The 44,934-nt window shown below is 36.2% G+C and carries 41 protein-coding genes and 1 pseudogene; 28 read left to right on the top strand and 14 right to left on the bottom strand.

The features are described from left to right. Nucleotides 1-400: 400 nt before the first annotated feature. The gene (locus ACSU6B_RS25885; protein ID WP_410889228.1) at nucleotides 401-1,414 is read left to right on the top strand and encodes a sugar ABC transporter substrate-binding protein; all 1,014 of its coding nucleotides are present in this window, start codon (nucleotides 401-403) and stop codon (nucleotides 1,412-1,414) included. Nucleotides 1,415-1,547: 133 nt separating this feature from the next. Here the strand turns inward: ACSU6B_RS25885 and ACSU6B_RS25890 are convergent, their stop codons facing one another. Further along, nucleotides 1,548-2,276 (bottom strand): amino acid ABC transporter ATP-binding protein, encoded by a 729-nt coding sequence (locus ACSU6B_RS25890; RefSeq protein WP_410889230.1) that lies wholly within the window; start codon nucleotides 2,274-2,276, stop codon nucleotides 1,548-1,550. 29 nt (nucleotides 2,277-2,305) lie between these two features. Further along, a pseudogene (locus tag ACSU6B_RS25895) lies at nucleotides 2,306-2,554 on the bottom strand (ABC transporter permease subunit); the annotation flags it as partial. Nucleotides 2,555-3,104: 550 nt separating this feature from the next. On the opposite strand from ACSU6B_RS25895, the gene ACSU6B_RS25900 reads away from it, so the two are divergent. Further along, nucleotides 3,105-3,239, top strand: a complete 135-nt coding sequence (locus ACSU6B_RS25900; protein WP_215003846.1) for a BA3454 family stress response protein — start codon at nucleotides 3,105-3,107, stop codon at nucleotides 3,237-3,239. Nucleotides 3,240-3,405: 166 nt separating this feature from the next. Beyond that, nucleotides 3,406-3,564 (top strand): hypothetical protein, encoded by a 159-nt coding sequence (locus ACSU6B_RS25905; RefSeq protein WP_410889232.1) that lies wholly within the window; start codon nucleotides 3,406-3,408, stop codon nucleotides 3,562-3,564. A gap of 710 nt (nucleotides 3,565-4,274) precedes the next feature. Here the strand turns inward: ACSU6B_RS25905 and ACSU6B_RS25910 are convergent. Continuing rightward, nucleotides 4,275-5,522 (bottom strand): NAD(P)-dependent malic enzyme, encoded by a 1,248-nt coding sequence (locus ACSU6B_RS25910; RefSeq protein WP_410889234.1) that lies wholly within the window; start codon nucleotides 5,520-5,522, stop codon nucleotides 4,275-4,277. A gap of 98 nt (nucleotides 5,523-5,620) precedes the next feature. After that, entirely contained in the window at nucleotides 5,621-5,767 is a 147-nt protein-coding gene (locus ACSU6B_RS25915) for a hypothetical protein (RefSeq protein ID WP_410889236.1), read from the bottom strand. 468 nt (nucleotides 5,768-6,235) lie between these two features. Here ACSU6B_RS25915 and ACSU6B_RS25920 point away from each other — a divergent pair, with 468 nt between their 5' ends. The 6 genes from ACSU6B_RS25920 to ACSU6B_RS25945 all read left to right on the top strand — a co-directional run bounded on the left by ACSU6B_RS25920 (nucleotide 6,236) and on the right by ACSU6B_RS25945 (nucleotide 13,941). Next, the gene (locus tag ACSU6B_RS25920) at nucleotides 6,236-6,748 is read left to right on the top strand and encodes a DUF3189 family protein (RefSeq protein ID WP_215003840.1); all 513 of its coding nucleotides are present in this window, start codon (nucleotides 6,236-6,238) and stop codon (nucleotides 6,746-6,748) included. Nucleotides 6,749-6,761: 13 nt separating this feature from the next. Beyond that, nucleotides 6,762-7,565: a pyrroline-5-carboxylate reductase gene (gene proC / locus ACSU6B_RS25925; protein ID WP_410889238.1), complete on the top strand. Its 804-nt coding sequence runs from the start codon at nucleotides 6,762-6,764 to the stop codon at nucleotides 7,563-7,565. Nucleotides 7,566-7,809: 244 nt separating this feature from the next. Beyond that, a complete protein-coding gene (locus ACSU6B_RS25930; protein WP_410889240.1) occupies nucleotides 7,810-8,232 on the top strand; it encodes a response regulator in 423 nt (140 codons plus the stop codon). Between the two features lies 1 nt (nucleotide 8,233). Next, a complete protein-coding gene (locus tag ACSU6B_RS25935) occupies nucleotides 8,234-9,271 on the top strand; it encodes a HEAT repeat domain-containing protein (protein WP_410889242.1) in 1,038 nt (345 codons plus the stop codon). Between the two features lie 3 nt (nucleotides 9,272-9,274). Beyond that, on the top strand, nucleotides 9,275-10,687 hold the full coding sequence (locus tag ACSU6B_RS25940) for a glycosyltransferase family 2 protein (RefSeq protein WP_410889243.1): 1,413 nt from the start codon (nucleotides 9,275-9,277) through the stop codon (nucleotides 10,685-10,687). Further along, nucleotides 10,684-13,941, top strand: a complete 3,258-nt coding sequence (locus tag ACSU6B_RS25945; RefSeq protein WP_410889244.1) for a hypothetical protein — start codon at nucleotides 10,684-10,686, stop codon at nucleotides 13,939-13,941. The genes ACSU6B_RS25940 and ACSU6B_RS25945 overlap by 4 nt, the downstream gene beginning before the upstream one ends. Nucleotides 13,942-13,987: 46 nt before the next feature. On the opposite strand, the gene ACSU6B_RS25950 is transcribed toward ACSU6B_RS25945, so the two are convergent. From ACSU6B_RS25950 to ACSU6B_RS25960, 3 genes are all read right to left on the bottom strand, one after another. Beyond that, nucleotides 13,988-14,575, bottom strand: a complete 588-nt coding sequence (locus tag ACSU6B_RS25950) for a YitT family protein (protein ID WP_410889245.1) — start codon at nucleotides 14,573-14,575, stop codon at nucleotides 13,988-13,990. A 135-nt stretch (nucleotides 14,576-14,710) separates the two neighbouring features. Then, nucleotides 14,711-15,718 (bottom strand): inorganic phosphate transporter, encoded by a 1,008-nt coding sequence (locus ACSU6B_RS25955; protein ID WP_410889246.1) that lies wholly within the window; start codon nucleotides 15,716-15,718, stop codon nucleotides 14,711-14,713. Between the two features lie 11 nt (nucleotides 15,719-15,729). Continuing rightward, nucleotides 15,730-16,347 carry a DUF47 domain-containing protein gene (locus ACSU6B_RS25960; RefSeq protein WP_410889247.1) on the bottom strand — a complete coding sequence of 206 codons (618 nt, stop codon included), beginning with the start codon at nucleotides 16,345-16,347 and terminating at the stop codon, nucleotides 15,730-15,732. A gap of 326 nt (nucleotides 16,348-16,673) precedes the next feature. Between ACSU6B_RS25960 and ACSU6B_RS25965 the strand changes: the two genes are divergently transcribed. Next, nucleotides 16,674-16,931, top strand: a complete 258-nt coding sequence (locus ACSU6B_RS25965) for a GlsB/YeaQ/YmgE family stress response membrane protein (protein ID WP_214999964.1) — start codon at nucleotides 16,674-16,676, stop codon at nucleotides 16,929-16,931. Between the two features lie 57 nt (nucleotides 16,932-16,988). On the opposite strand, the gene ACSU6B_RS25970 is transcribed toward ACSU6B_RS25965, so the two are convergent. Next, the gene (locus ACSU6B_RS25970) at nucleotides 16,989-17,912 is read right to left on the bottom strand and encodes an RluA family pseudouridine synthase (RefSeq protein ID WP_410889248.1); all 924 of its coding nucleotides are present in this window, start codon (nucleotides 17,910-17,912) and stop codon (nucleotides 16,989-16,991) included. A gap of 107 nt (nucleotides 17,913-18,019) precedes the next feature. Here ACSU6B_RS25970 and ACSU6B_RS25975 point away from each other — a divergent pair, with 107 nt between their 5' ends. Together ACSU6B_RS25975 and ACSU6B_RS25980 are read left to right on the top strand one after the other, a co-directional pair. Next, entirely contained in the window at nucleotides 18,020-18,406 is a 387-nt protein-coding gene (locus ACSU6B_RS25975) for a YhcU family protein (protein WP_214999960.1), read from the top strand. Between the two features lie 204 nt (nucleotides 18,407-18,610). Next, nucleotides 18,611-20,353, top strand: a complete 1,743-nt coding sequence (locus tag ACSU6B_RS25980) for a phospho-sugar mutase (protein WP_410889249.1) — start codon at nucleotides 18,611-18,613, stop codon at nucleotides 20,351-20,353. A 145-nt stretch (nucleotides 20,354-20,498) separates the two neighbouring features. On the opposite strand, the gene ACSU6B_RS25985 is transcribed toward ACSU6B_RS25980, so the two are convergent. After that, nucleotides 20,499-20,753, bottom strand: coding sequence for a YhdB family protein (locus ACSU6B_RS25985; protein ID WP_088085936.1), 255 nt, complete (start codon nucleotides 20,751-20,753; stop codon nucleotides 20,499-20,501). Between the two features lie 149 nt (nucleotides 20,754-20,902). Here ACSU6B_RS25985 and ACSU6B_RS25990 point away from each other — a divergent pair, with 149 nt between their 5' ends. The 14 genes from ACSU6B_RS25990 (at nucleotide 20,903) to ACSU6B_RS26055 (ending at nucleotide 36,300) form a co-directional block, all read left to right on the top strand. After that, entirely contained in the window at nucleotides 20,903-21,889 is a 987-nt protein-coding gene (locus tag ACSU6B_RS25990) for a M14 family zinc carboxypeptidase (protein WP_410889251.1), read from the top strand. A 92-nt stretch (nucleotides 21,890-21,981) separates the two neighbouring features. After that, on the top strand, nucleotides 21,982-23,397 hold the full coding sequence (locus ACSU6B_RS25995; RefSeq protein ID WP_214999954.1) for a SpoVR family protein: 1,416 nt from the start codon (nucleotides 21,982-21,984) through the stop codon (nucleotides 23,395-23,397). Between the two features lie 127 nt (nucleotides 23,398-23,524). Further along, on the top strand, nucleotides 23,525-24,277 hold the full coding sequence (locus ACSU6B_RS26000; protein ID WP_168242372.1) for a GTP cyclohydrolase II: 753 nt from the start codon (nucleotides 23,525-23,527) through the stop codon (nucleotides 24,275-24,277). Then, complete coding sequence (ribD, locus tag ACSU6B_RS26005; RefSeq protein WP_410889254.1) at nucleotides 24,270-25,376, top strand: bifunctional diaminohydroxyphosphoribosylaminopyrimidine deaminase/5-amino-6-(5-phosphoribosylamino)uracil reductase RibD; 1,107 nt, start codon at nucleotides 24,270-24,272, stop codon at nucleotides 25,374-25,376. The genes ACSU6B_RS26000 and ribD overlap by 8 nt, the downstream gene beginning before the upstream one ends. Continuing rightward, nucleotides 25,376-25,948, top strand: coding sequence for a 5' nucleotidase, NT5C type (locus ACSU6B_RS26010; protein ID WP_410889272.1), 573 nt, complete (start codon nucleotides 25,376-25,378; stop codon nucleotides 25,946-25,948). The genes ribD and ACSU6B_RS26010 overlap by 1 nt, the downstream gene beginning before the upstream one ends. 196 nt (nucleotides 25,949-26,144) lie before the next feature. After that, on the top strand, nucleotides 26,145-27,320 hold the full coding sequence (locus ACSU6B_RS26015) for a hypothetical protein (protein ID WP_410889255.1): 1,176 nt from the start codon (nucleotides 26,145-26,147) through the stop codon (nucleotides 27,318-27,320). Between the two features lie 112 nt (nucleotides 27,321-27,432). Next, a complete protein-coding gene (locus tag ACSU6B_RS26020) occupies nucleotides 27,433-28,389 on the top strand; it encodes an NAD-dependent epimerase/dehydratase family protein (RefSeq protein WP_410889257.1) in 957 nt (318 codons plus the stop codon). A 16-nt stretch (nucleotides 28,390-28,405) separates the two neighbouring features. Beyond that, nucleotides 28,406-29,320 carry a lysylphosphatidylglycerol synthase transmembrane domain-containing protein gene (locus ACSU6B_RS26025; protein ID WP_410889274.1) on the top strand — a complete coding sequence of 305 codons (915 nt, stop codon included), beginning with the start codon at nucleotides 28,406-28,408 and terminating at the stop codon, nucleotides 29,318-29,320. Further along, entirely contained in the window at nucleotides 29,317-30,765 is a 1,449-nt protein-coding gene (locus ACSU6B_RS26030; protein WP_410889259.1) for an alkaline phosphatase family protein, read from the top strand. The genes ACSU6B_RS26025 and ACSU6B_RS26030 overlap by 4 nt, the downstream gene beginning before the upstream one ends. 3 nt (nucleotides 30,766-30,768) lie before the next feature. Beyond that, entirely contained in the window at nucleotides 30,769-31,548 is a 780-nt protein-coding gene (locus tag ACSU6B_RS26035; RefSeq protein WP_410889261.1) for a glycosyltransferase family 2 protein, read from the top strand. A gap of 93 nt (nucleotides 31,549-31,641) precedes the next feature. Next, the gene (locus ACSU6B_RS26040) at nucleotides 31,642-32,394 is read left to right on the top strand and encodes a hypothetical protein (RefSeq protein WP_214999941.1); all 753 of its coding nucleotides are present in this window, start codon (nucleotides 31,642-31,644) and stop codon (nucleotides 32,392-32,394) included. A gap of 37 nt (nucleotides 32,395-32,431) precedes the next feature. Continuing rightward, nucleotides 32,432-33,370 carry an FTR1 family iron permease gene (locus ACSU6B_RS26045; protein WP_410889263.1) on the top strand — a complete coding sequence of 313 codons (939 nt, stop codon included), beginning with the start codon at nucleotides 32,432-32,434 and terminating at the stop codon, nucleotides 33,368-33,370. Between the two features lie 69 nt (nucleotides 33,371-33,439). Next, entirely contained in the window at nucleotides 33,440-34,903 is a 1,464-nt protein-coding gene (locus tag ACSU6B_RS26050) for a hypothetical protein (RefSeq protein ID WP_214999938.1), read from the top strand. A 50-nt stretch (nucleotides 34,904-34,953) separates the two neighbouring features. Beyond that, nucleotides 34,954-36,300: a UDP-glucose dehydrogenase family protein gene (locus ACSU6B_RS26055; protein ID WP_410889265.1), complete on the top strand. Its 1,347-nt coding sequence runs from the start codon at nucleotides 34,954-34,956 to the stop codon at nucleotides 36,298-36,300. Between the two features lie 27 nt (nucleotides 36,301-36,327). Here ACSU6B_RS26055 and alr read toward each other — a convergent pair whose 3' ends face one another. The 3 genes from alr to ACSU6B_RS26070 all read right to left on the bottom strand — a co-directional run bounded on the left by alr (nucleotide 36,328) and on the right by ACSU6B_RS26070 (nucleotide 40,068). Then, nucleotides 36,328-37,506, bottom strand: a complete 1,179-nt coding sequence (gene alr / locus ACSU6B_RS26060; protein ID WP_410889267.1) for an alanine racemase — start codon at nucleotides 37,504-37,506, stop codon at nucleotides 36,328-36,330. 60 nt (nucleotides 37,507-37,566) lie between these two features. Then, nucleotides 37,567-38,700 carry an alanine dehydrogenase gene (gene ald / locus ACSU6B_RS26065; protein WP_214999932.1) on the bottom strand — a complete coding sequence of 378 codons (1,134 nt, stop codon included), beginning with the start codon at nucleotides 38,698-38,700 and terminating at the stop codon, nucleotides 37,567-37,569. 129 nt (nucleotides 38,701-38,829) lie between these two features. Then, nucleotides 38,830-40,068, bottom strand: coding sequence for a PucR family transcriptional regulator (locus tag ACSU6B_RS26070; RefSeq protein ID WP_374103841.1), 1,239 nt, complete (start codon nucleotides 40,066-40,068; stop codon nucleotides 38,830-38,832). A 331-nt stretch (nucleotides 40,069-40,399) separates the two neighbouring features. Between ACSU6B_RS26070 and alaP the strand changes: the two genes are divergently transcribed. Together alaP and ACSU6B_RS26080 are read left to right on the top strand one after the other, a co-directional pair. Continuing rightward, nucleotides 40,400-41,800: an alanine permease AlaP gene (gene alaP / locus ACSU6B_RS26075; protein WP_410889268.1), complete on the top strand. Its 1,401-nt coding sequence runs from the start codon at nucleotides 40,400-40,402 to the stop codon at nucleotides 41,798-41,800. A gap of 164 nt (nucleotides 41,801-41,964) precedes the next feature. Beyond that, nucleotides 41,965-42,777: a 5'-nucleotidase, lipoprotein e(P4) family gene (locus tag ACSU6B_RS26080; protein WP_410889270.1), complete on the top strand. Its 813-nt coding sequence runs from the start codon at nucleotides 41,965-41,967 to the stop codon at nucleotides 42,775-42,777. A gap of 77 nt (nucleotides 42,778-42,854) precedes the next feature. On the opposite strand, the gene ACSU6B_RS26085 is transcribed toward ACSU6B_RS26080, so the two are convergent. Further along, nucleotides 42,855-43,220, bottom strand: coding sequence for a cytochrome-c oxidase (locus tag ACSU6B_RS26085; RefSeq protein ID WP_088085957.1), 366 nt, complete (start codon nucleotides 43,218-43,220; stop codon nucleotides 42,855-42,857). Between the two features lie 151 nt (nucleotides 43,221-43,371). Then, complete coding sequence (locus ACSU6B_RS26090) at nucleotides 43,372-44,628, bottom strand: DUF445 domain-containing protein (protein WP_214999922.1); 1,257 nt, start codon at nucleotides 44,626-44,628, stop codon at nucleotides 43,372-43,374. Nucleotides 44,629-44,934 lie beyond the last annotated feature (306 nt).

Here is a 44,934-nt window from a genome sequence, read left to right on the forward strand (position 1 = left end):
CATCAATATATGGTATTTTTTCTCAGGATAATAACCAAATATTTAACTAAAAAAGAAACAAAACCCCTTTTTCTTCAGATAACTTTTTGAAAAAGGGGTTTGTCTACTCTCTGAACCCATCAGATTTATCTGATGGGCTTTTAATTGCTGAGAATAAGTATTATGCAACTAGAAATATTCATTATCTTAAATAACTTCTTTTTTTCATTCCGATCGGATATTATCGGTTTAACCAACGATTTCAACTTGTTTTGTATTTTTCCGTAGGATTATGTAGTTCATATTATAAATTAAACCTAAAGTATTATTAAAGAGAATGTGAAAGCGCTTAATATTTAAATTTCTGGTTTATAGTTTATGACACGCATAAAATCCCGATCGTCCATTAGGAGGGAGAATATTGAAAAAGAAAAGGATCGTTTCATTAGTATGTCTTACAGTTTCAATAAGCTTTATCGTTCATTTTTTGAAAGAAGATGAGAAGCTTAAAGTGGTAGTTGTTGCGAAAAGTTTAGACTTAGAGTATTGGAGAATTTTTGAATCAGGAGCTAAAAAAGCGTTTAATGATTTTGACATAGATGGTCAAGTGATAGCACCTGATTCCATCAATCCCATTAGAAATGAAGCTAATACATTGAAAAAAGTTTTAAGACAACATCCGGATGCACTGATCGTTACTCCCATGCACCCCTCCGTTACCATTCCAGTATTGATGGAATATAAGAAAAATAACATTCCCGTATTATTTGCTGGTAGAGACGCTGACTGGAAAGATAAAGTCACTTATATAGGAACGGATCACTTTAAATTGGGCATAATGGCAGGAGAACTGCTAGGATCCATGCTGCAGCCAGGGGATCAAGTAGCAATTATTCATGGAACTTTAAAAGATCATGCTGAGGTGGAGCGGTTAAAGGGAGCGAAGGAGGTCTTAGGAAAAGCCGGAATCGAGATTGCCACAGAACAGTTAGGAGAAGATCGATTTGGAAAGACAATATCTGTAATAGAAAATATTTTGCAGAATCATCCAGATATCCAAGGGGTACTTGCTACTGACGATTTAATTGCCCTAAATGTATTAAAAACAGCAGAAAAAGAAGGCTTGATAATTCCTATAGTTGGAACGGATGGCATTATAGAAATGTTGGAAGCTGTAGATGCAGGAAAACTGAGCGCTACAGTGACGCAGAATCCTTATGATATGGGGTATTTAAGCGTAAAACAAGCAATAAAAGCAGTTAAGGGGGAACATGTCCCAAAAAGGATTGATAGCGGGGTTGATATTTTAACCCAAGATAACGCAAAAGACAGATTAGCGTTTCTAAACAATAGATTATATAGCAGAGTTGAGAAATTCAAACATTTTTTATATGAACTGTACAAGAAGTTAAAGAGTGATACATATTATACATGATAATATGCATCACCCTTTATTTTTTATGACTTTTTACGAATTAGGTCTTGATAACTGATGCAACCTTTTAAAAGATGAATCGGAGAATAGTCTTGACGGTTCTCATTTTATTGAAGTAGCTACTACTATTATTTTATAGTACCTTACTTAAGAAAGCTTTAGTTCGCTCATGCTGAGGGTTACCGAATAACTCGTTTGGCTTATTTTCTTCTACAATATATCCTCCATCCATGAAAATAACACGGTCTCCAACTTCACGTGCGAAGCCCATTTCATGGGTAACAACGACCATGGTCATCCCTTCTTTAGCTAGTTGCTTCATTACCTCTAAAACATCTCCGACCATTTCAGGGTCAAGTGCCGATGTGGGCTCGTCAAAAAGCATGATTATTGGATTCATTGCAAGTGCCCTTGCAATGGCAACCCGTTGTTTTTGTCCTCCGGATAGTTCTCCCGGATAACTGTTTGCTTTTTCTCGCAGTCCTACTTTATCAAGTAATTCAAGCGCTATTTTTTCCTCTTCGGCTTTCTCCATTCTGTGAATTTTAATAGGGCCCATCGTGATATTTTCTAAAACCGTTTTATGTGGGAATAAATTAAATTGTTGAAATACCATCCCAACTTCTTGCCTAACTTTGTTTATATTGATCTTCGGGTTAGTAATATCATGTCCATTAATGACAACCTCTCCGCCTGAAATTTCCTCCAGGCGAGTTAAGCACCGCAGAAATGTACTCTTACCAGATCCCGATGGACCTATTACACAAACAACCTCTTTTTCTTGTATTTCTGCGTTAATGTCTTTTAATACTTCTATGTTTCCAAAAGATTTTCTTAAGTTTTTAACAGAAATAATACTCATCGAAGCTGAATTCTCCTTTCGACGAAATCAACGGTGATTATTCCCGCTGTTGTACTATTTAAAGAAATCAACTGGAATGAATTTATACCAAAATAAATAAAAAACAATTGAACAATAAAAGGTGTTCCTCGAATCGCATCAACATACACCTTTGCCACCCAATTCAGGATCTTGATTGGTGAAAGTCTTAACAAAGCAACTACTAAACCAATTAAAAATCCTAAAATAATAGCTATAACAAAGATATAAAGTGTGACTTGAAGTCCTTTTAATAACATAGGTTAAAAGTAAGTCTATTTTACAAATTTTGGTGTATATACGAATACAGTTCATAGAATCTGCCGAGAGAATTAATTATCTAAATGACTTAATACTTGAAAAGAAGGGGGAAAAGGTGGCGATAACTTTAAAGCCTTACCTATCTGTATTAATAAATAAGTAAGAAATCCATCTTATCAGGTGGCTTTTTTACTTTGGGGAAATTTAGTTTGAAGGATAGTCGGCCTTTTTTAGTTTTTATATTTCGACATTTTTCTGCATTCTAAGAAGTGTAACAAACTACATAAGAGATTAGAATCATAAAAAGTTTGTTGATTTTATTGACTTTGCCAGTCATTACCGTTGCTAGTGAGTATATTAATTTTTGTTAAGTTCAGAATTTGTCAAATCTTGACCTTTTTTTTAGCTTTAATCACTTTCATTTTATTTGTAAAATAAAAAAAAGTTAAAAAACATTTATAGGGATAACTAAATGAAATTGGATTTATAGGAGAAGTGGAATAACAAAGAGTGAGAATTATTAGAATTATATAAAGGAGATAGAACAAAATGTATAAGTATACAATCTATGTAACACATAAAGGTAAAGTTTATCAAACCAACGTAATAGCTGCCAAAAATCAAACAGAACATGAAGTTTATCGTATAGCAAAAGAACAAGTTATGAAACAATGGGCAAATTAAATACGGGATCCTGGGATTAAAAGGATTTCGAATGGAACTTCCACTTGAGGAATAGATTTTGGATAGCTTCCTTTACTTGAATATCCCGCTGCAAATAGCGGCTTTGAAGGATTTTATGAAGAATATTAATTATATATAAATTATAATAAGAGGAGATGGTGGGTTTATGAAGAATACTAATAACCTTACTATAGAGGAGTTGGAAAGACGTATTGCTCATTTTGAGGAGCGTCTTACGGATTTTATTATTACCGAGGAACAAAGAGAGTTAATCAAAGAAAGGTTAAGCGAACTAAAGAACGCTAAAGAGTGCAAGGCTTCCTAAACTTTTTAAATAAAATAATACATATAAATTAAAGAGCATTATCTTTTTAAGATAGATGCTCTTTTTTGTAACCGCATTTTATTAACCTAGTCTATACCTCTCACCGACATCAAGGGAATACAACATAGTTGACATTATGTTTCAAAATTCCAATTGGAAGGTATTGTCATGGTGAATATTTTTGTGTGGTTCGCGGGGGAAGCCATCATTTTAGACTTCCGGCAGCTTGGAAGCATAGTCATCCTTTTACAATCGTATCGGCTATTTTTATGTTCAAATTGGCTTAGCGTGCAAAATTCACGTTTTTTGCTCTGAACCCATTAAATATACAATTTAGGATAATATTCGACCAGGACATCCGTAGAGTGAATACATCATGTATGACTTTTAATTTTGATAAAGAAATTTGTAATTTATGGTATGGTTCACCACAATTAATCTAATCTAGTCTCAGATAGTCCACTAAAATCATTAAAAATAAAAAAAATATTTACAATCCCCTCTTCAACAATCTGGCCCTTTTAATGGAATAACATGATTGGCGTTTTTAAACAACTTTATTGTCATTCAACATTAAGGCAATTAACATGATACTGATTTTAAGAAGCAAAAAAGCCTGATCCTAATTGGATTCAGGCTTTTTACTTGTTCGTCAATATGTACCCTTACGAATAATATGAGATCTTAGTTGATCGTTAATTAGGACTGGATTATACTAAAGCAGGTCGTTTTTCATCTGCCAACGCTAATAAGCGCTCTTTCACTTTTTCCGCATTAACAAGCTTTTGCGAAACACCTGTTTCCATTGCTGCGTTAGCAACGGCTTCTGCTACATGAGCCGCCACTCTACGGTCAAATGGATCTGGAATCACATAATTAGCGTGAAGATCTTCATCTGCAATTAATCCGGCAATCGCATAAACGGCTGCCAGTTTCATTTCTTCGTTGATTTCTTTGGCGAAAACGTCCAAAGCACCACGGAAAATACCAGGGAATGCTAGTACGTTATTGACCTGATTTGGAAAATCAGAACGACCTGTTCCGACGACGAGTGCCCCAGCTTCAATTGCAATTTCAGGCATGATTTCAGGCACCGGATTTGCCATAGCAAAAATGATTGAACTATGATTCATTGAACGAACCATTTCTTTCGTGACGACACCTGGGGCCGATACCCCCACAAACACATCTGCTCCCACAAGAGCATCTGCCAATGTACCTTGTTTTTTTTCTTTATTGGTGATACGAGCCATTTCCTCTTTAAATGGATTCATTCCGAACGGGCGTCCTTCATAAATGATTCCTTTTGTATCACATAAAATGACGTCTTTTACACCCATATGCAGCAGTAACTTGACAATCGCCACGCCGGCAGATCCGGCACCGTTTGCGACAACGCGAATCTCTTCTAACTTTTTGTTTGCTAGTTTCAAAGCATTGATCAACCCAGCCGCTGTTACAATTGCTGTACCGTGCTGATCATCATGGAAAACTGGAATATTACAAATCTTTCGTAGCCGATCTTCAATTTCAAAGCATTGTGGTGCTGCGATGTCTTCTAAGTTCACTCCGCCAAAAGTCGGTTCCAAAAATTTAACGACCTCCACAATCTTGTCCGGATCTGTTGTATCTAAGCAAATCGGGAATGCATCCACATCTGCAAACGATTTGAATAACAATGCTTTACCTTCCATGACCGGCATGGCAGCTTTCGGGCCGATATTCCCAAGACCGAGTACGGCGGTTCCATCTGAAACAACGGCAACAAGATTCCCCTTCATGGTGTATTCATACGCTTTGCTTTCATCTTCATAAATTTCCAAGCATGGATCCGCTACACCTGGAGAATAAGCGAGACTTAAATCTTTCGCATTGCGTACTGGAACTTTTGAATGAACACCAAGTTTTCCTCTATTTTCCTTGTGCATCTTTAATGCTTCTTCACGTAAAGTTGACATACAATGTCTCTCCTTTTGTTTAATTTAATAGATATTTGTTTTAGTAAACAAAGAGTTAAAAAATTCTCAGACCTCTTGGTAAAGATCTTAAACAGTAGCTAAGCAACATAATGATCATTAAAGTAAACAACCTCGGAAAGAATCTTGTAGTCTTGAATGTTCTCGCAAGCTTCTCTTGCTTCGTTTTCTGCGTTAAATTCAAACATGGTAATGTTTTCCTTTGAATAGACGGTGATTACCCACATGAAAAGCTTCCCCCATTAAAAGATGATTTTTCCCCTTTTTCATAACATGTCCAAGGGTCAACAAAAGCAATTAGGAGCAATAGGAAACAAAATGAAAACAAGTGAAACTTCCATCAGTGGGATCTTACTGCCCGTTAATTCCGGATAAATCTTATTGAGCGCTTTCATATTTGTTCTAAAAAAGGATAATTTTAATTTATAATAAGAACTACTAAAAACTACAAAAACTCACCAAAAAATAAGAATTTAAAAAAATGATTGTTTTAATACCAGTTAGTTCTGGGTTTAAGGACGGGAATTGATAATTCATTTGTAATAATCATAAAAACCACGAAATACAATCCAGGATAAAATGCCAGTCAATGAAATCTAAAACAGAATGGAAATCGATATGTTTGTGACTGTATCAAGAATTGGCAGTTGCTTATTTGTGCATAATAAACATAGTAAAAATAAAAGGATGATACCATGATTTATATCTATAATGATTTTGGCGGGACACATACAACTTCTATAGCAGCGGCCTATCATTTAAAACGATTACCACAATCTGAACGGAAACTTACGAAAGAAGAAATATTAAATGTGAAATATTTTAATAAATTAACAAAAGACGATTTTGGGAAAATTATTTTCCATGGGATCGATGAAGATGGACATTCTGTATACACTATTGGACGGAAAAGGAACAAATATGTGGTGCCTGCATTAAAAGAAATGTGTTTATTGCTGCAAGAGAAGTTTAAATTTGATGAGAAAATTGTCTTCTCCAATACTTCACCAACGGTGCCTTTTGCAATGTCTATGGGGGGATTTTTCTCAAGAGGTTTAAAAATTGATTTTATCGGTGTGCCGTTATTAGTTATTGGTGCAAAACAATGCTGTGATAATATATATAGGTTGGTTGAAAATACAAAAGAAATAGGGAGAACTACGTACGCAGAAAATATAATCGTACTGGAGAATGAAATGTATAAATAGGTGGGGAGTTAACATGAAGAAAAAAATAGGTTTTATTGGAGCTGGAAAAATGGCTCAGGCTATGATTGGGGGAATTGTAAATTCACAAATGATTCCAATAGAAAACATCATGGCTAGTGCGAATACAGAAAAAACGATTGAAATAATTGAACGAACATACGGTATTATTACTTCATTAAATAATAGGGACGTTGCTAGGTTTGCAGACGTACTCATACTTGCTGTTAAACCCGATCTCTATGACACTGTCATAAAAGAAATAAATAATGATATAAAGGAGTCTGTAATCATTGTAACGATTGCAGCCGGAATTACATTAATAGATATTGAACAGTCGTTTGGATTCCAAGTAAAGGTTGTTCGAACAATGCCTAATACTCCTTCTGTGGTCGGAGAAGGAATGAGTGCAATTTGTGCAAATAAATATCTCTCCGAAAACGAGTTAAATGAGATCGAGAGTGTGTTCCACACCTTTAGTAAAACCGAGCGTCTAGATGAAAAACTAATGGATGCCGTACCTGCAATCAGTGGTTCCTCACCAGCATATGTTTATATGCTAATAGAAGCTATGGCAGATGGGGGGGTAAGGCAGGGAATACCTAGGGATCAGGCTTATCGACTAGCTGCTCAAGCCGTACTGGGTGCAGCAAAAATGGTTCTTGAGACTGGAAAACATCCTGGTGAACTTAAGGATAATGTATGTACCCCAGGCGGTGCAACGATTGAAGCAGTTGTTACCCTTGAGGAAAAGCAATTTAGAGGATCGATATTGGCAGCAATGGACAGCTGCACAAATAAAGTAAAAAATCTTATATAAGCAGAAATTCGGGATCCATTTGATGGATCCCTTTTTTCTACATTCAAAATCAGGGGAATTCGACGAAAATTAGTATTTTTCGACACTTTCTGTATTTTACGCGTAACACATGGTTTTATTAATAATAAACTTTAGATTCATTCAAACTGTTAGAAAAAAAGGGAATAGTAAAAGCAATGAATCAAATACCGCGAAGGTCTGCTCATCATAAGGAAATGATCTTCAATCAGGGAGTAGAGCGTTTATGGGCTTAATTAATGAAATTACGAAAAAAACCTTGTTCATTTCGGTTATTGATGATGATGCGATTATTCGAACAATACTAATGAGAATACTCAAGGTAATGGATTTTAATCATTACGAACTGAACCTGGAAGCATTTGAAAATGGTCTACAATTTTTTGAATCCAAGCGCCTAGCGGAAAAAGGAGATCATTTTTTAATACTAGATGGTGTCATGCCTGTCATGGATGGAATCGAAATCCTCCAAAAAGTAAAAAAAATAGAAAATAGAAGAAATATTCATGTCCTTATGTTGACAGGGAGAAAAAGTGAAATGGACATTGAACGTGCATTAAAGCTTGGAGCAGATGATTATATGACCAAACCTTTTAGTATTAAAGAACTTCAATCTAGGATAGAACGGTTAATCAAAGGGATGAAATAGAATGCTGAGAAATGAGTTATTTTTCCTAACAATTTTAACGATAACCATTTTAGGGTTATTAATGGTTTTACTAATATACTTAACGATAAGAAAAGCATTAGATATTAAAAACAGAAAGGCGATTGAACAATATATAGAAAATTATCAATCCATCCTTTTTACGATGCTTATGGAGGGAGGATATTCTAGGGGAATGAATCCTAAATCAGTTCTTGAACGGAAAGCCACCGAAAAACTTCTAAGCATGTATAGTAAAGTTTTAGAGGGCGAGGATGAAAAGAAACGTTTATCAGAATTAGCATCCATGTATTTAGCAGAGTATTATCATAAGCAGCTTAAAAGCAAAAAGTGGAGTCAACGGATGAATACCCTCTATTATATTGAGGATTTCAAACTAAGCCTACTTATCGATGATATACATAAGCTATCCCAGAAAAAACGAATTTCCCATGAAGAACTTATTCATACCTTGAGAATCCTAGCTTTATTTCAATATGAAAATTTATTTGAAATGCTGACAATCCACTACAATTCTTTATCTGAATTCGAGTATCGTAATATCTTAATACGCCTCGAACAACAAAAATTTGAACAGTTTATTCTACATTTTCATATAAGCAGCCCACCATTACAAAAAGCAATTCTTGATGTAATTTCGATGAAAAAAGAGATTAATTATCTATCTTTTCTTGAAAATATTTTTTCTACCTATAAAGGGGAAATCAAGCTGAGAGCCTTAAAGGCATTAACGGAAATTGGTTATGTAAAAAATTCAGATCCCTATTTAGAACTTTTATATTCCACCAAGTGGGAAGAAAGAATGGTAGCCGCTAAACTTGTGGGTTCATTAAAAGAAGTAAAAGGTATATCGAGATTGATTGAACTTTTACATGATCAAACATGGTGGGTTCGATCGCAGGCCGGCCAAGCAATCTGTCAATTTCCAAATGGGCACGAGATTTTGCGTGAAGTATTTGAAACATCAAAGGATGCATTTGCCAAGGACATGGCTTGGGAATGGCTTCATAAAGGGGTATAAATAATGATAATTTTAAACTGGGGAGATGTTGTAACTGCTTTTGCTTGGTTTATTGCAGTTTATATGGTAATTGTCATTTCTTTCTACTCCGTTATTTTGGTTATTTCCTTTTTCCAGCTTCGGAAGGAATACCAACTAGACAGAGTTCAAGCTTATGAAGATTACTCGGATGAATTTTATACCAAACCTGTTTCAATTATCGTACCTGCTTACAATGAAGAAGCAGGTATTGTTCAGAGTGTACGCTCATTATTAAGTGTTAATTATCCTACATTTGAAGTGGTTGTGGTGAACGATGGGTCAACTGACCATACGCTTGAAAAAGTGATTGAACACTATGGTATGAAGGAAATAAAAAAAGTGGTTAGAAAACAGGTGGAAACAAAACCAATTGGCAGGATTTATCAGTCAGACGTTTTATCAAATTTGTTTCTTATTGACAAGGAAAACGGGGGAAAAGCGGATGCGCTTAATGTCGGTCTTAACTTTTCCCATTACCCTTATTTTTGCTCTTTAGATGGCGACTCAGTTCTTGAGCCAGATGCCTTTTTAAAGGTGATGAAGCCTATAATAGATTCAAATGAAGAAGTTGTTGCCTCAGGTGGGAGTGTTCGAATCGCGAATGGCTGCCAAATCATAAACGGACATATTCAAAAAATCGGGTTATCCAATAAACCATTGGTCGTAATGCAAATCATCGAATATTTACGAGCTTTTTTGATGGGGAGAATTGGCTTAAGCCGTCACAATCTTTTATTAATTATTTCTGGGGCGTTTGGTGTCTTTTCCAAGCACTGGGTGATTGCTGCAGGTGGTTATAAAACAGATACGGTTGGGGAAGATATGGAATTAGTCGTGAGAATCCATAGACTCTTAAAAGAAAAGAATACAAAGAAAAAGATTGTGTATGTTCCTGACCCTGTTTGTTGGACTGAGGTTCCTGAAGACATTACATTCTTACGAAGGCAGAGGAGTCGCTGGCATAGAGGACTATTTGAAAGTTTATGGACTCATAGAAAGATAACATTTAATCCAAAATACGGATCGATTGGTCTTATATCTTTTCCATACTTCTGGATTGTTGAATTTTTGGGTCCAGTTATTGAATTATTAGGATATCTTTTTATGATCCTTTGTTTATTTTTGGGCGGGATCTATGTTGAATTTTCTATTTTGTTGTTTCTTCTTTCCTGTTTATATGGGTCTATTTTTTCTATGACTGCTGTTCTTTTAGAAGAATGGAGCTTAACAAGGTATCCAAAAGTAACAGATATCATCAAGCTATTTTTATACTCTTTAACTGAAACTATATGGTACAGGCCTATGACCGTACTCTGGCGATGTGAGGGAATATGGCAAATGATAATCGGGGATAGAAGTTGGGGAGAAATGAAGAGAAAAGGTGTTTCCGAATGAAAAAACCCATCAATTTAATCATTTATACAATTCTATTTTTTATAATTTTGACATGCCCCTTTTGGTTATGGCAAATTCAGCCTGTGAAAAAATTAAACGTATTAATTGTCGACAAGACTGTGCCAAATCCTTCCTACAGAGAACATAAGGGGCTTGTTTGGATATTAAACAATGCTAAATATTATAAAAATGGACAAAGCCCTTATTCGGTGATCGATGACTATAAGGGGTTTGAACCAAAAGAAGGACAGAAATATACGATTGCCCCCCTTCCTAAGGACTTAAAAAAATATGATGTTTTCTATTTAACAGACCAATACGGGGTTTATAAAGAAGAGTTTTTCGGACAGAATCTGTCGGGAAAAAGGTCCGAAAAAATATACGGCGGACTTAAATCAAGCGAAGTCAATCTAATTGAAAAAGCACTTATCCAGTCAAAAGGAAAAACATTAATAGCTGAATTTAATACCTTTGCGAGCCCTACATCAGAAACCGCCAAAGCTGAGATTTCTAATTTACTAAATGTAGAATGGTCTGGCTGGATTGGACGATTTTTTTCGGACCTTAAAAGTACGGAAGTACCTGAATGGGTAAAGGAGAATTATGAGGAACAAAACAAGAAATGGTCCTTTACTGGTGAAGGGTTCGTTTTTGTCAGTAAAAATAATTATGTAGTTGTCATAGGGGAAAAGGATGTTCATGATGAGGGGCTTCTTTTTCAATTAACAGATAAAGGAAAGAAACATTTTACACGCGATATTCATGGGAAGTATACCTATTGGTTCGATATTATTGATGCTAAAGATAAGGATGAAATAATAGCAGCTTATCAGCTGCCAATTTCAAAGAAAGCAAAGGAAACGCTTAAAAAATATGGTATACCAACCCATTTTCCTGCAGTTATTTATCACGAAAATGCTAAGTATTCCTCCTATTATTTCTCAGGAGATTATGCAGATGAATCCGAGGTTCCTGAAATTTACCAAACAAAGGGCTTGGATACATGGAAAAGGAATGTTGGAGCAAAGAATTCTTTTTATTGGAAATCATACGTTCCAATGATGAAGGACATCTTAGCAAATGGATTGCACCACATTGCAAATCAAGAAAAAGTAGAAGTGGCAGACCGTGATGGAATAAAGTCAAATAGCCAAACAGGAGATTCCTATATACAGGTTCAAAAGAATGGAAAATGGGAGAATCTGTTGATCAAGGGCGTAAACATGGGGATTGGAAAGCCAGGATATTTTCCTGGGGAGACGGCAATTACCAAGGAAGAATACTTCCGATGGTTTAAAGAAATTGGAGCAATGAATGCCAATGCCATCAGAATTTATACTCTTCACCCGCCACAATTTTATGAAGCCTTTTATGAATATAACCAAATTGCTAAAAAGCCGCTCTTCCTATTTCATGGTACATGGGTTAATGAGGAAAATCTCATCCAAACCCAAGACGCTTTTGCCAAAGTTAATCTAGAGGATGCGAAGCTGGAAATTAAAAATATGATAGATATAATCCATGGAAAGGCTAAGCTTCCTGCGCGGTCTGGTCATGCTTCTGGAGTTTATAAATATGACATTTCAAAATATGTCCTCGGAATAATTGTCGGCACAGAATGGGATCCTGCTATGGTTATGAACACAAATGAAAAGCATTCAGCTATCGGTCAATTTTCAGGGGATTACTTTAAAACGGAAAGAGCAAATCCCTTTGAAGTCTGGCTGGCTGGTTTAATGGACTATGCCGCTGATTATGAAGCCGATAAATACATGTGGCAGCATTCGATGAGTTTTACTAACTGGTTAACCACAGATATGTTAAAGCATCCTGCTGAACCTCTTGAGAATGAGGACATGGTTTCGGTTGATCCCAATCATATTAAAGCGTCCAAGTTGTTTTCTTCAGGTTTATTTGCATCCTACCATATATATCCATACTATCCTGACTTTCTAAACTTTGAAGAATCGTACCTTAATTATGTTGATAAGACTGGGAAGAAAAACAATTATGCCGGCTATCTGAATGAACTGCGTGCTTCCCATCAAATGCCAGTACTTGTTGCTGAATTTGGTGTGCCAGCTTCTAGAGGCTTAACCCATAAGAACGCTTATGGGATGAACCAAGGGTTTCATTCGGAAGAGGAACAAGGGAATATTAATAAGTATCTATATCAATCGATTGTTTCAGAAGGCTATATGGGTGGGCTTGTCTTCGCCTGGCAGGATGAATGGTTTAAACGGACATGGAACACGATGGATTTTGATAACCCAGACCGAAGACCATACTGGAATAACATGCAAACAAATGAACAGCATTTTGGTTTAAAAGGTTTTGAACCAGTAAAAAAGGAACAAGAAATCATTGTTGACGGTGTCTCTATGGATTGGGACTTAGCTGGAGTTAGGAATAGTTATCTTACAAAGGATAAGAAAGACACTTTAAAGGAAGTTCGGTTTTCTTCGGATAATGGGTATTTGTATTTTCTTCTAAAATATATTCGTCCCGTTGATTTTAGGAACCAAGGAACTTTCCTATTACTCGATACCATCAATAAGCAAGGGCAAACTAATATACCATTAGCAGGTAAGAGTTTTATAAAAACAGACTATGGAATTGATTTTTTAATAAAACTTACAGGAACTAATAATTCCAGAATCATGGTTGATAGCTATTATGATACATTCTATTATCAATATGCTCAGCTTTTGAAGATGATTCAGGAGCAGCCATATGCTAAACAAAAGGATAATGGAGTGTTTCATCCCATTAGACTTGCTCTTTTTAAGAAATTAACTATTCCTTCCACAAAAACAATTATTCCATTTGAGAGCTACGAGACGGGAAAACTGAAGTTTGGGAATGCCAATCCAAAGAATAAAGAATTCGATTCATTAACGGATATAAGTATAAGTAATGATATGAAGGTTATTGAAGGTAGAATTCCATGGCAGCTATTAAATGTGAAAGACCCTAGTTTAAGAGAAGTAATGGGAAATGTGTGGGAAAGTGGTTTGGCAAGCAGCTTTGAAACAAGCGGAATTAGGGTGGCTATAGTGACAACAGAGAATGGGAAGGTCCAGCAGTCATTCCCTAATATAACTAATAATCAGCTGCATCAAACCGATGCATTTTTCTACAGTTGGAAAAAGTGGGAGGAGCCAGCCTTTTATGAACGGTTAAAAAAATCTTATGGAATCATGAAAGAGGCCTTTCGAACGGCGGAAATTAAGGATGGAAAGAATACAAATTAAAACGCTGGCTCACCAGAACCAGCGTTTCTTTTAAATCTTTTTTTTCTCAATAGTAAGGAAAATACTCATTATTATTACCACTAACAGTTAAGGTCGTCATAAAGCCGACACATATGATCGTAAGAAGGGAATAAAAAAATTTTTCTAAACCGACTATTTGAATGCCGCTCGTAATGACTAGACCATCGATTAAGAATATAATGATACCTACATTTATTGAAGTAAATTTGGTTAGAATCTGAGCTAGTAAATCAGTCCCACCCGTACTTGTTTCATAACGAAGCATAAGACCGATGCCAATGCCGACAAGTAATCCACCAATTATTGTACTTGGTAATATACCCAATTGTATTTTTCCGTTCATAAATGAAAGAAAATCAATACAAAACGAAGAAATGATCAGTCCGTGGAGGCTATAGTAGAAGTAGCGTCGCTCAAAAAACCAGGCTAAGACATATAAAGGTAGACTTAAAAGGATAATACTTAGACCAGTCGGCCATCCGTAAAAATAATGAATGAGTAGCCCTAAGCCGATTACCCCTCCGTCTAGCAAATGATAGGGAACTAAAAATCCATTTACCCCAAGACTCAATAGCAAACTCCCAAGCAGCATAGCTGTCATTTTTTCCTTCACAATCTCACCTCAAAACTTGTCCTCTAACATAAAAATATGAAAGTTCGAGGCATTTAGAAGTGATATCACCAAAAAAAATGACTATTATAAAGGATTAAAAAAATAACCAGGAGAAAAAAATTCCTGGTTGTTTTTTTAAAAGAAGGTATTCAAAATAAAATAAATAATACCTGCTAATAAGGAGGTTATTGGTAATGTAATGACCCACGTAATTAACATCCGCTGAGCAGTACCCCATTTTACTCCTTTAAGACGATGCGAAGCACCTACACCAAGTATTCCTGAAGAGATGACGTGTGTAGTACTAACAGGTAAGTGGATGTAGGTGGCCCCGAAAATGATCGCTGCACCCGTTAAATCCGCTGCAACACCATTAATCGGACGGATCTTCATAATTTTCCCGCCCACTGTTTTAATAATCTTCCATCCGCCAATCGAAGTACCAAGTCCCATTGCAATCGCACAAGAAAGCTGTACCCAAAAAGGAACCTCATCAGTATGCAGATAACCATTAGCTAACAGAGCCATGGTGATAATCCCCATTGATTTTTGTGCATCATTTGTTCCGTGTGAATAGGATTGTAATGCCGCAGTAGCAATCTGGATAAAACGAAAGTTTCGGTTTGTCTTTGTTAAATTGAAGTTCTTAAACATGACTTTAAAAATGCTGTAAACAATATACCCAACTGTGAAAGCTAAGATCGGTGATAGGACTAATGCTTCAAGGATTTTTATAAAACCTTCTGCTTTAATTACGTCAAATCCTTTGGCAGCAATTGCCGCACCAGCAATAGAACCAATAATTGCATGGGAAGAGCTGCTTGGAATACCGTAATACCATGTGAGTAAGTTCCAAATAATAGCCGATAGCAGCGCCGCAAAAATAACAATTGATCCGGTATGACCACCGGTTAGTGAGAATGGATCAACAATATCCTTAGATATGGTTTTGGCTACACCCGTGAATGTTAAAGCACCAACAAAATTCATTACGGCTGCCAGCAAAATTGCTTGGCGTGGCTTTAGAGCTTTTGTTGATACAGAGGTAGCGATTGCATTTGCAGTATCATGGAATCCATTTATAAAGTCAAATGCAAGGGCACCAATTACAATTAAAATCGTTAGAATTAATACAACGCTCATATTTTTGCTCCTTAAGCATTTTTCATGATAATGGTTTCAAGTGTATTAGCAACGGTTTGGCAATAGTCTGCGATATCTTCAAGATTTTCGTAGATTTCTTTATATTGAATGATACGGATTGGATCTTTTTCAACCGTAAATAAATTTTTAATCGACTGGCGTAAGATATTATCACAGTTGGATTCATAATCTTTTATTTTAATCGCATGTTCTCTTATTTGTTGTAACTTTTTATTTGAAAGCAGTTCAACCGCTTTGTCAATTTCATGAACACTGGCTTGAATAGCATCCACAAATTTCTTCATATAGTCATCTGCATTCGTAATGGAGTACATTTCAAATAATGCTGCACATCCTTCAAGGCCGTCCAGTACATCATCCATGCTCATCGCTAGATGAAGAATATCTTCACGTTCAATTGGAGTGATGAAAGCATCATTCAATTCTTTGATTACTTCATGTACGAATGAATCTCCTTTGGTTTCAAGTTCCTTCATTTTCTCTGAGAAAATTTTCAAATCACTCACATTTTTTAATTTATAATCAGTGAAGAAATTTGCACTTTCTTTAAGGTTTGCAGAAATATTACTAAGTAATGCCATAAATTTATCAGTTTTTTTGAATGCCATGTAATTACCCCCATTTTAATTTAAAACGTCTTGTGGACTAACTTAGATATTTTATCTGAAAAATGTCGAAGAAAGAAACAAATTTTATGTAACTTTACAAAAACTTAACATTAGAATTTTTTGAATAGTTCATTTTTAGGATGGAGACCTTTTTACTTTTACCTAAATTCATTGATTTATGTAATAAAGGAAGGTTGTAAGATTTTTTCTTTTCTGAGTATAAAAATGAAAATAGGGTACTTTAAAGGTACAGGTAGCATGAAAATTAAGTACATTTCCACTACTGCCTGAGACAAATAATTGAATACTAAAAAGGAGTGTTCTAAATGAGTTTCATTTGGGCATTAATTATTGGTGGGATTATTGGATGGTTAGCAGGCCTTATCGTTGGAAGAGATATACCGGGCGGCATCATTGGTAACATCATAGCTGGATTTGTTGGGGCGTGGCTTGGGACAGCGATTTTAGGTAACTGGGGGCCTCATGTGGCTGATTTTGCAATAGTACCTGCAATCATTGGTTCTGCAGTATTGGTATTGCTGCTAAGCTTCATTTTGAGAGCCTTTAGAAGAACAGATAAATAACCATTGAAAAAGCCTCCTAAATCAGGAGGCTTTTTCAATGATTTGTGGTTCAATAACCTAAATTGAATATATGTCAATATCTTTAAAAATAACAGGTTGATCTAAAAATGGAGCATGACATACAATTTTATCCTGAGTAAATGGGTGAATCAACTCAAGCTTTGCTGCATGGAGTGCTTGTCTTTTAATAATTGCTTTCCCGCCATACAAAGTATCTCCAACTAAAGGATGTCCGAGATGACTTAAGTGAACTCTGATTTGATGGGTTCTCCCAGTATCGAGCCAACATTTAACATAGGATTGTTGTTTGTCTTTGTCTGCCTTTAAGACCATGTAATGGGTAAGTGCCTCTTGACCTGTTGGAGAAACTCTTCTTTTGGTTGCATGATGGCGGTCACGGCCGATTGGATCCTTAATTGTTCCGCTTCTATGTTTAACTATCCCATGAACCAAAGCAATGTAGGTTCTTTTAATCTCCCGTTTTTCGAGCATATTGTCCAAAATAGCACCAGCTAAAGCATGTTTAGCAAAAAGGATGGCACCTGATGTATCGCGATCTAATCGATGAACCTGCCGAATGTTTCTTATTTCCCCATTTGATTGCAGATAATATTGCACCGCATTAACAAGGGTATATAGATCGGCTTTTGGGTCATTCGGATGGGTATTCATAAATGGCGGTTTGTTAAGAACCAATACATGGTCGTCCTCATAAAGGATGTCGACATCTATATAGTTTGGTGTGATTAGTAATTCTTCTTCCTCAAAAAGTTTAAATTGCAGCTTCGAACCATGACTAAGAGGGATATTCCAGTTAGCCTGATCCCCATTTAGTAAAACCTTATTTTCCATTCTAAAAGAATGAGTTAATTTTTTGGGGGCTCCCCATACGTTTCGAAAAATATCAGCAATGGTTCTTCCATTCCATTCCAAAGGAATCGTTAGTTGAAACCATTCACCCATTCGCATTGTTTTTAGCATTTAATTCTCCTTCAGGTTATAATTACCACCGTAAATACGGTCTTTGTTATGTTATTCTAATGATATACAATCAGACAGAAATAAGCGATGGCAAAGGTGGGTTAAAAGTGAAAATTGTTTTTGCCTCCACACCAAGTCAGGAAGAAGAGATTAATGAACTGGTGAGGTACATCTATTCGGATATTTTTCCTCTTTACTATACCGATGAGGAAATTAATCAATTTGAACAGTTAAAGGTTTTGCATACATCTGAAGATTTTAACACATTAAAAGATGCCTTTCAGGTAATGACAAGTATTCAAACATTAATCTCTATTCTTGAGGCCTCTCAACTTGATGTTCAGTATACATTATTATTTAATAAGAATGTTGAGACCTTAGAGGAATTTGGATTATTTTTTCCATTTAAATATGAACATTTTGAAGAGGCAAAATGTATCAGAGCAAACATGCTAAGTATTTATTCTAATGCTGATAATGAGTTGCTAGTATAATAAACAAAAAAGTCTGCAAAATTGCAGGCTTTTATTTTTTTTCTATTAGTAATGAGTAATTTTAAGGTAATATAGTAAAAGGAAAGAAATTAACAATTATATATTACTGCGAAAATTGTCGGCTAATTTCAGTAGATTTTTAAAGGAGTAACAAACATGAAATTAGAAACAATATAGAGTAGACAGAAACTGGAGGGGACACCAATGGATTGGAAGAAAAAAGCAAAAAGTTGGATAGAATTTGAAGGATTAGATGCTGAATTAAGAAATCAATTAACAGAAATAGTGGAGAATGAAGGGCAGCTAGAAGAGGTTTTCTATAAGAATTTAGAATTTGGAACTGGGGGTATGAGAGGCGAAATCGGAGTTGGTACTAACCGAATGAACCTTTATACTGTGCGCAAAGCCTCAGCTGGTTTAGCGGGATACATAGAAAATCAAGGTATAGAAGCGAAACAACGCGGTGTTGTGATTGCTTTTGATTCCCGTCATAAGTCACCAGAATTTGCAATGGAGGCCGCTAAAACGTTAGCCTCAAAAGGAATCCAAACATATGTATTTGAAGAATTAAGGCCTACCCCTGAATTATCATTTGCGCTAAGATATTTAAATGCCTTTTCAGGAATTGTCATCACTGCAAGCCATAATCCGCCTGAATATAACGGATTTAAGGTATATGGTTCAGATGGCGGCCAACTTCCTCCAGATGGAGCAGATAAGGTTATTGCCAAGGTAAACGAGATCGAGAATGAATTACTAATTGAGGTTGATAGTGAAGCAAACTTAAGAGCTGCCGGATTAATTAAAACGATCGGTGCTGAAATTGATAATGCTTATATTGAGAAATTAAGAACTATTTCAGAGAATCCAAACCTTGCTGAAGAAACTGATATTAAAATCGTCTTTACCCCTTTACATGGAACTGCTAATAAGCCTGTCCGTGCGGCTTTATCTGCATTGGGCTATAAAAATGTAACAATCGTTAAAGAACAAGAACTTCCAGATCCGGAATTCTCGACTGTAAAAAGTCCTAACCCTGAAGAGCATGCAGCCTTTGAATTGGCCATTCGTGATGGAAAAGAAGTAGGAGCGGATCTTCTCATTGCTACAGATCCCGATGCCGATCGATTAGGTATTGCTGTGCGCAATCCTGAAGGAGAATATGTTGTTCTTACAGGAAACCAAACAGGTGCTTTGTTACTTGATTACATTATCACACAGAAAAAGGAAAAAGGAACACTCCCGGAAAATGGAGTTGTTTTAAAAACTATTGTTACATCAGAAATTGGCAGGAAAATTGCTACAGCTTTTGATTTAGAAACAGTTGATGTCTTAACAGGATTTAAATTTATCGCTGAAAAGATCAATGAATATGAGGCATCAGGTGATCGGAAATTCCTATTTGGATATGAAGAATCCTATGGCTATTTAATTGGTGACTTTGCTAGGGATAAGGATGCAGTCCAAGCGGCTCTACTAGCAACCGAAGTGTGTGCTTTTTATAAGAAACAAGGAAAAACCCTCTATCAAGGAATGATGGAAGTATTTGAAAAGTATGGTTATTACCAAGAAGGCCTACGTTCCTTAACCTTAAAAGGAAAGGAAGGGGCGGAGACAATCCAACAATTATTGGCTTCTTTCCGATCAGATCCAATTACGAGTCTTGGAAACTTGACTACCTTCACGACGGAGGATTACTTAACAAGCATCCGTGTAAAGAATAATGGAGAAGAAGAAATTGATTTACCAAAATCGAATGTTTTAAAATATACTTTCGAGGATGGTTCATGGGTTTGTTTAAGACCATCAGGAACAGAGCCGAAGGTGAAATTCTATTTTGGAGTCAATAGTAAAAGTTTAGAAGAAAGCAAGATAAAACTAAAATCGATTGAAAATGATTTTATGGCTTTAGTTGACGATAAAATGAAAATGGTTCAAGAAATTTAATCCAATTTTAATAAGATCTAAGAACATCATCATGAAAAGAAAAAATTAAAACACGGCTTCCTTCAGGAAGCCGTGTTTTTTTGGTGGAATTCTTTGGTCCGGTTGTAATAAGTTTCTCAGGCAGAAATTGTATTCACTTATCATTTTAGGAAAGACTATACATCGGTATCTCATTAGGGTCAGGCTCTACGGTTTCATTCGCATGGTCAATGTAGCGAAGAAGGTTATATAGTTTGGTTTCAATTACACTGTAATCACGTTCGAAATTGTAGGCATGCAGGAATTGTTCAATTCTTTTCGATAAAAATTGGTCTTTTGTTCGTACCATTAAAATCAGCAAATTATCCCACTCAGATCGATGTGTATAATATAAAGCTCGATCATAATCCATTTTATTCATTTTTTTTATCTCCTCCTTATTAGGAGTTGAGATTATTGTATGATATTTAGACGATAACTTTCACAGCAAATGTTGGACACCCATTGTTTACGCGTTTTTCAACATTTACCTGTATATATTCTTGTCATTATGAACAAGGCGGAGGCGCTATGGTTAAAATTATAATTTGTGTCATGCTCTTTTTATCCCTACAACTGGAAAATGTCGCAAGCGCTAAAATTGTCAAAGCTGATAAACCGTATACTTATGAAATGTTAGAAAATGACCTTTCAATAATTAACGAAAAGTATCAAGAAAAAATAAAAATCAAATCGATCGGAACGTCTCACTTTGGGCGGGATATTTGGGCAATCAAGCTCGGAAGGGGCAAGAAAAATGTGATTTTGATTGGCTCGCATCATGGGCGGGAGTGGCTGACAAGCTTAATGTTAATGAAAATGCTTGAGTCTTATGCAGCTTCCTATGAGGAGAAGGGCCTTTTCGGATTTAAATCCAATCATATTCTTAATGAAGTATCATTATGGTTTGTGCCAATGTTAAATCCAGATGGAGTGGCCATTCAACAGAATGATCTTAAAAGTTTTCCATCTAAACATCAGAAACTTTTGGTGAAAATAAATGAAGGATCAGATAACTTTAAACGATGGAAAGCAAACGGCATGGGCATAGATTTAAATAGGCAATATCCAGCTGGGTGGGAAAATCTTAATCCTGATCCTGTTTCACCCTCCTATAAACTTTATAAAGGAAAACAACCATTAGAATCAAAAGAAGTACTCTCCTTAACGAAATTTATTAAGGAAATTAACCCGTCAATTGCAGTTGCTTATCATACAGCGGGAAGAGAAATTTATTGGAATTATAAAAATGGCAAGCATCTTACACGTGATAAACTTGTTGCTAAAAAAATTTCGAAATTAACCGGCTATAAATTAGCCAAACCTGAAAAAAACGCAGTGGGAGGCGGTTTCACGGATTGGTTTATCACTACTTATCACAGACCGGCCATGACCATTGAAATTAGTTATTTAGTTGGCGAAACAAATCCCCCCATCTCAATTTTTAAACAGGAATGGAAACGGAATCGACATGTTGGCTTGAAACTTGCAGTGGAAGCCAAAAAAATCTCTGATTAAAGCAATACTAGCCTATTGTTTTTTCTATCTTGTTTCATCATTCCCCTTTTTCCTTCATACATTGTGGTAAGAGGAAAAGGGGGAATGGCAAAATGGATGTGGAAGGTCGTAATTCACTCGAATATGCGATCAGTGAAATCACTGAAATAGCAACCGGGTTTGGTTTGGATTTTTATCCAATGCGTTATGAAATCTGTCCTGCCGAAATTATTTATACATTTGGGGCTTATGGTATGCCAACCCGATTTTCACATTGGAGCTTCGGCAAGCAATTCCACAAAATGAAACTTCATTATGATTTAGGGCTGAGTAAAATTTATGAATTAGTTATCAATTCAAACCCATGCTATGCTTTTTTGCTTGATTCCAATACACTTATTCAAAATAAACTAATTGTTGCCCATGTTTTAGCACACTGTGACTTCTTTAAAAATAATGTTCGTTTTCAAAATACAAAACGTGATATGGTCGAAAGTATGGCTGCCACAGCAGAAAGAATTCATCAATATGAAGTTCAATATGGTAAAAAAGAGGTAGAAACCTTTTTAGATGCGGTATTGGCTATTGATGAACATATAGACCCATCGCTTATGAGGCCTAAGTTATCTTGGTCCATTGGAGACGACGAGGAAGATGATGACCTAGAGCTTCAAGTAGCAACGCCATACGATGATCTATGGAGATTGGATGAAAAAGATAAAAAGGAGACCAATCAACCGCGGAAAAAGAAATTTCCTCCAAGGCCAGAAAAGGATCTGTTGCTATTTATTGAAACATATAGCAGAGAGTTAGAGGATTGGCAGCGGGATATCTTAACAATGATGCGGGAGGAAATGCTCTACTTCTGGCCGCAGCTTGAAACGAAAATTATGAACGAAGGCTGGGCTTCCTATTGGCATCAACGAATTTTACGGGAAATGGATTTAACGAGCGGTGAGGCAATCGAGTTTGCTAAATTGAATGCGGGAGTTGTACAGCCATCAAAAACGGGCATTAATCCTTATTACCTTGGAATAAAGATTTTTGAGGATATTGAAGAACGCTATAACAATCCAACGGAAGAGATGAAGCGAAGAGGCGTGGTTCCAGGATCAGGGCGGGAAAAAATGTTTGAGGTCCGTGAAGTAGAATCCGATATATCTTTTCTTCGCAATTACTTAAATAAGGACCTTGTCATGCGAGAAGATATGTATCTTTTCCAAAAACAAGGAAGAGACTACAAAATTGTTGATAAACAATGGGAACAGATTCGTGATCAACTTGTAAATATGCGCGTAAATGGAGGTTTCCCTTACATCACTGTCAATGATGGCGATTATTTAAAAAATGGGGAACTATATCTAAAACACTGGTATGAAGGGGTGGAACTCGACGTTAAATATCTAGAAAAAGTTCTTCCGTATATCCAACAGCTTTGGGGCAGACCTGTTCATATCGAATCGATGATTGAAGATAGAAAAATGTTATTTTCTTATGATGGTAAAGGAGTCCATCGTAAATATTTGTAATTTCTTGAGGCTATCTTGTACTATCAAGATAGCCTATTTTTATTTATGCGTAATAGGAGAGAGGAAATCATTTCATGAATGTATTTGTTAATGTTGTTAAAACTATTCTTAAAAAGGGGATAAATAAATGAAACAAGCTCTTAACTCTAAAGTTCTTTCAGTTTTAGAAGACAAGATTCAATTAATAAAAACAGAAAAAGGTGCGATATATTTAGTAGGACCGATCCGGCTTCCCGTTAATTTATACGGAGAAACAGTTGTCTTCAAATGGTATTGTTGGCTAAATTGTGATGAGGTAACAGAGGATTTTGAAAGAATTATTGATAAGTTATCTTCTGCAAATTTAGCAGAGTTTCAACAATCAAGCGTTTTAGTATATGGTGACTTTGAATATGAAGATGATGTCATTATTAGAATGCATTCCATCTGCCATACGGGAGATATATTTGGAAGCAAGCGATGTGATTGTGGATTCCAATTAAAACAATCAATGAAAATGATCTCCGAACATGGAACAGGGGCATTATTTTATCTAGCTAACCACGAAGGAAGAGGAATTGGCTTATTCAGTAAGGCAATGGCATATGTTCTTCAAGAAAACGGCTATGACACGGTTGAAGCAAATGAAGGCCTTGGTTTTGTCGATGATTCTAGAAACTATGGGGATGCTATTCAAGTCCTTAAAGCATTACGCTCTAAACCAGTCACACTTATGACTAACAATCCAAAAAAATTGGAAGCATTAAAAAGTGCTGGTTTAGTGGTAGCAGGCAGAAAGCCTTTGTGGGGAGATGTATCAGAGTATAACGAAAAATATCTGCAGACAAAAGTAAATAAGTCAGGTCATATAGGAGATAAGGGGACTTGTCCAAATGACTAACCATGAGTTCTATATGGAGTTAGCTCTTAAAAATGCTAGTGCAATGAAAGGCCAAACAGACCCAAATCCACTAGTAGGTGCTGTGATTGTGAATGATAGCCGAGTAGTGGGAATCGGAGCCCATTTAAAAGCTGGCGAGCCTCATGCTGAGATTCACGCTCTCCGTATGGCTGGCGAAGCAGCAAAAGGCGGAACCATTTATGTTACATTAGAACCATGTTCCCACTATGGCAGGACAGGCCCATGTGCTGTTGCAATAGTAGAAGCCGGTATTAAAACAGTCGTAATTGCCACACTTGATCCAAATCCTGTTGTGTCAGGGAATGGAGTAAAAATTCTAAAAGACGCAGGAATTGAAGTAATAATCGGGGTTCATCAAGAGGAATCCCAAAAGATGAATGAAGTATTCAATAAATTCATTGTGGAGAAAAAACCATTTGTCACCTTAAAATCAGGGATTACTTTAGATGGGAAAATAGCCACTTATGCATCAAACAGTAAATGGATTACTTCGGAACAATCCAGACATGATGTCCATCTTCTGAGAAATGAAAATATGGCTATTCTTGTAGGAGTTAATACAGTAATAAAAGACAACCCAGAATTGACAGCGCGAATTCCAAATGGAAGAAATCCAATTCGTGTTATTTTGGATTCTACTTTAAAGATCCCTATAGATTCAAAAGTTGTAACAGATAACCTTGCTGAAACTTGGATATTTACGTGTCAGAAATATGATCAGGATAAGGAAAAAACATTAAAGTCCTTAGGGATGAAAGTCTTTCCTACCAATGGGGTGGAAAAAGTAAATCCTAAAGATGTCATGGAAATATTAGGTGAGCACCTTATCTCATCCGTATTAATTGAAGGTGGGGGCACCATAAATGCTTCTTTTCTTGAAAATAAATGTATTGATAAAGTAATTCTTTATTTTGCACCCAAATTAATTGGTGGAAAGGATGCACCTACTTTCTTAGAGGGGGCAGGAATAGAGAAAATGTCTGATGCAGTGGATTTAGTGGATACATCGATCATTAAAATTGGAAAAGATTTTAAATTTATTGGCTATCCGATTTATTCAAAAGAGGGAATTATGTGATGAGATTTGGTTTTGATATCGATGATACATTAATAAATCTACGCGAGCATGCCTTTAACATTTACAATCAAAGGTTGAATCAGAATGTTCCGATCGAAGTTTTTCATAGCTTAAAAAGAGTAGAGATACATGAACCCTTTGGATTAACAGATGAACAAGGGCAAGAAATGTGGCGTAATTCTTTAGAAGAAATTTATTATACGTCATGTCCTGCTTTTCCAGATGCTGTCGAAACTTTACAAGAACTAGAGAAGAAGGGGCATGAAATCTTTTATATTACGGCTAGGCCCAAAGAACATGGGGAAAGAACGAAAGAATGGTTAAAAGAAAACGGTTTTCCTGTTCATGAGGAGAGGTTTTTTTATGGAATGCAGGATCATGAAAAGGTAGAAATCATTAAAAAATTAAAACTCGATTATTATTTTGATGATAAACCAGAGGTTTTAAATACATTATTAAACGAATCAATTAAAATTTTTCTCAGGGATCAATCCTATAATCGGCATTTAAATTTACCGAGAATAATAAATTGGAGTGACCTTGAGGAAACAATTAAAGATAAAGCGAAATAAAAGTCGAGTTTTATTGTGTGTTAAAGCTATCTTGTAAAGACAAGATGGCTTTTTAATATATATAGGTTAAAAATGTGACTATTTAGTTAAATATAATAAAACAAGTTGACACTGATAATCATTCTCTTTATAATCAGAGTTGTGAATGATAATCATTATCAAATATAAAAATTATACAAACCGGGGGAAAATCAGAATGTCAATCAAATTTAAACTTCTAGCAGCAATGGCAGCCCTTTCATTAGTTCTCGGAGCTTGTGGGAAAGCGGAAGAAACCGCTAGTAAACCAAAGGTAGAGAACAAGGAAAAAGTATCAGAGAAGAAAGAAGCAGAAGAAAAAGAAAAAGTAGAGTATGCTGATGTATTTAAAGAAGCTATTACGGAACTTGAAAAAGCAAAAGAAGGAAAAGAAGTTGATTTTGATAAAGTGACAGAATTATATAATACAAATTTAAAAGAGTTGGTTCAACAGCGAGACGCAGAATTTGAAGACACTATCGATGAAAAAATCACTACAGCCCTAGCGGCAGGTAAAGATGGTTCAATGGATAAAGTAATCGTAAAACAAATCTTTGATAAATTAATGCAAAAGGTATTTTATACATCTATTAAACACGATTTTACAGAAGTAACTGAAAAATGGGGCAAAACTGAAGAAGTCAATGCAGAATTAGAAGAAGCAAAAGGATATTATGCCATTCTAAAATCAACTGTAGAAAAGCGTGATGCTGCCTATGGAACAAACCTTGTCAGTGTAATTGATGGTGGATTTAGCGAAATAGAAACAGCAATTAAAAACAATGATCAACTAAGCTTTAACTTAGGTAAGCAAGTGGTTGACAAAACGTTAATGAAGACCTTCTATCTAGCAACGGGTGCACTTCCCAATGGATATGCAACAAAGGCTGCAGCTGAAGCGGGGAAAGATGCTGCTTTAGCCAAAGTAGAACAGGCAGAAGGCTGGGCATTCTTCCAATCTTTATATAGCTATTTGAACAAACATGCAGCTGATGAAACTGCATTAATTGAAAAACAATTCAATCTTGAATCTGATGTAAAAGCAGTTGATCCAGCTGCTGTTAATAAAGCTTTTGTTCGTGGTTTTGCAAAAATTGCCATTTCTGAGTATGGTGAGAGTAAAGAATTATTAGGTGAAGATAAAGCTGTTATCACTGGTTTAGAGGGTGCGTTATTCATCGATATCATCGGCGAAGATATCAAGCCCCTTCTTGGAGAAGATGGTTATAAGACATTAACTGAAAAAGCACAGAAATATGTTGAAACAGCAAAAGCCAAAGATAAAGCTGCTGGTGAAGAACAATTGAACGAGTTAATTTCCACTCTGAATACAATCGTAGAAAAAGCGAAATAATGCAGAGGAAAAACCTTGTTAACTTACGCAAGGTTTTTCCTTTTTTCTCTGATATGAGAGAATAATGTACATAATAAGTCGTGATGACCAACTAGTATAGAGGTGTTATACATTGAAAGTAATTGTTACTGGCGGAGCAGGGTTTATTGGCTCCCATCTTACAAGGAAATTGTTAACGGAAGGCCATGAGGTTTTAATTATCGATGAACTGCATCCTTACTATTCTGTTGCTAGGAAAAAACGACAGCTAGAATTTGCACGTGGAGCAGGAGAGTTCGCTTTCATTCAAAAAAGTCTTCTAAATGACGAAGCGGAAGTAAAGGAAATCTTTCTTTCCTACAAGCCAGAAATGGTAATACACCTAGCGGCCATTCCTGGAGTATCACATTCAATAGCGGCCCCGAATGAGTATGTTGACTACGATATTAAAGCCACCATTAATGCACTGCGATTTGCGGGTCAATCAAACGTAAAACATTTTATTTTTGCTTCTTCCTCATCGGTTTACGGAGAACAAAAGAACGCTCCGCTTCAAGAAGAGATGGCGATTGGAAAGGTGGTATCTCCTTATGCAGCAGCTAAATTTGGGGCTGAATCCTTTTGCCATGCCTATTCTTCATTATTTGACTATAAAATTTCTATCCTTCGCTTTTTTACCGTTTATGGACCCTGGGGTAGGCCAGATATGGCCATTACAGGGTTTATTAAAAATTTGCTGAATAAACAGGAAATTACATTGTTTGGAAATAGAACGGCTAGGGACTATACATATATAGATGATTGTATAACAGGGATCATTAGTGCTTTTAACCAAACTGAAAGGGTCGGTACCTATAATATAGGGTCTGGTAAACCGATTTTTATTGAGGAATTAGTTGAGTATTTAATGCAGCATTTTCCTGATATAACTGTAAAACAAGGTGGTTTTCGCCAAGGGGATGTCAATTCCACATGGGCGGATATTTCGAAGGCACATCAACAGCTTGGATTTTCCCCATCTATATCTTTTTCAGAGGGACTTGCTAAAACGATAGAATGGGCCAAAAAGCATGTTTCGGAAATCAGTTAAACGTTTGGTTAAAGTGATGGGATTCATTTTGGCAGGAATTTTTATCCTGTTGTCCTGGCGATATTTTCATGCTGAAAACTTTTTAAATGGGTCCAAAAAATTTTTCTTGGGGAATCCTTTGATTATCATAGTTGTTACTGTGGGTTACCTATCCTCATTTATCCTCAGAGCAGAGGCGTGGAGATTATATCTAGGAAAGAAAGCCAAGTTTATAAGCTGTTTACAAGGCATTCTCTTAAGTCTTTTCGTAAATCATATCACTCCAATAAAGGTTGGGGATGCGGTAAGGGTCGGGGTGTTGTCCTGGAAGGAAAAAAACATAAGTCCTGATATTTCTGCACATTCTGTAGTTGTGCTCAGATCGCTTGATATGTTGTTCCTAATGTTATTTTCCATAATAGGACTTGTTGCTTTTTCCAAAGCGTTTATCTTCCACTTGTCATTAGGAGTATTGCTTTTTTTAGGTTTAAGCTTTCTAATAGGAGGATTTATAGTCTTTAAATACCGTCCACTCTTTGTGGAAACGCATATCTTATTATTAAGAACAAGCTTTAAGGGCTGGAATTTTGTTTATATTTTTTTCTTGATTGGATTAAGCTGGGCTATGGAAGGCGCTGTTTTGTGGGGAGTAACAGCTTCGTTAGGTGATGGTCTTTCTATTTATAAGTCAATTTGGGTCAATTCTATTACTGTCGGTGGGCAGGTATTTCAAATTACACCTGGGGGAATATCTACATACGAATCAGTCATGACCGCGGCTTTAACAAGTTTTGGGTTTCCGACAAAGGATGGATATATTGTTGCTCTTATTAGCCATAGTTATAAGTTTATTTTTTCCTATTTCGTTGGTTTCCTGCTATTGATTCATTCACCTGCATCAAATTTTAAACAAATAAAAGTGTTTCTAAGAATGAGAGGAAGACAAAAATGAAAAAAGCATCTTCTTTTGAAAAAGTGGCGGCAAGGTGTTGGAACCTTCTGAATGAAGGGAAGCCGTTTACTCCAATATTTACAATCGGTACCATGTTGATTTATTCCCTATCTAAGTTGGGATCCCCTTCTTACAGTTTAGATCTATTTTTAGGGTTATTAGCCATCTTACCTCTATTAATTATTTACTACCTGTACGATTATCCATTATTTCTTAGAAACTATTTATGGCTCCCATTTACAGCCTTTCTTATCATTTGGGATCATGTGAATCTTAGTTTGCTTTTTACTGGCATTGGTTTATATTTCTTCTTTACAGTCTTTTTTTGGGGCACATTTTATTATCATTTGCGCATCGGTACCTCATGGCTGAATTTTACCCGGTTCTGGAAGCTCGTTTTAAAAAATAGTGATTCAACAAGTGGGAATGCCCAAGAACAACTGCCAAAGTTTCTTTTGTTATTATCACTTTGGAATTTGACTATTGAGAAGCAAACCTGGTCGGGAAGTGAAATTGGAGTCATCGTATTCTTCTATTTAGGAATTCTATTGTTTTCTTGGATTCTTCATAAAAATCTGTTCGATTGGAAGCCGAAGATTATCCCTACCTTTACTTCTAATGTTGATGAGCGGACAGATGCCATTAATAAGAAAGTTATTGTTATGGTCATTGACGGAATGAGGAAAGAGCGTTTTGAAGAAGCGAACACTCCCTTTCTCGACTATTTGAGAAAAAATGGAACAGACTATACAAGAATGGAAACCGTATATCCAGCAAGAACTGTCGTTTGTTTTTCATCGATGTTTTCAGGGACTTACCCATTTGAACATGGAATCAAGTCGAATATGGTTTGGAAGCAGGGTATTAAAGTAGAGAGCGTATTTGACACATTAAGAAAAGTAGGGAAAAAGGGTTCATTATTAGCGGTAGCCCATCTTGTTGATTCCTTTGGAAAGGATGTAGAGACATTCACAGCCGTAATGCACAATAATGTTGTCGATCGTAAAATTATTGATCGAGCGAAAAATATCATGGAAGAACAGGATCCCGATTTGCAAATTGTGCAATTAATAAGTACAGACCAAACTGGACATAGCCGAGGAGTATTATATAACGAATATATTCAAAAAATCGAAGAGGCTGACGCCTTAGTTAAAGAATATTTTGAGTGGTTAAAAGAGAAAGGTAAGCTTGAAAATTACACGTTTATTGTTTGTGCTGACCATGGTCAAGCTGATGGAATTGGTGGACATGGCCACCTCGATGAAGGTGAAAGATTCGTACCGTTCTTTATGTATGGTCCGTCTATTGAAGCAGGAAAAAGTGTGGAGGAAAAGCATAGCTTGGTTTCCCTCGCTTCAACGATTTCCTATTTGTTGGGGGCACCATATCCAAGTCACAGCCGTGGTCCAGTATTAATAGAGGCAGTAAGGAAGGATGTTTAATAAATGGAGCAGCAAAAAGTAATTGTCTTTCTTCCAGCTTTCAATGAGGAAGAGTCGATTGCCCAAGTCATTCAAAAAATACCAAGAGATTTCGATCCAAAGGTGAAGGTAGAGGTTTTAGTGATAAATGATGGCTCTAATGATCGAACGGTCGAGCAGTCCTGGGCATCAGGGGCAGATTATGTCCATACCTTTGCTAAAAACCTTGGATTAGGTGCTGCTGTTCGTAAAGGGCTGGAGCTTTGTGTTTTAAATGGAGCAGATATTGGTGTCATGATTGATGCTGATAATGAATACCCTGCTGATCAGATTCCTGATATTGTCAAACCCATCTTAATGGAAACAGCTGATTATGTAATGGGTTCCCGTTTCCTTGGAACTATTGAAGGAATGCGGTGGAACAGGAGAATCGGGAATTATTGTTTTACATTTCTACAGGCTCTTATACTAAGAAAATGGATTTATGATGGACAGTCTGGGATGAGAGCTTTTTCTAGACAAGCTATGGAAGAAGCTGAAATTGTTCATGATTACAATTATGCGCAAGTTGTCACGCTGAATCTCATTAGAAAAGGCTTTCGGATGAAAGAAGTCCCAATTCGATATCAGGTCCGTAAAGCAGGGGAATCATTTATCAAGTTTCGTAGTTATATGACATCGGTCTTACCCGCCATTTTAAAAGAAATGAGAAGGCCAGTGAAAAAGGTGATCTATAATAGGACAACATCTGGTGCAAGAGACAGGGAATTACCCCTTTTGAAAGCAAGGGAGATTAATAAGTAAGATAAATATGATAAATATGTGACATTCTAAATCCTTGCATTGACAGCGAGGATGATAATCATTATCATTATTCATGTAGGAGGGAAATTCTTAATGAAGAAATTTTTTGGATTATTTTTTACTTTCGCATTAATTTTTTACAGCATTCCTTTAAGTAGTGCTTTTGCCTATTCCTATGGTGATCCGAATGAGGAGAAGGTAGCTGAGGTGTACAAAGAAATGGTAGTGAAGCTTGATGAGAATCCTCCCAATTACAATTCCGCCAAAAAAAACTTTGAAACTGTTAAAGAAGAGATTGATATGCATATGGGCCAAGAGCCTGCTAAGCTAATTCTGAGTAACCTTAAAGATAAGGACAAGGAAGCCACCATTAACAATATGGAAAAACTACTGGTTTTAAATATTGCGAGGCGTTTAGAGAGTATTGAAAAGGACTTTGCTGAATATGACACAACGAAAAGACTCCTTGCTAAAGCCTTTGCTACATACGATGCGTTGTCTCCTAAAGTGGAAACTGAAAAACCTGAGAATGATAAGAAAATCAGAACCGATTTTGATCAGGCCCTTGAAGCATTGGGGAATCCTGGATTGTTTGGTGTCGGGAAAAAAGAAGCGAATTTAGACGCATTTAAGGAAAATAAAGACGAGATTTTAAACTCATTAAAAACTGAATTCAACATAAAAAGTCTTGAAGTCGGGCATTTTTCTGAAAGTGCTACAGAATCTGGGACTGTAAAAAAAGACTGGACGGATATTTCGAATATCCGAAACTGGGTACCGCTTGTATTAATCGCAGGTATAATAATAGCGGTAATCATAGTTGTTATCCGCAGAAGAAGAAAATAGAAATTAGGAAACATCACCATTGGGGAGGGACTCGGCTGTGGAAATTCAAGCTCTATTAATCACATTCCGTGAAGTGTTAGAAGCGTTATTGATTGTTGGTATAATAACTACCTATCTAAAAAGAGTGGACCATAAGCAGTACAATAAATATGTTTGGTTAGGAGCAGGTCTTGCCATACTAGCAAGTGTTGGGGTTGCCCTCCTATTCCAAATTGTTTTTACAGGATTCGCTGCAATGGGAAGCGAAATGTATTTGAAAATAGGAATTATGCTCGTTTCGACCGTATTATTAACTCAAATGGTTTTCTGGATGGCAAGCCACAGCCGTGATTTAAAAGGAAATATGGAAGGGAAAATGAATAAATTCATCTCCACAGGTAACGTTGTTGGAATGGTAATCCATTCTTTTCTAGTCGTCCTTCGTGAAGGGGTAGAAACCGTATTCTTTTTTGCTGCAATTACAGGTGGAAACATCGGCGCAGCCATGCAGGGATGGGGCGCGATTACTGGTGTGGTGATAGCAATTATTGTCTCTTATTTGTTCTTTAAAGGAACGATGAGGATTCCTTTGAGCACTTTCTTCAAGTTAACCGGTGCTTTTATTATTCTTATATCTGCTGGACTACTAGTACAAGCGATTTCCATGATGCAGGACCTTAATATCATTGGCAGTGTACTTCCACATGTGTATGATCTTACATGGTTCCTGCCAGAGCATCCGATTGATTACACACATTACCTTCGTGATACTGGTTCGGCTCCGATATTATCCGGGGATATTGGAATATTTCTAAAAGCTCTGTTCGGCTATTCTTCTATGCCTTCTATTGAAGAAATATTGGCTTATATCGGATACTTTGTCGCAATTTTATTGCTTACCTCTTCCAAACCTGCAGGAAGCAAGCAAACAAATAAAACGAATGCAAAGACAACGAATGCAAAGACAACTAAAATTCTTGAGACACAAGTGAAATGAATTTTTGAACATTTAAAGTACAAGGCCGATGCCTTGTACTTTTTCTCTAGATCAGGTGGTGGATATTTATTGTTCAAAAGTGGTTTAAAAGGTCCCTTTTTATTAGTGATAAGTGTTGCAGCTATAATTATTGTTTTTATATCCCAACTGTATTTTATTAATCCATATACCTCCTCATGGGATCAGGTAGATTTTGCACTGGCCGTGAAGCGCTATGATTTAATGGCTATGCAGCCGCACTTCCCTGGATATCCCTTTTTTATTTTAGGAGGGAAATTCATTCATCTGTTTGTAATGGACCCATCAAAAGCATTAACGATTTTTAATGTCTTTTGTTATGCTAGTTCTGTTTTTCCCATGTATAAGTTGTCCAGGAGATTCATACAAAGATCATTTGCTAGTTTATCTACAGCACTTATTTATTCAGCAAGCTACAGTGTTATAATCGTTAATCAGCCAATGTCAGAAGGCGCGGCACTGGCAGCATTTTGGTGGTATTTATGGAGCCTTCTATTGGCTTTAAACAAAAAAGATTCAAGAGCAATCTTAATACCATTAGGTTTTTTGAGTCTTATGCTAGGAATTCGCCTTTCATACTTACCCTTTGCAATCGGTATAATCTTTCTGTTTTATTGGAAAGTAAAAAAAGATGGATTAAAAATGAAATTGATCATATTTTACTTGATCTCTGGAGTCATCTTTCAAGCAATATGGGTAATTGGTCTTGTCATTTCAGAGGGGAGTATAATCGGTTTTATTAAGCTTTCTTTAGCGTTTACCAGCGGTCATTTCAATGATTGGGGAGGAACGGTAGAGGCAGCTGATATTGGCTTTTTTGATAGATTTATCATTTTTTCCTCAAAGAACATCCTATGGACAGGTATTGCAACTGAGTCAGTGCTTAGTGCTGTCATTTATACTTTCCTTCTCATTTATATATTTATTAGGGCGTTCAAAAAAACAAAAAAAAGATGGCCATTTATGAACCTTCTTTATATATTGTTTAGCAGTTATTTTGGTTGGGCACTATTGGCTCAAAATGTAGAAAAAGCAAGGCATGCGCTCCCGCTTGCGGTCTTATTGATATTTTTCCTGTGTATTCGTCTTTTTTCAGAGAGAATCCCTTTTTTAGTCGTGGGACTCAGCATTTTCGTCCTTGGCCATCAGGTAAATCAAAATGTAACCCTATTAGCGACGGAAGCTAAAGAACCTCCAGCTGTTTATAAAATGAATGCATTTATTGAGAAAATGAATGAACCTGTTATACTCTACACATGGGAAGAAACGAGGGTGTTACAGTATTTAGAGGTTCCATATACACATAAAAGGATAGAAACTTATCAATATTTCCGGTATGATGCGAAATATTTCCAAGGCAGGACCGTACTACTTACAGATAAAGTGATTCAAGGATTTAGGTCACAAGGTATTTCAATAGATGGGAAAATTAAAAAGGTAGCAGCTTTTCATTCCAACGGGCTTTTTGATCCAGTTTATCATGAAATAATTTTATATAAATGGATGGAGAAATGAACTGAGTAGTAATTAATAAGAAATACTCAATATGGAAAGGAAAATCTTCATTGAAAAAAATAGCCATTGCTGGAACAGGATACGTTGGACTAGTTACAGGGGTTTGTTTAGCAGACATCGGCCATGATGTGATTTGCGTAGACCAGGACCATCATAAAATAAGCACATTAAACAATGGGTATCCTCCAATTTATGAGCCAGGATTAAATGAACTGATGTTGAAAAATATGGAAGAGGGGCGGTTACGGTTTACAACTAGCCCATCTATTGGCTTTAAATTGGCTGAAATCATTATGATAACAGTAGGAACTCCTCAAAATGAAAATGGCTCCCTTGATTTACAATATATTGAACAGATTTCTAAAGAAATTGGCAGGTCAATAAAGCGAAATAACGTCATTGTCGTTACAAAAAGTACGGTACCAGTGGGAACAAATGCAAAAATTAAAAATTGGATTCAATCAGAATTGCAAACAAGTCTTAAATTTCAAATCGTTTCCAATCCTGAATTTATCAGCCAAGGGTCGGCAATTTATGATACTTTTCACGGAGATCGGATAATTATTGGATCTGATAGTAAGGAAGCCCTCCATTCGTTGGAAGAATTATATCAGCCGTTTGGAATTCCCATTTTTAAAACGGATACGAATAGTGCTGAATTAATAAAAGTAGCATCAAATTCATTCTTAGCTTTAAAAATTAGTTACGTAAATGCACTCGCAAGTATTTGTGAACATGTTGGCGGAAATATTGAAGACGTATCATTTGGAATGGGGATGGATTCAAGGATCGGATCATCATTTCTTAAGGCTGGAGTAGGTTTTGGCGGCTCATGCCTGCCGAAAGATACCCACGCACTAGTTCAAATGGGTAATGATGCGGGAGAAGCTTTTAACCTCATTGAGGAGGTTATTGAAGTTAATAAAAGACAGGAACTTAAACTAGTGAAAAAGGCCCTGAACCGATTTCAAAGTTTACGTGGAAAAAAAGTTGCATTACTGGGGCTTTCATTTAAACCTAATACAGACGATATCAGGGAAGCAGTTTCGATTAAGTTAGCCAGGCGTCTAGTTCAAGAAGGGGCGATAGTAATTGCCTATGATCCCGTCTCAATTCCAAATGTGAAAAAGGTTTTAGGAAAGCTAATTTCTTATGCAGATACGGTCGAGCAAGCTCTCATGAATGCTGACCTTACGTTTATTGTAACTGAGTGGGATGAAATTAAAAATGTTCCATTAAATCTCTTCCATGAGTTAATGAAAGAACCCGTTATCTTTGACGGGAGAAATTGCTTTCAATTAGAATCTATAAAAAAATATCCAGTTGAATATTATTCAATTGGCAGACCTAATGTAATTGGAGAGATAAACACGTTGCTACAAAACAAAGGCAGCTAGTTAGAATAGCTGCCTTTGTTATTAAAATCATATATTATTTTGTACATTCTTTGCAGGTTTGAATAGGTCATTGTAGTTGTCATACACTCGGGGGACTCTTTTCCCAATTAAACAAACAACCTCATAATTGATGGTGCCCATTAGATGGGCAATTTCGTCAACGGACTGAAATGAGGAGCAGTTATCTCCAAAGATGGTGACTACATCACCAACAGAACAATTTTGTATATTTGTAATATCGATCATCGTTTGATCCATGCACACCCTTCCTGCAATAGAGGATTTTTGCCCATGGATTAAAACCTTCCCACGGTTTGATAGGAGACGGGAAAGTCCGTCAGCGTATCCAAGCGGAAGGGTAGCAATAAGACTTACTCTTTCCGGCTTCCAAGTCCACCCGTAGCTGATTGCTTGTAAAGCTGCTACTTTTTTTATGGCTGCAATTTTCGTTTTGAAGGTCATGGCCTGCTTTAGCTGGATGGAGTGGTTTTTTAACGAATCATCTGGATATAACCCATACAAGGAAACTCCAATTCGAACCATGTCCAGATGCATTTCTGGAAATTTCATTGTTGCAGCACTGTTGCAACAATGTTTTATGGGTATATAAATACAGTTGTTTTCCAAATATTCTATTATTGATTGAAATTTATTAAACTGTGCATATGTAAGGTCGCAGTTTTCACTATCTGCATTAGCAAAATGAGTAAATACCCCTTCAAGACAAACATTTTTTGCTTTTATGGCCTTCTTAGCAAGAATGAGTGCATCATCACTGGAAGTAACGCCAATCCTGGACATACCAGTATCAATTTTCAAATGAATAGAAGCAGTTTTGCTTAAGTTATCCGCTTGGACAATGACTTCATCCAATACTTCATGGTTAAAGACTGTTAGCGTGATATTTTCTAAAATGGCTGCCCTAATCGAACGTGTCGTAGTATACCCGAGTACGAGAATGGGTTGTGTGATCCCAGACAGTCTAAGTTTGATGGCCTCATCTACAAGAGCAACTGCTAAATAATCTGCACCAGCTTCAATCGCTGTTTTTGCAATTTCAATGGCCCCGTGTCCGTATCCATCTGCTTTAACCACTGCCATGATTTTTGCATGTGGGTGAACAAACTGCCTAAACTGTAGATAATTATTTTTAATATGGTCTAGTGAAATTTCAGCCCATGTATCGCGGTAACTCAATTGATTCATGTAAACCATCCCCTTTAATCAAAAATCCCCTCAAGAGTTTCTTGAGGGGAATAACTACAATCAAATCGTAGCTAGTTCTTTTTCTAATGCCTTTTCGACTGTTACATAATCAAACCCTAGATCTTTTGCTACTGCTTCATAAGTGATTTCTCCGTTGGCAACGTTAAGGCCAAGATATAATGCAGCATTTTCAGAAATGGCTTTGAAAACCCCTTTATTTGCGATTTGCAATGCATATGGAACAGTAACATTGGTTAGTGCTATTGTTGAAGTTCTTGGAACGGCGCCAGGCATATTTGCAACAGAGTAGTGTACAACTCCATGTTTGATAAAGGTTGGATTGTCATGTGTTGTCACATGGTCGATTGTTTCAACAATTCCACCTTGGTCAATCGCAACATCGACAATCACTGAACCAGGCTTCATCGATTTAACCATTTCTTCTGTAACCAGCTTAGGAGCCTTTGCACCAGGGATTAATACTGCTCCGATTAGAAGGTCAGCTTCTGCCACTGCTTCAGCAATATTGAGAGGATTAGACATTAATGTTTTGATTTGATTTCCAAAAATGTCGTCTAACTGACGAAGACGGTCAGCACTTAGATCAATAATTGTTACGTCAGCACCTAAACCGATGGCCATTTTAGCTGCATTGGTTCCAACAATCCCACCACCAACAATGGTAACTTTTCCACGGTTAACTCCTGGGACACCAGCAAGGAGAATTCCAAGACCACCATTATTTTTTTGTAAGAACTGTGCGCCAATTTGAGCAGCCATGCGTCCAGCTACTTCACTCATTGGTGTAAGCAGTGGAAGAGTCCTGTTTACAGAAACTGTTTCATAAGCAACTGCGATAACACCTTTTTCTTTAAGAGCTTTTGCTAACTCTGGCTCAGCTGCAAGGTGTAAGTAAGTAAATAAAATTAAACCTTGGCGGAAGTACTTATATTCACTTGAAAGAGGCTCTTTCACTTTCATAATCATATTTGCTTTTGTCCATACCTGTTCAGCGCTATCTATAATCTCAGCACCAGCTTTAGCATAATCGTCGTTAGTGAAACCGCTTCCAATTCCAGCGTCCTTTTCCATTAACACAGTGTGGCCGGCATTTAGGAATGAAACAACACCTGCTGGAGTTAGTGCTACACGATTTTCATTATTTTTAATTTCTTTAGGTACACCTATAAACATAATCTTATTTCCTCCTCTAGTTACATTAAAGTGTTTTGCTATGGCTAAAGTATAGAATGTTTGCCAGAGAATTTCTTTGTTTAGAAAAGAGAAAGATTTTCATTCTTTTTGGGGATTTTCACAAAAAGATCAAATCCCCTGATATTTTTCCAGTTTTAAATCTAGGTAGAGGATCATTTTTTGGTTAGGATCCTTGAAATTTACATCACCAATTTCGGTGATTCTCTTAAGTCGATAATTTAATGTGTTAGCATGGACATTTAATTCCTTTGCTGCATCATTAATGTTGTTATCTTTATTTAAGAAAACCTCTAATGTTTCAATTAAATTGCTGTTGTGTTTTTGGTCATATTCATGAAGCAGTTTTAAGGAATAATTTTCATATTCTTCGGTTTGTCTTTTTTCTAAAATAAGATCAAAAATTTGATATATTCCTAGTTTTTGATAATTATAAATGTCCTTTGTTTCAATTGGGAATTTTTCTTTAATTGATAAAACCGCCAATGTTTCCTTATATGCTTTGTTTGTTTTTTGATAATCTTCTTTAATACTGCTATATCCTGGTTTGATCTCCTTAATTCCATATCTTTCACTCATTTGCAGGACAAAGAATTTCGCAAATTGATCTAGTTCATTGAAAGGGTTTTCAAAATTGGTAACTGATACCAATAGAATTAATTGATTGCAGTCTATTGTATAAAGAGTAATTTTTATCCGTTGATTTGTTTTCAAAAGATATGAGATGGATTGCTCTACTTTGTTCGTGATATTTTCATGGAACTGAAAAACAAGAACCGCATAAGAGGTCGGCGGTGTAAGTTGTAATGAATGGAAATGTTCGAAAATTTCCTCTTTTGCTTTCAGATGACCTGTTAATAGCTTCCAAAAGAATTCTTGTGAACGTTCTTCCTTTTTGTTCTTTCTCGTCTGAAGCTGTAATAGCTTATTTTTTGCGGAATCTGCTGCTTTTTTTAAAAGGATGAAATCATCAGCCGTTAATGTTTTATCAATTTCTATTGCCCAAATAAATCCGATCACTTCATCATGCTTCCATATAGAGATAGCGACTCTATGGTTAAGCCCTATATCATTCATGTTTTTCACACGAATAGGCTCTTGGGTCTTTAGTAAAGCAGGAATCGTTCCTTCTTTCCATAATTGATTAATGACTTTTTCTGGAACTCTCCGGCCTATGATGGTAGAAATTCTTGCTGGATCTGTACGTTCATCATGTGTACTATAGGCAAGTAGGCGGTGGTTTGCATCCTCAATTGTAATAGGGCACATTAGTACCTGACTAATAAGGTCGGCAAATTCATCTAAGCTATCAAAGGCAGTCTTAAATGGGTCATGTAGTCTAGTATTCAAAATGATTACCCCCGGATTAATATATAATGACATATGGTAGTCTTGTTCAGTTCATAAAATGCCTTTGTTTAATTTTACAAAAAATATAAAATAATTTCATTTATTTTAACAAAATAAATAATATGCTATAATGTTAAAATGATTTAGAGTAATCCCAAAAGAGTAAATATTTTTATAATTGCTCATTTGAAAGCGTTATCATTAGGAAAAAAGGAGGAATTAGTGATAAAAAGCTTAAAAGTGAAGCCTAATATTGCTATATTAATAAAGAGAAGAAATTATTTCATTGGGATGAGAGAATTTTGAAGTTTATTCATAAAGGGGGATTTATATGAGTAAAAACACTCATGGGAAAGAGCTACATCGTGGTTTAGAAGAAAGGCATATCACCTTGATGTCTTTAGGGGCAGCCATCGGGGTAGGACTATTTCTTGGTTCGGCAACAGCCATTAAGATGGCGGGACCAGGTATTTTGTTTGGATATGCTGCTGCTGGATTAATTATGTTTTTTATTATGCGTGCACTGGGAGAAATGGCGATTCAAAAACCGGTTGCAGGTTCTTTTAGTAAATATGCGCGTGATTATTTAGGACCACTTGCTGGATACATAACAGGTTGGAATTACTGGTTTTTATGGGTCGTTACCTGTATGGCAGAGATTACAGCTGTAGGAATTTACATGGAGTATTGGTATCCGGATGTTCCACGGTGGATTTGGGCACTCACCGCACTGGTGGTTATGGCGACTGTCAATTTCCTTGCGGTAAAAGCGTATGGTGAATTAGAATTTTGGTTTGCGCTAATTAAAATTGTTACGATTATTGCGATGATTGCCATCGGAATTGGAATGATTTTCTTTGGTATTGGCAACGGTGGTATTGCTACTGGAATTAAGAATTTATGGGATCATGGCGGGTTATTCCCTAATGGGATTAAAGGCGTATTATTATCTTTACAAATGGTTATGTTTGCCTATTTAGGGATTGAAATGATTGGGGTAACTGCAGGTGAGGTCAAAAATCCTGAGAAATCTCTTGCAAGAGCAATCGATTCTGTTTTCTGGCGTATTCTAATTTTTTACGTGGGTGCTTTATTTGTCATTATGTCTATCTATCCATGGGAGGAAATTGGTACAAAAGGAAGCCCATTTGTACTGACCTTTGAACAAATTGGGATACCGGGAGCAGCAGGTATTATTAACTTCGTCGTATTAACAGCAGCACTTTCGTCCTGTAACAGTGGGATTTTTAGTACGGCACGGATGTTATTTAACCTTGCTCAGCATGGTGAGGCACCACAAAATTTCGCGAAGGTCACAAAAAGTGGTGTTCCAGGGATTGCAGTAGTTGCTTCTGCTGGTGCGTTATTGATTGGCGTGGTCTTAAATTATATTGTTCCTGCAAAAGTTTTTACATGGGTTACTAGCATTGCGACCTTTGGTGCGATCTGGACGTGGGGAGTCATTCTTTTATCACAAATTCGCTATCGTAAAACCTTAAAGTTGACTGAGATGAAAGCTTTAAAATATAAGATGCCACTTTTCCCTTTTACTTCATATATTTCATTAGCCTTCTTAGCTTTTGTCATTGGGTTAATGGCTTATAATCCGGATACGAGGATTGCATTAGTAATTGGACCGTTATTCCTAGTATTCTTGGTTGCAGTTTATTATGCAAAAGGATTTCATAAACGAGACGCAATCAAGGATAAAGTAGAAGAACGAGTTAGTTAATTTTCTATATGAATAAACATACATGAAAAACGCAGTGGGTAAAAATCCACTGCGTTTATTATTTGATTAACTTAAATTTGCTGCATTTCTTTCAACAATTCCGAATCGATGATTGGAATTTTTCCTATTTCACATACTAACATTAAAAAATAAATGAGGGATTGGTGTTGGTATTGAATAAAATTATTACCCTGATAGCAGCAACATATTTAATTATATTCCTAACTAGTGTTCATGCAAATGCAGAAACAACGGCAAACTTGTCTGAACAAAATACGATGTCGGTACTTTGGTTTCAAAGCGCCGGGGAAGCAAAAGGGTTATATTATCAAGGCTATAACATTGGAAGAATGAGATTGGACGAAATCATGAGTAAAAAAAGGGGGAGAAATACCTTAAAGCCGGCAATTGTCCTTGATATCGATGAGACCATTTTAAATAACAGTCCTCACCAAGCCTGGTATGTAATGGCAGGAAGAAAAATCCCGTTTAATTGGAATGAATGGTTTAAGCGGACAGAAGCAAAACCGCTTCCGGGAGCAATTGAATTTTTGCAGTACGCAAATTCATTAGGAGTGGAGATTTATTACATTTCCAACCGTTATCAATTACAAAAAGATGCAGCTATTAAAAATTTACAGATTGTAGGGGCACCACAAGCTGATACAGACCATGTATTATTACGGCAGCCTGGTGAAATAGGGAAAGAAACGCGCCGCAGGCAAGTAGGGAGAACACATGAAATACTTCTATTATTTGGCGATAACCTTGGAGACTTCAGTGGTTTTGATTTGTTATCCGTTTCAGAAAGAAATCAAGCAGTGGACAGGTATAGGGAGGAATTCGGTAAAAAGCTGATTCTGTTTCCAAACCCAATGTATGGTGATTGGGAAGGCGCCATTTATAATTATGATTACAAGAAATCTGATGAAGAAAAAGCCAAACTAAGAAAGAAATTCTTGGAAACATACCGTTAGAATAAAAAAGACGCCAGAGAAGGCGTCTTTTGTCTGGACGAAATAAAATAAATACTATCATAGACAACAAGAGCAGCTCAATTCCTTACATTTTTAAGGATATTGATTGCAAAGACAATGATACCTAATACCATCAGGGTCCCACCTGTGGCTACTGCAGGCGCGGCACTTTCCGTTCCGGTTACTAAAAAAGCGAGTCCAATCATCATTATGGGAAGAGAAATATTATGAAGCCAAAAGTGAACCTTTGCCAGTGTTGTTTCCGCAGCACCTGGAAAACCAACATAGATGAGACCAGCGACGGCCATAGTCAGCCAACCTAATAAATTAATATGGGCATGAACCGGTGTGAAGTCGAAGCTTTCCGTCATTGACATATACATACCCATGCAAACCCCAATGACAAAATACACAACAGAGATTTTAATCAACCTAATTGCCATTTTTCCGCCTCCTCTTTTAATCCTAAAAGATATGACTACAGTACTAATTATGTTGAAATACTCTGAAAAATAACTTTGATTTCAAGAGGACAAAGCAAGAATTTCATGGACGAAAAAAAGCCACCAATAAATGGTAGCTTTTTGCTAAGCATTAAAAAAGTGCTTTAATTCCTACTAAAACAATTCCTATTAAAAATCCACATACTGCACCATTGACACGGATCCATTGAAGGTCTTTTCCAACGTTAGTTTCAACCATATCGATAAGTGTTTTATCATCTAGTTTTTCTAAATTTTCTTTAACAAGCATTCCTATTTTTGAATGATTTTTATCAACAAAACTAAAAATATGATTTTTAATCCAGGCTTCAATAAGGTTCACTTTTTCTGGATTTAATTCGATACCTTCTAAACCCTTTTTAATTAAAGGGAGGAGATAATCATCATAAAAGGCAGGTTTTTCGACAAAGTCATAAGCTTTTTGCTGGATCTGACTTAATAAATCAGTAATTTGTTCTTGCAACTCCCATTTATCTACTAGCTGGGATTTAAAGTTATTAAGTTCTTCATAAATCTTTTCATCACTTTTTATTGATTGCAGCTTTTTATTCAAATGAATCAATAAGGTATGTCTATTTTGATTTAAGGGGTCACTATAGCTGGCTACACCTTTTAGAATAAGACTTTGGATAATATTCCCTAGCTTTTCTTCATTAACAAGGTTGCTAAATGACTTTAAGGCAAATTGCATAAAACCATCTGCCTTAATATTTTCCACCGCATCTACAGCCAAGCCACCAAGTTTGTATTTTGTACTTTCTTTCCTAGCCCATTCATCAATTTCTTTTAGGATATAATCTAGTACTTTTTCATCATATTTTCTAATACTAATCTGGTCGATAAGCAAGGGGAGATAATTCTTGCTATCCAAATCGTTGATTCGTAATTTTAGTTCTTTTTCTAGAAGCGGAGCAAATTTTTTTATATCAAATATTTTTATCAAATGTTTAGAAATCATTAGGAAAGACTTTTGAACGGCTTTTGATGGTAATTCATTATAGATGATCTCAAATAGTTTTTTAGTAAAATTAATGGTGTCTATTTTTTTTCGAATACTCTCTTTTGTTAGCCAATCATTTTCTAACATTGAAATTATTCCAGCAATAATTCTGTTACGATTTTTGGGAAGAAGAGCAGTATGTGGAATAGGAATTCCTAGTGGATGACGGAATAATGCGGTTACTGCAAACCAGTCTGCCAGTCCTCCTACCAGACCGGCTTCAAATCCCCCTTGTAGGATGCTCCCCCAGATTGAATTCTGTATCGGAATAGTAGCTAAAAAGCCGATTCCCATCACAGCAAGAAAAATTGTCGCTAAATGCCGTGTTTTATTCTTACGATTTAACATCATGAAACCCCTCGTTTTTTGAGTATATTATTGTCTAATGCTATTATCTCAATTTTACAGAAAAAAAAGCAAAAAAAAATACTTAATAATGGCTTATTTGCTAAATACTTGTCGGATTAGGAAAAAAATAACATAAATATTTCTTAAAATGCAGATTTAAATGCTTATGTCGCAAAGGCAACAAAGCGTCCTTTACCCAAGGTGAAGAAAAACTTGGAAAAGTATTTGAAAGTGAAAAGTTACTAGCACCAAGCATAGATAAACAAGTAAACTATGAAACTTAAAAAACAAGCCAGATGTACTATG

It is taken from the genome of Neobacillus sp. C211 (assembly GCF_051842875.1).
Classification (GTDB): domain Bacteria; phylum Bacillota; class Bacilli; order Bacillales; family Cytobacillaceae; genus Neobacillus.

Excerpts from the sequence above, each read along its gene's own strand:
- ACSU6B_RS26035 (WP_410889261.1), top strand. The coding sequence starts at position 30,769 with ATGGAGCAGCAAAAAGTAATTGTCTTTCTTCCAGCTTTCAATGAGGAA.
- ACSU6B_RS25920 (WP_215003840.1), top strand. The coding sequence starts at position 6,236 with ATGATTTATATCTATAATGATTTTGGCGGGACACATACAACTTCTATA.
- proC (WP_410889238.1), top strand. The coding sequence starts at position 6,762 with ATGAAGAAAAAAATAGGTTTTATTGGAGCTGGAAAAATGGCTCAGGCT.
- ACSU6B_RS25955 (WP_410889246.1), bottom strand. The coding sequence starts at position 15,718 with ATGAGCGTTGTATTAATTCTAACGATTTTAATTGTAATTGGTGCCCTT.
- alr (WP_410889267.1), bottom strand. The coding sequence starts at position 37,506 with ATGAATCAATTGAGTTACCGCGATACATGGGCTGAAATTTCACTAGAC.
- ACSU6B_RS26085 (WP_088085957.1), bottom strand. The coding sequence starts at position 43,220 with ATGGCAATTAGGTTGATTAAAATCTCTGTTGTGTATTTTGTCATTGGG.
- alaP (WP_410889268.1), top strand. The coding sequence starts at position 40,400 with ATGAGTAAAAACACTCATGGGAAAGAGCTACATCGTGGTTTAGAAGAA.
- ACSU6B_RS25905 (WP_410889232.1), top strand. The coding sequence starts at position 3,406 with ATGAAGAATACTAATAACCTTACTATAGAGGAGTTGGAAAGACGTATT.
- ACSU6B_RS25930 (WP_410889240.1), top strand. The coding sequence starts at position 7,810 with ATGGGCTTAATTAATGAAATTACGAAAAAAACCTTGTTCATTTCGGTT.
- ACSU6B_RS25970 (WP_410889248.1), bottom strand. The coding sequence starts at position 17,912 with ATGCTAAAAACAATGCGAATGGGTGAATGGTTTCAACTAACGATTCCT.
- ACSU6B_RS25890 (WP_410889230.1), bottom strand. The coding sequence starts at position 2,276 with ATGAGTATTATTTCTGTTAAAAACTTAAGAAAATCTTTTGGAAACATA.
- ACSU6B_RS25965 (WP_214999964.1), top strand. The coding sequence starts at position 16,674 with ATGAGTTTCATTTGGGCATTAATTATTGGTGGGATTATTGGATGGTTA.
- ACSU6B_RS25960 (WP_410889247.1), bottom strand. The coding sequence starts at position 16,347 with ATGGCATTCAAAAAAACTGATAAATTTATGGCATTACTTAGTAATATT.
- ACSU6B_RS25945 (WP_410889244.1), top strand. The coding sequence starts at position 10,684 with ATGAAAAAACCCATCAATTTAATCATTTATACAATTCTATTTTTTATA.
- ACSU6B_RS25910 (WP_410889234.1), bottom strand. The coding sequence starts at position 5,522 with ATGTCAACTTTACGTGAAGAAGCATTAAAGATGCACAAGGAAAATAGA.
- ACSU6B_RS25990 (WP_410889251.1), top strand. The coding sequence starts at position 20,903 with ATGGTTAAAATTATAATTTGTGTCATGCTCTTTTTATCCCTACAACTG.
- ACSU6B_RS26090 (WP_214999922.1), bottom strand. The coding sequence starts at position 44,628 with ATGTTAAATCGTAAGAATAAAACACGGCATTTAGCGACAATTTTTCTT.
- ACSU6B_RS25900 (WP_215003846.1), top strand. The coding sequence starts at position 3,105 with ATGTATAAGTATACAATCTATGTAACACATAAAGGTAAAGTTTATCAA.
- ACSU6B_RS26000 (WP_168242372.1), top strand. The coding sequence starts at position 23,525 with ATGAAACAAGCTCTTAACTCTAAAGTTCTTTCAGTTTTAGAAGACAAG.
- ACSU6B_RS26010 (WP_410889272.1), top strand. The coding sequence starts at position 25,376 with ATGAGATTTGGTTTTGATATCGATGATACATTAATAAATCTACGCGAG.
- ACSU6B_RS25995 (WP_214999954.1), top strand. The coding sequence starts at position 21,982 with ATGGATGTGGAAGGTCGTAATTCACTCGAATATGCGATCAGTGAAATC.
- ACSU6B_RS26030 (WP_410889259.1), top strand. The coding sequence starts at position 29,317 with ATGAAAAAAGCATCTTCTTTTGAAAAAGTGGCGGCAAGGTGTTGGAAC.
- ACSU6B_RS25980 (WP_410889249.1), top strand. The coding sequence starts at position 18,611 with ATGGATTGGAAGAAAAAAGCAAAAAGTTGGATAGAATTTGAAGGATTA.
- ald (WP_214999932.1), bottom strand. The coding sequence starts at position 38,700 with ATGTTTATAGGTGTACCTAAAGAAATTAAAAATAATGAAAATCGTGTA.
- ACSU6B_RS25915 (WP_410889236.1), bottom strand. The coding sequence starts at position 5,767 with ATGTGGGTAATCACCGTCTATTCAAAGGAAAACATTACCATGTTTGAA.
- ACSU6B_RS25935 (WP_410889242.1), top strand. The coding sequence starts at position 8,234 with ATGCTGAGAAATGAGTTATTTTTCCTAACAATTTTAACGATAACCATT.
- ribD (WP_410889254.1), top strand. The coding sequence starts at position 24,270 with ATGACTAACCATGAGTTCTATATGGAGTTAGCTCTTAAAAATGCTAGT.
- ACSU6B_RS25940 (WP_410889243.1), top strand. The coding sequence starts at position 9,275 with ATGATAATTTTAAACTGGGGAGATGTTGTAACTGCTTTTGCTTGGTTT.
- ACSU6B_RS26040 (WP_214999941.1), top strand. The coding sequence starts at position 31,642 with ATGAAGAAATTTTTTGGATTATTTTTTACTTTCGCATTAATTTTTTAC.
- ACSU6B_RS25985 (WP_088085936.1), bottom strand. The coding sequence starts at position 20,753 with ATGAATAAAATGGATTATGATCGAGCTTTATATTATACACATCGATCT.
- ACSU6B_RS26025 (WP_410889274.1), top strand. The coding sequence starts at position 28,406 with ATGGGATTCATTTTGGCAGGAATTTTTATCCTGTTGTCCTGGCGATAT.
- ACSU6B_RS26015 (WP_410889255.1), top strand. The coding sequence starts at position 26,145 with ATGTCAATCAAATTTAAACTTCTAGCAGCAATGGCAGCCCTTTCATTA.